A 53832-nucleotide genomic window follows, 5' to 3' on the forward strand; every position below is an offset into this window, starting at 1 on the left:
AACGGACGCTTCCTTTGTACTCACCCTCTCGGGCTTTCCTCCGGGCGCTTCCCTTCGGTATTTCGTGTTTCCAACCTTACCAGATCCGTTTTCCGGCCCGTTTCCGGCCCGAATTCCGTTTCCGGCCCCCTGTTGGAGCGGGGTTTCTCGCGCCTTCCGGCGTGATCACTACTTTAGCGTATTTCCCCGGCGGCTCCTAATCGGCGCCCGGTCCGGAATTCGGCACGCCGAAATCCATCCCGTTCAGGGAACATGCAGTAGAGATTGCCGCCAGTACGGCGTGAGTGGCTGCCCCAGAACCGTAAGGCCCGTGTGGCAACCCGGAGAACATTACTCACGCCCCTCACCCGTGTCAACCGCCCAGGTGTGGACGCCCGTACGGCCTCAGTCCAGGTCGCTGAGGCGGCCGCCGGCGTCCGGCTGGGCCCTCTCCACGCGGCGCAGCAAGCGGGTCAGCATCTCGCCCAGCCTGCCCCGCTCATCGCCGGAGAGGTCCTGGAGTAGCTCCTCCTCGAAGACCGAGGCCATCCGCATCGCCTCGAGCCACTTGGCGCGGCCCGCCTCGGTGATGCCGACGATGACGCGCACCCGGTTGCTCTCGTCGCGCTCGCGGGTGACGAGGCCCTCCGCGACCATGCGGTCGATGCGGTGGGTCATCGCGGCCGGGGTGAGGCCGAGCCGCTTGGCCAGGTCCCCGGGGCCCATGCGGTAGGGGTCGCCGGCCAGGACCAGCGCCTTGAGCACTTCGAATTCCGCGTTGCTCAGTCCGAGCTCCGCGGTCTGCCGCCCGTACGCGACGTTCATGCGCCGGTTGAGGCGGCTGAGGGCGGAGACGACCTTCTCCACCTGGGGATCGAGGTCCTGAAACTCGCGCTGGTAGGCCGCGATCTGCTCGTCGAGGCTCGGCTCGCGGGTGCCGGGGGTGTCAGCCATGAGCCGCAGTATGGCACGACTGATTGGCGCTAAAGCCCTTTGATGTGTACTCTTTAGCTTCGAAGTTTACAGTTGAAGTCTTCAGGCTTGGACTGTCCGCCTCGTTCCCTTCCCCTTCTCTCGACCTAGGTAGGTGAGTGTGACCACCGCGATGGGCGCAGCGCTGCGCCGGATCCAGCTGGGCAACGCGTTGAGCGCGTTCGGCAACGGCTTCACGGTTCCGTTCCTGTTCATTTATGTCTCTCAGGTGCGGAACCTCGGCGCGAGTACGGCAGGCATCGTGCTCGCGACCTTCGCCGTGGCCGCGCTGATCGTGCTGCCCCTCACCGGTCGGGTCATCGACCGGCGGGGCCCGCTGCCTGTCGCCATCGCCGGTACGGTCTCCGCCGCCATGGGCTCCATGGGCCTGGGTCTGGCCGACAGCCAGTCGCTCGTCGTCGCCGCGGCCGCCGCGCTCGGTGCGGGTATCGCGGTGATCCAGCCCTCGCTGGCCACGATGATCGTGTGGTGCTCGACACCGGCCACGCGCTCGCGCGCCTTCGCGATGCAGTTCTTCCTGAACAACCTCGGTCTCGGTGTCGGCGGGCTGCTGGGCGGGCAGCTCGTGGACACGTCGAACCCGTCGAGCTTCGTGCGGCTGTTCGCGATCGAGTCCGTGATGTTCCTGGTGCTGGGCGCGGCCATCGCGACCGTGCGCCTGCCGAAGGTGCCCAAGGTCGAGGACGCCGTGCCGACCGACGCGTCGGCCAAGGGGGGCTGGCGGACCCTGCTCGCCGACCGGGCCATGGTGCAGCTGTGTGTCCTGGGCTTCGTGATGTTCTTCGCCTGCTACGGACAGTTCGAGTCGGGTCTCGCGGCATTCGCCGTCGAGGTGACCCGGATCTCGCCCGCGACGCTCGGTATCGCTCTCGCGGCGAACACGGCCGCCATCGTCCTGGCGCAGTTCGTGGTGCTGAAGCTGGTCGAGCGGCGGCGCCGGAGCCGCGTGATCGCGCTGGTCGGGCTGATATGGACCGTGGCGTGGATCGCGGCGGGCGTCTCGGGGCTCGTGCCGGGCGCACACGGTGTGGCGACCGCGCTGTTGATCTCGACGTACGCGCTCTTCGGCATCGGTGAGTCGATGCTGTCGCCGACGATGGCCCCGCTGGTGGCGGACCTGGCTCCGGCGCGGCTGGTGGGTCAGTACAACTCGGCCTTCGCCCTGGTGAAGCAGCTGGCGCTGGCGGTCGGCCCCGCGGTGGGCGGTCTGATGGCCGGTGGCGGGATGTACGTGGCGTACATCGTGATGCTGGTCGTGTGCTCGCTCGGTATCAGTGCGCTGGCACTGCGGATGGGTCGTCGACTGACCCCTGCGCAGGAGATCCCTCCGCGGATGTCCGTTCCGCGTACCGAGGTGGTGGATGCGGCAGTGGTCGTCGGGGAGACCGAGCGGATGCCCGTCTCTGCGTAAGGACGCCACCGAGCAATCAGCCGATGCGCATAAATTCGCCGCGCATATATAGGGAAGAGCGCCTGTGGCCCGGAAGCGTTTCCGGGCCACAGGCGCTCTTGTCATGTGTGCCCCGCGGGGAGGGCGAATTCGCACCAGACGGCCTTGCCGCCGCCCGGCGTGCGCCGCGAGCCCCAGGACGAGGCGATGGTGGCGATGATCGAGATGCCACGGCCCGCCTCGTCGGCCGGCTCTGCGCGACGGCGCCGCGGCAGGTGGTCGTCCCCGTCGGTGACCTCGATGATCAGCCGCCGGTCGGTGCGGCGCAGGCGCAGCCGCATGGGTGGTGTGCCGTGCTGCAGTGAATTGGCGACGAGCTCGCTGGCGGCCAGGACGCCCAGGTCACGCAGCTCCGTCGGGAAGCGCCAGCTGACCAGGACGCCGGAGGCGAAGGCACGCGCGCGTGGCGCCGCTTCGATGCCGCCGAGCAGTTCGAGTGCGGCGTTGTGGAACAGCTCGGCGTCATGGCCGGTGCGTGCGGGGTGCTGGAGGACGAGCATGGCGACGTCGTCGTCGTGCTCATCGGTCACGCCGAGGGCACGCATCAGCCGGTCGCACATGACCTGGGGTGAGCCGGTGGCTCCGGCGAAGGCGCGCTCCAGGGCCTCGACGCCTTCGTAGATGTCCTCGTTGCGCCGCTCGACGAGGCCGTCCGTATAGAGGACGGCGCTGGCGCCGGGGCCGAGGGGCACCGTGCCGGAGGTGTGCACCCAGCCGCCGGTGCCGAGCGGAGGGCCGGTGGGCTCGGCCGCGCGGCGGACCGTGCCGTCGGGGTCGCGCACGAGGATGGGGAGGTGGCCCGCCGAGGCGTAGACGAGGCGGCCCTCGTTGGGGTCGTGGACGGCGTAGACGCAGGTGGCGATCTGCGTCGCGTCGATCTCCGTGGCGAGGCCGTCGAGCAGCTGGAGCACCTCGTGCGGGGGCAGGTCGAGGCGGGCGTAGGCCCGGACGGCGGTGCGGAGCTGGCCCATGACGGCCGCCGCGCGCACGCCGCGGCCCATGACGTCGCCGATGACGAGCGCCGTGCGGCCGGCGCCGAGGGTGATGACGTCGTACCAGTCGCCGCCGACGGCGGTGTCCTTGCCGCCGGGCTGATAGGTCGCGGCGACGCGCAGGTCGTCGGGCTGTTCGAGCTCCTGCGGGAGGAGGCTGCGCTGGAGGGTCACCGCGGCCTCGCGCTGGCGGCGCTCGCTCGCACGCAGCCGCTCGGCCGCCTCGACCTGGTCGGTGACATCGGCGGCGAAGACGAGCACCCCGGGCTGGGTGGCCTCGTGGGGGCCGACCTCGATCGGGGAGCAGGTGAAGGTGTAGTACCCGTGGCGGGTGTCGGACTCCGTGGCCGTCGGCGTGTCGGCGGTGGCGGGCGTACGCGCTTCGGCTTTGACGCGGCGGGACTTGACCGTACGAGGCCGGCCGCTGCGCAGGACCTGGTCCATCAGGGGGAGCAGGCCGAGCTCGGTCAGCTCGGGGAGGGCCTCGCGGGCGGGCGTGCCGGGGGTGCGGGGGCCGAAGAGGGTGGCGTAGGCGTCGTTGACGTAGGCGAGGCGGTGGTCGGGGCCGTAGACGACGACGGCGAGGGCCGGGACCTGGCCGAGGATGTCGTGGACGGAGAGACCGGCGAGGCTGGGGACGGGGTCGTCGGGGCCGGGCGGGGCCGCCGGCGTGGTCTCGGCCCGGGCGGCGGGCACCGAGCCGGCGGCCGCGGGCACGGGCTGGGGTGCGGCGGCCCGGTCGGCGCGCTCCATGCGTTCGGCGCGGGCGGCCGCCCGGCGCTGCGTTCCTGGGAGTCGGGCGCTCCAGCGGGTGAAGTTCACGGACGGTTACCTCGCGGAGTCGTTCCGGGCCAGCTCGGCGACGTGTCGTGGCTGAGCCGCGCGCCCGGCGCGGGGCCGCGGTTGGCGGTACGGGGGCCTGTCCCCGGGGGAATGCTGCAAACGTCCGAATCCTCGTCGTCGTTACTCTTCGCAGATGCGAGCCCACCCATGGTCACACGACCAGTGTGGCCGACGGGACTGACATTCGTCAGACGTCGGCCACCTGTCGGGGAGTTCCCGGCTCCGCCGAGGCGTCGGAAAACGCCTCAACTCGCTTCCGGATGACGGCCGGTGTCCGCGGCGAGTTCGAACTCGGCACGCGGGTTCTCCAGCGAGCCGAGCGAGACGATCTCACGTTTGAACAGACCCGTAAGGGTCCATTCGGCGAGGACGCGCGCCTTCCTGTTGAAGGTCGGGATCCTGCTGAGGTGATAGGCGCGGTGCATGAACCACGCGGGGTAGCCCTTGAGCTTCTGGCCGTATACCTGTGCGACGCCCTTGTGCAGGCCGAGCGAGGCGACGGAGCCGACGTACTTGTGGGCGTAGTCCTTCAGCGGCTGGTCGCGCAGTGAGGCGACGATGTTCCCGGCGAGCACCCTGGCCTGGCGGACGGCGTGCTGGGCGTTGGGGGCGCACTCCTTGCCCGGCTCCTCGGCCGTGACGTCGGGGACGGCCGCCGCGTCACCGGCGGCCCACGCGTGTTCGACGCCCGCCACGGTGAGGGCGGCGGTGCACTTGAGGCGGCCGCGTTCGTCGAGCGGGAGGTCGGTGGCGGCGAGGATGGGGTGCGGTTTGACGCCCGCGGTCCAGACGAGCGTCCGGGTGGGGAAGCGGGAGCCGTCGCTGAGGACGGCGATCCGGTCCACGCAGGAGTCCAGACGGGTGTCGAGCCGTACGTCGATGTTGCGGCCGCGCAGCTCGCGGAGCGCGTAGCGGCCCATCTCCTCGCCGACCTCGGGGAGGATGCGGCCGGACGCCTCGACGAGGATGAACTTCAGGTCGTCGGGCCGCAGGTTGTGGTAGTAGCGGGCGGCGTAACGGGCCATGTCCTCCAGCTCGGCGAGCGCTTCGACGCCCGCGTAGCCGCCGCCGACGAAGACGAAGGTGAGGGCGGCGTCGCGGACGTCGGGGTCGCGGGTGGAGGAGGCGATGTCCATCTGTTCGAGCACGTGGTTGCGCAGGCCGATGGCCTCCTCGACCGTCTTGAAGCCGATGCCGTGCTCCGCCAGGCCCGGGACCGGGAGGGTGCGGGAGATGGAGCCGGGCGCGAGGATCAGCTCGTCGTAGTGCATCTCGACGGCGCCGGTGGCGTCCTGGCGGGTGGCGAGGGTGTTGATGGTCGCGGTCCGCTTGGCGTGGTCGATGGACGCGACCTCGCCGATGACGACCTGGCACTCGGGCAGGACGCGGCGCAGCGGGACGACGACGTGACGGGGCGAGATGGAGCCGGCCGCGGCCTCCGGGAGGAACGGCTGGTAGGTCATGTACGGCTCGGGGTCGATCACGGTCACGTGTGCCTCGTCCCGCTTGAGCTTTCGCTGGAGCCGGAGAGCTGTGTACATCCCGACGTAGCCACCGCCGACGATCAGAATGCGCGCCGGTTCCTTCACCAGGGCCCCTCCTCGCGATGTCGCCCGGCCCAAGGGGTCCGCGGCCGGGGTGCCGGGTCGTCCCGGCCGGGCACAGCTTCTTCCCATGACGCATCGCCGAAGAGCGTTTGTCCACAGGGCCCCATGAAATGTACGACCGGCCGCGGAGCTGATCCCTCCATGGCCGGCGCCTGCGTTCGAGGAACAAAGGAGCAGGTCAGGCCGAGTGTCGTGGGGTTGTGGGGTGGTGCGGAAACGGGGCGGGTGAGGCTCGTACTCCAATCGGGGACGGCCTGTGCGGAACTACCCCTTCTTTCTTGACCTGGGCTCAACTATGTTCGTACTTCGTCGGGGTGTCAGAGACGTGCTCCGACAGTCAGGGCGGGGAGTCTCCGGGGGGAGACGTCATAACCGGGGGATCACATATGCACATTCAGGGCTCTCATTGGTCGACCGCTGTCGCGTCCGCTGACGCCAACGGCGGCCGGAGCACTCCGCTGCGCGTGGACGCGCAGCGCAACCTCGAACATGTCCTGCGGGCGGCTCGCGAGGTCTTCGGCGAGCTGGGGTACGGGGCGCCGATGGAGGACGTGGCGCGCCGGGCCCGGGTCGGTGTCGGGACGGTGTACCGCCGCTTCCCGAGCAAGGACGTACTGGTACGGCGCATAGCCGAGGAGGAGACGGCCCGGCTGACCGAGCAGGCGCGGACCGCGCTGGGCCAGGAGGACGAGCCGTGGTCGGCCCTCTCCCGGTTCCTGCGCACGTCGGTGGCCTCGGGCGCGGGGCGGCTGCTGCCGCCGCAGGTGCTGCGCGTCGGCGTCGACGTGGACGGCGAGGAGCAGGTCGAGGCCCGCGTGCCGCAGCAGCGGCAGCCGGGGGCCACCGGAGGCCAGCTGCATGAACTGCGGCTGGTCGAGCAGCGGCCGGCGCCGGTCGCCGAGCGCGAGGACTCGGGCGCGGCGGCGCTGCTGGAGGTCGTCGGGCGGCTGGTGGACCGGGCACGGGCCGCGGGTCAGCTGCGCGCCGATGTGACGGTGGCCGATGTGCTGCTGGTGATAGCGACGGCAGCGCCCTCGCTGCCGGACGCGGTGCAGCAGGCGGCCGCCTCCTCGCGGCTCCTGGACATCCTCCTGGAGGGGCTCCGGTCCCGGCCGTCGGAGGGATGACCGCGTAGTCAGCGCGCAGAGCAGTCAGCGCGAGCCCGCGGGCGAGCGTTTTCGTGACGGGCGCGCCCAATACGCATTGGGCGCGTTCGGAAAATCCTTCCCCGTTCGGGTGGCAGTCACTGCTCCAGGTGTTCCAGGGCGCCCCGGATGAGTGGTTGATGCGTCTGTCGCGGTGATGACGGCCGACACTGTGCCACGCTTCTACGGTGTTCGGGTGCGCTGGCGTGTACAGGAGCCGCCGCTATGGGCGTTGACGGCCGGGATGAACCACGCGGGAGTGAGGAAGCGGGCTCACCGCGCTCTCGCCGGATGTCCGGTCGCGGCTCCCCTGACAGCCCAAGCGTGCCGCAGCAGCGGGAGGGCGGCCAGGGCATCCTCGCTGACTCGGCGCAGGCGCCCGGGTCCGACGCATGGGCGGGGCGGGCGCGGCCCTCGCACGCGCGGCGGTCCGGGTCGCGGTCCTCGCGTGCGCGATCGTCCGGCACACCGCCGGCCGACGCGCAGCCCTCCGGCCCACGGGGTTCCGACGCATCCGGCGCGGGCGTCCCGGACGCCCTTGCCGATGAGCGGACCGTCGTCGAGGAACCAGCCGTCGATGTACCGCCGTCCGACATCGAGCTGGTCGCCCGGATGCGGTCCGGTGAGAGCGTGGCGTACGAGGAGCTGTACCGCCGGCACGCGGCCGCGGTGCGGCGGTACGCCCGTAGCTGCTGCCGGGACGACCACACCGCCGAGGACCTCACCAATGAGGTCTTCGCGAGCACCCTCCAGGCGGTGCGGGGCGGCGCGGGGCCCAACTCGGCGGTGCGCGCCTATCTGCTGACGACGGTTCGGCGGGTCGCGGCGGCGTGGGCGAAGACCACGCGCCGGGAGCAGCTGATCGAGGATTTCGCGGTCTTCGCCGCGTCGGCGGGGCGCGGGTCCCTGGCGTCGGACGACGACACGCTCGATCTGGGCGCGGACGTGCTGGCGATGCGGGAGGCGGAGCAGTCGCTGGCCGTGCAGGCGTTCCGCAGCCTGCCGGAGCGCTGGCAGACGGTGCTGTGGCACACCACGGTCGAGGAGGAGTCGCCCAGCGAGGTCGCGCCGCTGCTCGGGCTGACGGCCAACGCCACGGCGGTGCTCGCGCACCGGGCGCGCGAAGGGCTGAAGCAGGCGTATCTCCAGGCGCATGTGAGTACGTCGCTGACGTCCGGCGGGACGTGCGCGCGCTATGCGGACCGGCTCGGCGCGTACGCCCGGGGCGGGCTGCGGATGCGGGCCGAGCGGGGGCTGCGCAAGCATCTGGAGGACTGCGCCCGGTGCCGTACGGCGGCGCTGGAGGTCGCCGATGTCAACGCCCGGCTGCGGGCGCTGCTCCCGGTGGCGGTGATCGGGTGGTCCGCCGCCGGGTTCTCCGTCAAGGTGGCCGCGGGCCTGGCCGCGGGGACCGCCGGTGCCGGTACGGCGGCGGGCGCGGGGGTGGCTGCCACGGCGGGCTCCGGCGGGGGCGGAGGCGCGGGCGGTGGCGCCGGAAGCGCCGCGGCCGGTGAGGGGCTGGGGGCGCCGGCGAAGGCCGGGATCGCGGCGGGCGCGGTGATCGTGGCCGGTGCCGTCACCGCGTACGCGCTGATGGGCAGTTCTCCCGCGCATCATCTCGCGCCACGGGCCAAGGCTCCGGCGGGGCCGGTGGCCACCGTTCCGCCGGCCGCGCCGGAGCCGGAGCCCGTACGGAAGCCGCCGCCCTCCCCTCCGGCGCCCACGGCCCCTGTGGCGCCTGTGGCTTCTGTGCGGCACACGACCCCGCCGCCGACACCGCGGCCGGTGACTCCCCCGCCGCCCGCGCCCAGCCCGACGCCTTCCGCGCCGGAGTCCCCCGCGCCCTCCCCCGATCCCACACCGTCGCAGGAGCCTCCTGTCAGGGTCTTTCCGCTCAACCAGCTGGAGTACGGCGGAGTGGGCGACGGCACGGAGCCGGAGGTGCGGCTGTCCGGGAGCGGCTGGCTGTGGCAGCGGTACGGGATGGAGATCGGCGGGGTGGGATACGGCGACGGGGTGAGCATGCGCGCGTCGTCGTCCGTGACCGTCGATCTGAACCGGTCGTGCACGTCGTACGACGCGCTGGTGGGGGTCGACGACCTGACGTTCGGACTCGGGGCGGCGCGGTTCTCCGTCTACGGCGACGGCACACGGCTGTGGGAGTCGGGGGTGGTGCGGGCGGGCGAGGCGGCGGTGCCGGTGCATGTGCCGTTGTCCGGCTATCGCACGGTCCGGCTGGTGGTCTCGCCGGTGAGCGTCATGGATTCGGTGACTGTGGCGGACTGGGCGCGGGCGCGGATCAGTTGCGCGTAGCCGGTGGGGAAAAGCCCGTCACTCACAGGCTCCCCCGCGGTGTCACACCCCCTGCCACCGCGCGCTGGCGAGGCGCCGCGGCGCCCGTCCAGCAGGTGCCGCGGCGGGCCAGCAGGCGGCGCAGCCAGACCTCGGTGGAGACGAGTTCGGCCAGGCCGTCGAGCGGCAGGGCCCGGCCGTCCGCCGCCGCGTGCAGGGCGGCCCGTACGACCCTGGCCTCGACGAGACCGGCGTCCGCCAGGAGGGGCGCGTCGAAGAGGTCCAGCAACTGGCCCACGGACGCGCGGAGGCCGGCGCGTACGGCCGCCGCGTGCGAGGCGTGCGAGGTGGCGCCCCAGCCCGCGGGGAGTTCACGGACGCCGGAGCCCGCCAGGACGGCGCGCAGCACGGACGCGCGCGCCCCTGGTTGCACCCGGAGCGCCTCGGGGAGGGCCCGGCAGGCGCGTACGACCTGGTTGTCGAGGAAAGGGGCGTGCAGGCGCTGGCTGCGGACCTCGGCGGCCTGCTCGAAGATGCGGTGGTCGGCGGCGTGGCGGGCGAGTGCCGCGGCGGCGCGCCGTTCGCCGGGGCGCTGGAGGAGTCCTCTGGGGCGGACCGCCGCGGCCTGGAGGCGAACCGATACTTCGGCGAGCGCCTCGCCCGTGAGCCAGCGCGCGGCAGGCCCGGGTCTGCACCAGGTGAGGGCGGCGAGCGAGGCGTCGACGGCACCACCGGGGCCGGGCGGCGGCGCGTCCACGGGGTCGCTCAGGGCCGGGAAGTCGAGCGCCAGGAGCTGCCCCGCCGCCGCCTCCAGGCCCTCCCGGTAGGACGTACGGGCCAGCCGTCGTGCGGCGCGGTAGACGGTGAAGGGGACGAACAGGGACTGCGTGGCCGGCCCGTCGGCGCGCGCGAGTGCGGAGACGGGCCGCATCAGATGGCGGCGCCGTCGGTCCATCAACAGGTCGGCGAGCCGTGCCGGATGGGCGTCCAGGACCTGGCGTGCGCCGTACCCGACGAGGTGGTCGGCGCTGCCCGCGGACAGCCACCGGCGGTGCCGTCCGGCGGTGACGAGGGAGGGCCCGGGTTCGTCGGTGAGCGGGCCGTCGCCCAGGTCGGCGTACGGGAGGGCCTCCTCGCCCGCGGCGACGACGACGTGGCGCAGCCGGGGGTCGGCGGCGATGGCGCGGGCGCGGTCGAGTTCGGCCTCGTGGGCCCGGCTGCCGCCCGCGGCGAGGTCGTTGAAGGTGACGGCGAGGAGGCGTTCGCCCGCGCCGTTGCCGGAGTGCATGCCGGCGACTCCCGGGAGTCCGGCGGCGAGCAGCGCGAGGGTGGCGGAGGCACTGCCTCCGGAGAGGTCGGCACCGATGCCGGGTGCCGGGCCGCCGCGTGCGGCGCGGCGCTGTGCGGGCCCCATGCCGGGCACGGGTCCGGGGTCGGGGTGGCCGTAGCCGCCCTCCGGCGCGTGACGGGGTGCCGCGAGCCGGGCGCGCACGGCGTCGACGAGCGCGTCCCGCACGCCCTCGACGGCTTCCTCCGCGGCGAGTTGGGGCGCGGCGACGGCGAGCGAGGCGGTCGGTTCGTAGCCGGTGACCTCGCGGGCCCCGTCGCGCAGCACCAGCGCGTGTCCGGGCGGCACGCGCCGTACGCCCATATAGGGCGTGCCGTCGCCGATGGCCTCCGGGGAGTCGGGGCAGGCGAGCAGGGCGGCGAGGTGGCCGACGTCGAGCTGGGCCTCGATGAGGTCGGCGAGGGGCAGCGCGGCGGTGGCGTAGGCGGTGCCCCCGGCCCAGGAGGTGTGGAAGACGGGCCGGGCGCCGGCGAGGTCGCCCGCGACGGTGATGCGCCGCCCCACCTGGGCGACGGCCGTGTAGCTCCCGGGCCAGGCGGTCAGGTGGCGCAGCGCGCCGCCGCGGGCCGCGATCAGCCCGGTCTTCAGCTCGCCTTCGGTGGCACCGCAGCGGCCGAACACGGCGAGCCGGGTGACCGCGTCGGCCTGGACGACGCGGATCTCGTCCGGCCGCCAGTCGCCGACGGCCCACAGGGGCGCGGGATCTCCCCACAGCAGCTGGGCGCCGACCGGGTGGACGGTGGGGGCGTCGAGGTGGTCCGGGCCGCTGTCGTCGTAGCCCGGCGCGGCGCGTGGACCGGTCCCTGAGGCGGTGCTGCTCCACCCCACCAACCAGCGCATTGCCGCCTCCACAGGCTGTGGACAACCAACGGGTGCCGTCTTCGTGCACAGCGGACCGACGACGACAACGAAGGATGCGACACACCGGTCACGCCTGCGGGCCTCAACTCGCCGTGCGGCAGCGCGAGGTGTCGGATCGTCATGCCCATTGCAGGGGCCATGCTGTCACGACTGGGGGCGGAGGGAACCGACGTGTAGGGGCGTGGCGCGTCGCGGAGAGATGACGGTGTCGCGGTCCGGAGCTCCTGGCGGCGAGAACCGGCCAATCTCCGGAGTGCCCGCGGGGCGGGGCGCGTTCGCGCGATGCCTCGACCGGCAAGTGCCGCCCACCCGGGCAGAGTTCATGTGCGGCCCTGTGGACATGCGCATGTCCGGGAGGCGTTCGACCGCCTCCCGGACCGCTCCGCCGCCCGCGGGGAATGAGGCGGCGGCTCCCCCAGCCCACTGGATCCAGTGCAGCGGGCCAACCCACGCGCCTTCCATGGAAGCCGCCCCAGGATGGCGTGGACAGAGCGCACGGCGGGCGCACAGCCACACACAACCGGAGCACGTGCCCCTCGGTGCACGCGCGCACGGACCTGAATCCCGCCATCCGGGACAACACCTCTTAACGGTCGGGAGGCGGGGAACTACGCTGGGTTTACGAATGCCTCGTGCCTATGCCGGGGCGGGCGTCGCTGTTGCCGAGGGGTGCGCATGTCCAGGGAGCCACGCGGGCCGAACGAGAAGCTCGGCACTGTCCTCGTCCTCGCCGGAATCAGCAACGCCGGTCTCGCGCGGCGGGTCAACGACCTCGGTGCGCAGCGCGGATTGACACTTCGCTACGACAAGACGTCCGTGGCCCGCTGGGTCTCCAAAGGCATGGTCCCGCAGGGCGCGGCCCCCCATCTGATCGCCGCGGCCATCGCCGGGAAGCTCGGCCGGCCGGTGCCGCTGCACGAGATCGGCCTCGCCGACGCCGATCCCGCGCCGGAGGTGGGGCTCTCCTTTCCGCGCGATGTCGGCCAGGCGGTGCGCTCCGCGACGGAGCTCTACCGGCTGGATCTCGCCGGTCGCCGCGGGGGCGGCGGCATCTGGCAGAGCCTGGCCGGATCCTTCTCCGTCAGTGCTTACGCCACGCCCGCGTCACGATGGCTGATAACCCCCGCCGACGGCTCGGTCGCCCGCGCGGCCCACCAGGCGGCCGGAGAGACCGAGAACGGCGGCTCCGAGGGCGGTCCGGTGCAGCGCGTGGGCCACAGCGATGTGACCAAGCTGCGGGAGGCGGCGGACGACGCCCGGCGGTGGGATTCCAAGTACGGCGGGGGCGACTGGCGTTCGTCGATGGTGCCGGAGTGCCTGCGGGTCGACGCGGCACCGCTGCTGCTCGGTTCGTACACCGACGAGGTCGGCCGGTCGCTGTTCGGCGCCACGGCCGAACTGACCCGGCTCGCCGGGTGGATGGCCTTCGACACCGGCCAGCAGGAGGCCGCGCAGCGCTACTACATCCAGGCGCTGCGGCTGGCCCGCGCGGCCGCCGACGTGCCGCTGGGCGGCTATGTGCTGGCCTCGATGAGCCTCCAGGCGACCTACCGCGGCTTCGCCGACGAGGGCGTGGACCTCGCGCAGGCCGCGCTGGAGCGCAACCGCGGCCTGGCCACCGCCCGCACGATGAGCTTCTTCCGCCTCGTCGAGGCACGGGCCCACGCCAAGGCCGGCGAGGGCGCGGCCTGCGGCGCCGCGCTCAAGGCCGCCGAGGGGTGGCTGGAGCGGGCGCGCACGGGCGACCCCGACCCTTCCTGGCTGGACTTCTACACCCAGGAGCGGTTCGCCGCCGACGCCGCCGAGTGCTACCGCGACCTGCGGATGCCGCGCCAGGTGCAGCGCTTCACGGAGCAGGCGCTGTCGCGTCCGACGGAGGAGTTCGTACGGTCGCACGGCCTGCGGCTGGTGGTGTCGGCGGTCGCCGAACTCGAGTCGGGCAATCTGGACGCGGCATGCGCGGCCGGGACGCGTGCGGTGGAGGTCGCGGGTCGGATCTCCTCGGCGCGTACGACGGAATACGTACGTGATCTGCTGCACCGCCTGGAGCCGTACGGGGACGAGCCGCGGGTGGTCGAGCTCCGGGAGCGGGCGCGGCCACTGCTGGTGGCGCACGGGTGAGGGACGGCTGACATCGAAGTGACGGAGGCGACGGAAGCGGCACATCCCCTTCCGTTCCGGCTTCCGCTCTTTCCGCCCAACTCGGCATGTTTTCCCCGCCTGTGATCATCTTGCCCCTGTCCCCTGGCTGACCTCGGGTTTCGACCCGTTGTCAGTGGCGCAGGTCATGATGGGGGCGTGGGTGAGGCGCTGAGGGTTGCCGGGTGCTCGGTCGCGGGTGTCCGGTCGGCGCGGGGAGGTGACGTGGTGAAGGCGTACGACTGCGATGTGCTGGTGGTCGGGGGCGGGATCGTGGGCCTGTCGACGGCGTATGCGATCACGCGCGCCGCACCGGGCACGCGCGTCATGGTGCTGGAGAAGGAGCCGGGGCCCGCGCTCCATCAGACCGGGCACAACAGCGGTGTGATCCACAGCGGGATCTATTACCGCCCGGGCTCGCTCAAGGCGCGGTTCGCGGTGCGGGGCGCGGCGGAGATGGTGAAGTTCTGCGCGGAGTACGGCCTGCCGTGCGAGGTCACCGGCAAGCTGATCGTCGCCACGGAGCACGCGGAGCTGCCCCGGCTGCACGCCCTGGTCCAGCGCGGCCGGGAGAACGGCATCCCGGTGCGGGAGCTGGGCCCCGCCCAGATCGCGGAATACGAACCGCATGTCCGGGGCCTGGGCGCGATCCACGTCGGCACGACGGGCGTCTGTGACTACGGCGCGGTGGCCCGCCGCCTGGCCGGCCTCGCGGAGGACGCCGGGGCCCGTGTGCGGTACGGCGCCCGGGTCGAGGCCATCGGGCGGCGGGGCCCGGCGGTCGCGGTCCGTACGGCGCGGGGCGAGGTGCTGCGCGCCCGCGCGCTGGTCAACTGCGCCGGGCTGCACAGCGACGCCGTCGCCCGGCTGGCGGGCGACGACCCGGGCATGCGGATCATCCCCTTCCGCGGGGAGTACTGGGAGCTGGCCCCGGCCCGCGCGGACCTGGTGCGCGGCCTCGTCTATCCGGTGCCGGACCCGGCGTTCCCCTTCCTCGGCGTCCACCTCACCCGGGGCATCGACGGCGGCGTCCACATCGGGCCGAACGCGGTGCCCGCCCTCGCCCGCGAGGGATACGGCCGCGCGACCGTACGGCCCGGCGAGCTGGCCGCGACCGTCGCGTATCCCGGCTCCTGGCACCTGGCCCGCCGCCACTGGCGCTACGGCGCGGGCGAGGTGCGCCGCTCCCTCTCCAAGCGCGCCTTCACCGAAGCGGCGCGCCGCCTGCTGCCCGAGGTGACCGCGGACGACCTGATACCGGCCCCCGCGGGCGTACGGGCCCAGGCGATCCTGCGGGACGGCACGCTGGTGGACGACTTCCTCTTCACGGAGTCACCCGGCATGGTCCACGTCCTGAACGCGCCGTCGCCGGCGGCGACGGCGTCCTTGCCGATCGGGAGGGAAGTGGCGAGGAGGGTGCTGGCGGGGTTGGGGTGAGGGGTTGGGGGCCGAGCCCCCCGTTTCGGGGTGCACGGGTGTACGGGGGCGCGCGATTCAGCCCGTCCGGCGTTTGAGGACGCGGCCGCAGGGCGCCCCCGCCGCAGGCGGCGAACCGACCCGCGCTCGGGGTCCGGGGCACGAGCCCCGGTTCCGGGAAGGGGCGGGGCGGGGGAACAAAGCCCGCCGCAGGCGTAGCAGGCCGCCCACAGGAACCCCGATCCGTGGCTCGGGACCACCCCAGAGCCACGCCCGTACTATGGAAGAACTGTGCCTGAGAACCTCGACCCCACCCCAGCCCCCACCGGGACCCCGGCCGCCACCACCGCAGAGCGGCCGACGGCCGCGCGCGAGCCGAAGTTCCCGGCCGGACCCGCCGCCGACCCGGCCGGCTCGCACCACGAGCGCCGGATCCGTTCCTTCCAGCCGCGCCGCAGCCGCGTCACCACCGGTCAGGGCGAGGCCCTGCGCCGCCTGTGGCCGAAGTGGGGCCTGGACATCGACGGTCTGAGCCGCCTCGACCTGAGCGAGCTCTTCGGCGACCCGGAGCTGCCCGTCGTCCTGGAGATCGGCTTCGGCATGGGCGAGGCCACGGCGCAGATGGCGGCCGCCGACCCCGGCACCGGCATCCTGGCCTGTGACGTGCACACCCCCGGCCAGGGCAATCTGCTCGCCCTCGCCGAGCGGAACGGCCTGACCAACGTCCGCGTGGCCAACGGCGACGCGATCATCCTGCTCCGCGAGATGCTCGCCCCCGACTCCCTCGCGGGCCTGCGCGTCTATTTCCCGGACCCGTGGCCCAAGAAGCGCCACCACAAGCGCCGGCTGATCCAGCCGGAGTTCCTGGCGCTGGCCGCCACCCGGCTCGCGCCCGGCGCCGTGCTGCACTGCGCGACGGACTGGGAGCCGTACGCGGAGCAGATGCTCGAGGTGCTCTCGGCCGCCCCGGACTTCGAGAACACCCAGGCCGACGGCGGCTACGCACCCCGCCCCGACTTCCGTCCGCTGACGCGGTTCGAGGGCCAGGGGCTGGACAAGGGGCACGTGGTGCACGACCTGATGTTCCGGCGGCGCGCGGTCTGATCTCGCGGCGGAAGTCCCGGCGGTGACGCGTCTCATGGCCGCCGGGCCGAAGCCGTGGTCGGAACCGCGGGTTACCCACTCCGGCCCTTCGTTAGGGTCATCGAGTGCATGAGTCCCCGTCCCACCAGCCGCCGATCGCCGGGCCCGCGCCCGCCCACGGCCAGCAGCCGAACTTCACCGCGATGCCGTCGCCGGAGGGCTGGCGCTACAGGCCGCGCCGCGCCCTGTGGGACAACAAGGCGGTGCGCGCGGGCGGGCTGATCCTGCTGCTGGCCCTCAGCGGCCTGGTCATCCTCGCGCTCGTCCGCGAACAGACCGGCACCGAGGGCTTCCTGGTGGGCCTGGGCCTGGCGGTGCTGCCCGTACCGCTGCTCGTCGCGGCGTTCCGGTGGATGGACCGGGTCGAGCCCAAGCCCTGGCGGAACCTCGTCTTCGCCTTCGCCTGGGGCGCCTGTGCGGCCACCCTCGTGGCCATCATGGCCAACGGTTACGCCACGAAGTGGCTGCTGAACACCGTCGACGTCGCGCAGCGGGCCGACGCCGACAAGTGGGGTGCCACGTTCGTCGCCCCGGTGGTGGAGGAGAGCGCCAAGGCGGCCGCGGTGCTGCTGCTGTTCCTCTTCCGCCGCCGCGACTTCAACGGCATCGTCGACGGTGTGGTGTTCGCCGGCATCACGGCCACCGGCTTCGCCTTCACCGAGAACATCCTCTACCTCGGCAACGCCTTCGCCTCCGACCAGAGCTTCGGCTACTCCGGGCTGCCCTCGACGACGGCCGCGACGTTCTTCGTCCGCGTGCTGATGTCGCCCTTCGCCCACCCGCTCTTCACCTCGATGACCGGCCTCGGCTTCGGCATAGCCGCGACCTTCGGCCCGCGCCGCCGCGTGGCCCGCGTCGTCGTACCGCTCGCCGCGCTGCTGACCGCGATGGTCCTGCACGCCTGCTGGAACGGTTCGGCGTCCCTGTCGCCCCTCGGCTTCCTCGCCGTCTACAGCCTCTTCATGGTGCCGGTCTTCGGCGTGCTGACCTGGCTGACGATCTGGTCCCGCCAGAACGAGCTCCGTACGATCCGCGCCCACCTCCCCGCCTACCAGGCCGCCGGCTGGCTCACCCCGCCCGAGCCCCTGGCCCTCTCCAACATGCGCGCCCGGGGCATAGCCCGAGACCTCGCCCGCCGCACCGCCGGCCCCACGGCGGCCCGCACGGTCGCGGAATACATCTCCTTCGCGACGTCCCTGGCCTTCCTCCGCCAGCGCGCCTACAACGGCACGGCGGGCCCGGACTTCCCGGCGCGGGAACAGGAACTCCTCCACCACTTGTGGCAGCGGAGAGCCGTGGCCCAGCCGGCGCTGGCCCAGGCATCGGCGGCGGTGCCGCGGGGGTTTGTGGCGGGGGCGGGGCAGTGGGGGTGGGGGGCGGGGCCTCGCTGATCGGCCCTCAGCGGGAACTTCTCTCACCTCCAGCCGTGTTCATCATCAGGACAATGCAGTGACACGTTTGCCGGAGTGGGCTCGAGCGCCCAACTTCCAACGCTGGACCAGCTGACAGCAAGGGAGCACAACATGCCAGATGACGCGACGAACCCTGCAACCAGCCTCTTGGACTGGCTCAGCTCCCTTCACGATGGCTCGTCCTCGGATCTGCCAGACACACACGAGCCGTTCGCCCTGTTGTGGGCGATCGGCCGCGCCGCTGGCCGCCGGGATCGGCTCGTTAACTGGCATAAAGCCAAGCTCGAATTGCGTGAACGGCTCCAAGCACACGACCTCCCCGATTACGCAATCGCCGATTTTTCGACCCTCAACCAGTCCCCTGTATGGGAACTCACCGAAGCGCAGGACACCTCGCAACCTAGGGGTGGGCTCGAAAAGAGCGTCTACGAGCTTCTCGCGGCGGATCTCAGAGTCCGCGAGCGGGCGGTGACAACCCTGCTCGAAAAGCACTTCTCAGAGAAGCCCTGGGAAAAGCTGTTGCTCGCAACAGATCTCACAGAGAAGCCATTTGACGGCTTCGGGCATCCCCCATATGTCCCTGTGGGAATGCACTTCCGAGACCGTCGAGCTTTGCACTCAGCCAACGTCCACGCCCCCATACAGGGAGGCATCTGGGGGAAGGCGAGAGAAGAGGCAAAGTCGATCGTCGTATCTGGCGGGTACGAAGACGATGAAGATTTCGGCAGCGAAATAATCTACACAGGGCAAGGCGGTCAGGACGAGTCGGGCCGCCAAGTGCGGGACCAGGATCTCACGCGCGGCAACGCTGCACTGGTCAACAGCATGGCCACAGGTAGGCCCGTTCGAGTCATCCGAGGAGCCCATGGCGATCCGGACCACTCCCCCCTAGAGGGCCTTCGCTATGACGGGCTCTATCGAGTAGAGGAGCATTGGTCTCAGCGCGGAGCATCTGGATACCGTGTTTGGCGATACCGCTTGCGCGCCGTTGAAGCCAAAGACGTAAATGCGGCAGCCAGCGCATCCCAACTAACCTTTCCTACCCCCAAGACCCCTCCCCTCGATTCCCTCGGGGAAGACGAACCCGGGCGAAAGGCGGCAGTCACGCAACGCGTTGTCCGCAGCACCGCCGTGGCGAATAGGGTCAAGAAGATACACGACCACACCTGCCAGATCTGCGGGACTCGAATCGAAACCCCGACGGGCGCCTACTCGGAGGCGGCCCATATTCGGCCTCTGGGGCGTCCACACAACGGGAAGGACAGGACCAACAACGTCCTCTGTCTGTGCCCAAACCATCACGTTGCTTTCGATTTCGGCATGATCACGATCGATGCATCCGGAAAGGTGATCGAACGCGGAGTCGAGCAACATAACTACGAATTGCGCCGACACCCCGACCACGAAATAGCGGAAGAGAATTTCCAGTACCACCGAGAACACCACGAGTCCCAGAGCGGCTGACGCAGGGAAGCTGGGGGATCTGCCGGTGCGGTGTCGGCGCACCTGAATCACAACCTGGCCCGCCACCCCCCACGTGCCAGATACGTCGTCCCATCCGGCTTGATGAAGACGCGCGCACCCCGCACCGGCAGTTCCCCGTTCGTGAGCCAGTAAGTGCGGATCTCGTCGAGGGTGTCCCATAGGCGGCGGGGGCCGGTCTGGTGGATGGTTGGGGGCTCGTCGGCTTGGGCCGTGGCTCGGGCCCAGGAGCCGTCTGGGTGTGCCATGACGGCGGTGCGCTGTTCAGCGTGCTGCTCGTATTGGTGGGTAAGACCCGGCGTCGTGATGTCGAGCATGGAGGAGAGGTCCCACGCCTCCCCCACGTTCACGACCGGGTACTGCCCAACAGTTACCTGCTCGCCATCGAGGTGGCGGGCCACGGCGAGGAGTTGATCCACCCCCAGTGGGTAGTCGTCGCCGTGGCGGGTGCGCATGAAGCCTGCCCGGTCCCATTCGACGCGGCCCGTTGCCCCACCGTCCTCGTCCTTCTCCGCCGTCACCAGGAGAGACGTACCGGCAATCGTGGTCACCAGCCGGCCACCGGGCTTGAGCGCAGCGAGCCAGCCTGCGGGGATGGGGCGAACGGCGACCGTGGCGACGATGCGGTCGTAGGTGCCGGGCAGGTCTGCGGTTGCGTCTACGGTTTCGACGGCAGGGCTCAGTCCGACCTGGTCGAGCCGCTCACGCGCCGCTTCCACGAGATACGGGTCGACATCCACGCTCGTCACGTGCCCGTCGCCAAGCCGGCGCGCGGCCAGGGCCGCCCCATAACCCGACCCAGTGCCGATATCGAGCAGGGTGTCACTGTCACCGAGCTTCGCGTGCCGGAACATGTTGATGACCAGGCTCGGCAGGGTTGATGAAGACGTCGGCCGGCCTGTCGGGCGGCTATTGCCCCCTGCCGCGTGGTCAGCGTGACGGGGGCCGACCCTCGTCACAAGCGAGGTGTCGCCGTAGGCGGAAGCCAGCCATCGCGATTCGTCTGACGGGCCGTCGTGGAGCGTCCAGCCGGTCCCGTCACGTTCCCACCATCGAGGTACGAACAGGTGCCGCGGCGTACTGGCGACAGGCGCACGCCATCGGGACGACGTATGGGTCACCCGTTCTGCGAGCGCGACGGCGTAAGGACGCCAGTCCTGCATCCTGACTCCTACTCCTCGTCGGGATCGTCGGGAAAGCTGGGGGCGCAGGCCGGAGTGTTGGCGGGGTCGCAGTCATTGCTGTCATCAGGGGTACACGCGCCTCGTGGGGCCGGGATGCGCGCAAGGATTTCCGCCCACCGCCCACCGCCCACTGTCCAAGATTGCTGCAAGCCCTCGCTCCTTGACGTTCCCCGCGGGCAGGAACCGCGAAAGGATGCAGCCGTACACCTCTCCCTCCGACGAGATGGCCACACGCTGGCGGAAGCAACGCCCGCACAGTTCATCGATGCTCGGAGCCGTATGAGCGTCAGCCGCCGCGCGTCCCACTCTTCGGGTGCGATCGATGTGGATCTGCTCGACACCCAGTGCGCGAAGCTCAGCCTCGGCTTGGCCGCTGCGCTGGCCATTGAGCACCTCAACGATGCCGACACGCAGAGGAATTCGACGGCTCAGGGCCACGCCGATGTTCGCGCGCGTTCGCGCATGGCTGCCACGACCTTGGGTGATCTGCTCATGCTGTACGGGATCGTCGCTGTAGTAGCTGGTGGCGAGGCGTACTCCGTCGCGGCTGAACGTCTCCCACAGGGAAGGCCGAACGTGGGCAAGGTTCGAGTACACCTCGACTTCCAGACCGTGACCGAGCGCCTCCTCGACCAGTCGCGGAAGGCTAAGGTTCAGAGTTGGCTCGCCACCGATCAATTGCACGGCAGGGATGCCGATTTCGGCGATCTCGGCGATAATTCGCTGCCAGTCGTTCAACGTCATGGAACCGCTCGGCGTCTGCGGACCGGAGTCGGTGCAGCAGTGCGTGCAACGGAGCTGACAGGTGCCGGTGATCTCCAACTCTACTGATCGGATATCGCGGCGAACGGCCAAGGTGTCGTTGACTGGCGCCATGCCAAACCTCGCCTCTTGTTGGCGTGTTGGACGTGTTGACGTCGGGCCTGGTCTGTACGCCGCGACGCACAGCGAAGGTAGCGCTCACCAGGAGGGGGTCGCAAGCGTGCAACGGATAACATGTGCAACGGCATATGCCGCACTGCGCTGACCTGCCAAGTCAGCAGAGGGGCGGAGTGAAGTTCGCTAGATAGGGCGACTAAGGCCATCTAGCTTGACGCTCTGGATGAGTGCCCCGAGTCTCCTACCGGTTGTAATCAACACCGCGCCCGGGACGTCGCTTTCCCTTATCGCAAGGCGGCCGCCAGAGCGACCCACCTCTATGCAGTCGTCTCTGTCACTGGAATACGAGGACTTCTGCCACTCCATCTCGGACACCTTCACGCCTTCACAGTTGTTTGGCGATTTTGCGGATGAAATCCCGCGCCTCACTTGAGGCAAGGGACGTTTCCAATGTACTGCGCAGGATGCTGCGATAGTTCTCAAGGTGCGCTTCCGCATCCAGAAAGACCGACCCATGAGCCGTATCGAGAGCCACCGTGTCGAGCTGGGGAACGGGACCGGCCGCATAGGTCAACGAGGCGCTTGCTCCGGGGAAGGCACCGGCCGCGAACGGGATGACCCGGATCGAGACACCCTGCTGGTCACTCATTTCGACGAGCCGCTCCAGCTGGCGCCGCTGCCCGTCGACGCCCGGGAAGATCATGCGCAAGGCGGCTTCGTGGACCACGAACGTGCACGGCGTGGCGGGGTTGCGTTCAATCACGCGCTTGCGCTGCATCCGGTAGGACACACGGCGCTGGACGTCCAAGGGTTGCAGCTCCGGCACGGCTTGCCCGAACACGGCCCTGGCGTATTCCTCGGTCTGCAACAGACCTGGAATGTAGACGACTTGCAGCACCGTCAGGCTGATCGCGTGATGTTCGAGCTCGGCGAGATCGAGCGCACCGGTGGACAGCGTCCCGCGAGACTCCTCCCACCACCCCTTTCCACGCTCCTCGGCCATATCCGCAAGGGCGTCGACGTAGGCGGGGTCGGGGGCCGCGTAAATGTGGGCGAGCGTTCTCACCCGTTCCGCGCTGACGCCCAGACGACCCGCCTCGGTATTGCTGATGCGGGTGCGGTCGGCACCCAACTCCTTGCCGGCGTCGGCGACACTGAGTCCCGCGTGCTCGCGCATCTTGCGCAGCTCGGAACCAAGCCTCCGTTGCCTGGCAGTTGGCGCCGCCCTCGGTGGCATACCGCTCCTCCCCTGGTCATTGCCCACAGTGTTGCGCGTGCCTTCCCAAGGGTCCACTCGTTGCACATGTAACCCGTAGAGGTTGCACACGTGCATCGCGTAGCTCTACGGTCCTTGCCAACACCGCGCCGCACCCGCCGGGAAGACCCGAAGTGCAGTCGTAGCCCTGCCAGTTGATGATCAAAATGGCAGCGACCAAGCCACGGACGGCGGTCGAAGCGCGAGGTCCACGACTCCGTTGGGAGATCACGTCATGCGTACCGCCATGCTCAGCAGCCCCCGCACCCCCACCGAGGACGACGACGGCGGTGAGCCCGCGGAGATCTATCGGCTGTTCGCCCCCGCCGTCCCCACCAGCGCTCGCGTCGCCCGGGAGTTCGTCGCCGCCGTGCTGGAAGCCGTCGGCCGGACGGTCCTGATCGAGAACGCCCTCGTCTGCGTGTCCGATCTCGTCACCAACGTCGTGCAGCATGCCCGGGTCGACGATCTCTCCGTGGAGGTCGCCCTGTGCGGGGACCGGGTCGTGGTCTCCGTGCTCGATGGTGATCACGCGCGGCGGCCCCGGCGGCGGGTCGCCCGGGACGGGCAGGAGGACGGGCGGGGGCTCGCGCTGGTGCGGTGTCTTTCCGTGGCGTCCGGAGTCACCTTCGTGTGGGATCGGCTCAACGTCGTCGGGAAATGCGTCTGGTTCGAGCCCCTCGCCCACACAGGCCCGTAGCCGCCCCCTCACACCCCCGGCGTAGCCTCGGGAAGGAAGAGATTTCTGATGCGTGCGGAGGTTGTGCAGATGGCTGGGATTCCGACATCCGTCGTGGCTGCCGGTGGGCTCGTCGGGGGGTACGGCGTTGCCCGGTGGACCAAGAAGCGGCCGCTCGGTGGGGTCGCGCTGGCTGCCGCCGGGGCCGTGGCCGCCCGGCAGTGGGCCGGGAAGGCCGGGGCCGGGAAGGCTGCCGCGCTGACGGGGCTGTACGTCGCCGCGTTCGCCGGGTCGCACCCGCTGTCGAAGAAGGTGGGGCCCTGGCCGTCCGTCTTCGCCGTCGCGGGCGGCGTCGCGCTGGCCTCCTGGGTCGTGGAGAGCCGCGCCTGAGAGCGTGCGGAATCGCCGGGCTTCCGGCCCGGCGTGAGGGGCGGCGGTCCTGCCGTGAGCAGCCGGACCACCGCGCCCAGGAGCATGAGGGGCCGTACCACCGGCCCCTCTGCCTTCTCGGCTCCGCCTTACGCCGACGCCTCCGTCAGAAGCGAAAGCTCCGCCTCCGTGAGCTTCAGGTCCGCCATCGCCAGCAGCGCCGGAAGCTGGGCGACCGTCCGCGCGCTCGCCAGCGGGGCCACGACCGTCGGGCGGGAAGCGAGCCACGCCAGGGCCACCGTCGAGAGTTCCGCGTCGTGTGCCGCGGCGACCTCGTCCAGGGCCGCCAGGACGCGGAGGCCGCGTTCCGTTTCGAGGTACTTGCCGGCGCCCTCGGCGCGGGCGCTGTCCACCACCGTGCCCGGGCGGTACTTGCCGGTGAGGAAGCCGGAGGCCAGCGCCCAGTACGGGACGGCGGCCAGGCCGTGGCGGGCCGCGACGTCCGCGAGCGGGCCCTCGTACGTGTCGCGGGAGACCAGGTTGTAGTGCGGCTGGATCGCGGCGTACTTGGCCAGGCCCGCCGAGTCGGAGAATTCCAGGGCCGCCGTCAGCCGCTCGGCCGTGATGTTGGAAGCCGCGATCTCGCGGACCTTGCCCTCCTTCACCAGGGCGTCGAGCGCGGTGATGAATTCCTCCACCGGCACCGACGGGTCGTCGTAGTGCGTGTAGTAGAGGTCGATGTAATCCGTGCGCAGGCGGCGCAGGGAATCCTCGACGCCCGACTTGATGGCGGCCGCCGACAGGCCGCGCGGTTCGGGGACGCCCGCACCGACCTTGGTGGCCAGGACGATGTCGGCGCGGTTGCCGCGGGCGGCGAACCAGTTGCCGATCACGGTCTCCGACTCGCCACCCGTATTGCCGGGCACCCAGGCGGAGTAGACGTCGGCGGTGTCGATGAAATTGCCGCCGGCCGCCGCGTAGGCGTCGAGGACGGCGAAGGACTGCGTCTCGTCGGCCGTCCACCCGAACACATTGCCGCCAAGGGCCAGCGGGTGGACGGACAGGTTGCCGATCTTCTTGTGAATGTCAGCCATGGCTCTCTCCAACATCCTTACGGTGAGGGGTATTCCGCTACTTCGCCGTCGCGCGGAGCGGCGCCGCCCGCTCGGTGGACAGCGGGGCCGCGATCGATTCGAGGGAACGCCCCTCCGCCGGTACGGCCAGGAAGGCCGCGACCAGCCCGGCGGCGCACATCAGGGACGCGCCGATCCGGAATGCCAGCACCGTGTCACCGACGACGCCGCTGCTCGTCAGGTCGGAGAAGATCAGCGGGCCGGTGATGCCGCCGGCCGCCGTGCCGAGCGCGTAGAAGAAGGCGATGGCCATGGCGCGGGTCTCCATGGGGAAGACCTCCGACACCGTGAGGTAGGCGCTGCTCGCGCCCGCCGAGGCGAAGAAGAGGACGACGGCCCAGCAGGCGGTGAGCGTGTCGGCGCTCAGCCGCCCGGCGCCGAAGAGCCAGGCCGTGCCGAAGAGGAGCAGGCCGGACAGCAGATAGGTCGAGGAAATCATGACGCGTCGGCCGACGGTGTCGAAGAGGCGGCCGAGCAGGAGCGGACCGCAGAAGTTGCCCGCGGCGATGACCGCGAAGAAATAGCCGGTCCGGGAAGTGGAGACGCCGAAGAACGTGGTGAGAATGGCGCCGAAGCCGAAAGTGATCGCGTTGTAGAGAAACGCCTGGCCGATGAAGAGGGCGAGGCCGAGCACGGCACGTCGGCGGTACTGGCCGAACACCGTACGGGCGATTTCCCGGAAGGTGATCGCGGACCGCTGGTGAATGGTGATCTCACCTTCGGCGGGCGGCAGCTCGCGCCCCTTCTCCGCCGCGACGCGTTCCTCGATCGAGGTCACGAGTTCCTCGGCCTCGTCCCCTCGGCCGTGGATGAACAGCCAGCGCGGACTTTCCGGCACATGCCGCCGTACGAGCAGGATGACCAGGCCCAGGACCACCCCCAGCGCGAATGTCAGCCGCCACCCCACGTCCATCGGGAAGACGGCCGTGTCGAGCATCAGGATCGACAGCAGGGAACCGCCGACCGCGCCGATCCAGAAGCTGCCGTTGATGATGAGGTCGACCCGGCCGCGGTAGGCCGCGGGGATCAGCTCGTCGATGGCGGAATTGATGGCCGCGTACTCGCCTCCGATGCCGAATCCGGTCAGGAAGCGGAAGGCGAAGAACCACCAGGAGGAGAACGACAGGGCGGTCATCGCCGTCGCGGCCAGATAGACGGCGAGGGTGACGATGAACAGCTTCTTGCGGCCGAACCGGTCGGTGAGGCGGCCGAAGAAGAGCGCACCGGAGCACGCCCCCGCCACATAGAGGGCCGCGGCCAGGCCCGTGACCTCGCCCGACGTGACCGGCAGGCCGCTGCCCCGCTCGGAGAGGCGGCCGGCGATGTTGCCGACGACCGTGACCTCCAGGCCGTCCAGGATCCAGACCGTGCCGAGGCCGATCACCACCATCCAGTGCCAGCGGGACCAGGGGAGGCGGTCCAGACGGGCCGGTACGGAGGTGGTGATCGCGGCTGTCACAGCATCCGGGTGCCCTTGTTCGCGGCGGCTATGCGTGACGGCGGGTGGTTTGGCCACTGTCCCCGGGCTCCGGCGGCACCGGACCGGGGTCCGGTGCCGCCGTACGGGCTCGATCTCGGGCACCCGGGGCATGCGGCGGCCCTGGTCCCGTCCTCAAACGCCGGACGGGCCGGGAATCGCACACCCCAGCCCGTCCGTTCCCGCGCTCGCCGTCACCAGGGCTACGGCTCCAGGCCGCGCTCGCGCAGCCAGGGCAGCGGGTCGACCGGGGCCCCGCCGTCCGGGCGGATCTCCAGGTGGAGGTGCGGGCCGGTGACATTGCCGGTGGCGCCCACGCGGCCGATCACGTCGCCGCTGTTCACCTTGCCCGAGGTGACCACCATCGACGACAGGTGGCAGAACCAGACCTCCGTACCGTCGTCCAGCTTCAGCACGATGCGGTAGCCGTACGCGCCCGCCCACCCGGCGTGGGTGATCGTGCCGCTGCCGATCGCCTTGACGGGCGTGCCGGTCGGGGCGGCGAAGTCCTCGCCGGTGTGGTTCGCGGACCACATGTTGCCCGCCTGGCCGAAGCCGGCGGTCAGGGTGTACGAGCCGACGGGGAGGGTGTACGCGCCCGGGCTGTGCGCCGCGGGCGTGCGGGGCCCGGGGTCGGTGGGGTCGGCGGCGGCGTCCTCCGCGGCCGCCGGGCGGGCCTCGGCACGCGCCGCCTCGGCCTGCTCGGCCTCGGCCGCCTTCGCCGCCCTGTCCGCCTCGGCCGCTTCCGCCGCCTTCTTGGCCGCCGCCTCGGCCGCCTCGCGCTGTGCCGCCTCGCGCGTCCGGTCGTCGGCGGAGTTCTGCTGGTGCTCGGCCTGCTGGAGGATGCGGGCACGCAGGGCCTCGCCCGCGTTCGTGGTGCCCTGGGCCGCTTCCTCGGTGCTCAGGCCGGCCTGGGTGAGCGGCTGCTCGGCAGCGGGCGCGGCGGGCGCGGCCTGTTCCTCGTGCGTCTGACCGCCGCCGAGGAGGGAGCCGGCCAGGTCGGGTACCGATATCGGCGCCGCCGGGCGGTCCTGCGCACTCGCCATGCCGCCCGCGCCGACCGCCGCGATGACACCGACGCCGAGGACGGCGCCGCTGCGGGCCATCGTGCCGCCGCGCTGCTTGGCGACGCGGTGCCGGCCGCCGCTCCCGCCACGGGCCGGTACGGGGGCGGGGTGCGCGGCCTCGCCGACGACCGGCTCCGGCGCCGCCGGCTCAGGCACTGCCCAGTGCGGGACAGTCGGCTGGGGCGCTGCCGATCGCTGTGCGACCGGCTGAGGGGGCATCGGCTGAGAATCAGTGGTGAAGCCCCGCGCGGGAGTCGCGATCGCCGGGGTGCCGCTTCCCATGGCCGCCGTCTGCGGCGAGGGCGTCGCCATATGGGCGGTCATATACGCGGGCACGATCGGAAGTTCGGGTACGTAAGGCTCGTTCGACCCGTGCAGAGTGGGGTCGAGGGCAGGCTCGTTGAACGCCACGGGGGCGCACTCCTTTCCTTCCTTCTCGCCTACCGGGTTAGCTGTCGGGTTCGGAGCAGGAAGGTCTCCTACGAGCCGGGTGCGGCCCGATTCACCCCAGGGCGGGTGGTTCCCCGGTTCCCAGATGCTGCTGGTGTATCAGGTCTTGCTGTGCCCGCGGGATTCGGCGAAGGCGCACGGCGCCGCCTCTTGCGGCGGTGATGAGGACCGCACGTCGTTATCGAACGTTAATAGACAGACCGCGTGGTTTCCAAGCCGAAAGGCTGAATCGACCGGCTCCTTGGTCAGGACTTGGCGAGGAGACCGACTTCTTAATGTGGTCCTTATTCCGACGGAATGCGGAACGATCAAGATCCACTACTGCGCGTGCGGGCGGATTTCGGTGCCGCGTGCTCTCGGTACGCCGGTCGACGGCCGTACGCGCAGTCGGCCGTGCCGCAGCGGGCGTACCGGAAACGCCGGCGGCCCGGCGGGGGCGTTCGTCGCCGGGCCGGGCCGGGTCGCGAGCAGGGCCTTGTCGCCTGTGGTGCGGCTGTCCGCGCCCGAATGCCGGGTGTGTCGTTGACGAGGGTGTCCAGCGGCGCGTCAGGGCTTTGGAACTGCCGGCGTGTCAGACGCGCCCGCGGGTCGCAGAACACGCCAGGGGGCGCGTGCCCAGCCCCAGCGTGCGGGGCGGTCGGCCTGCGGCGCTTGTTCCCCTGCCCGCCCCTTCCCGGCTGCGTCTGATGTGCGGCTCCGCCGCGTGGGGGGGGGCGCTGCCCCAGACCGCGCAACACGCTTCGCGCGTCCTCAATCTCCCCCAGCTAACGCTGGGAGGTGCCCCCAACGGGCTGAATGCGAACCCTGAAGCGGACACGTCCCGCACTCGCCCTCCGGCGGGAGGGGGTGGGGCTGGAGGGTGGGGTTCTGGAACGCGGTGCGACATCACGGCACTCAATCCGCAAGACCCGCACCGCACCGCGTTCCAGGTCCCCAGCCCGGAAGACCCACCCCCGGCACCCACCACAAACCAGCCCGGCCGGCGCTTGAGGCCACCCCACCGAAAGCACAACGGACCCGCAGAAGACAACGGCGAACCCCACAACCAAGCCCGGCAAGGCGCCCCGCCGCAAGCGGCAACGCACCCGCACAAGGCAACGCCGAGCCCCCCGCAACCGGTCAGAGCAACCGGTCAGAGCAACCGGTCAGACCTTCGGCGCCCGCCGAGAGCCCCCGCCCCCACCGCCACGGCGAACCGCGTTGCCCGGACGCGTACCACCCGAACGGCGGGACGCCCCGCCGCCCTGGCCCTGCCCCGTGCCGCTGCCGAAGCCGCGGTAGCCGCCGCCACCGTTGCCGGCGTTCGGCTCCGTACGCGTACGGCTGCGGCCGGACCCGGAGCCCGAGCCGCGCGAGCGGGACGGCTTCTTCGTGCCCTGCTGCGGCTGCTGCGCGGCGGCCGGCGGCGCTATGACCACCGCGACACCGCTGGGCTCACGCGCACCGGTGATCCGCTCCAGCTCGGGGTCACGGGGGTGCGTCTTGATGACGTTGGGGGTGATCTTCGCCGTGACCATCATGCGGGTCATCTCGCGCCGCTGCTCGGGCAGGACGAGGGTGACGACCGTGCCGGACTCGCCCGCGCGGGCCGTGCGGCCGCCGCGGTGCAGATAGTCCTTGTGGTCCATCGGCGGGTCGATGTTCACGACGAGGTCGAGGCCGTCGATGTGGATGCCGCGGGCGGCGACGTTGGTGGCGATCAGCGCGGTGACCTGGTCCGTACGGAACAGCTCCAGCGTGCGGTTGCGCTGCGGCTGGCTCTTGCCGCCGTGCAGCGCCCCGGCGCGCACGCCCTCGGAGAGCAGCTTCTTCACCAGGCGGTCGGCGCCGCGCTTGGTGTCCACGAACATGATCACGCGGCCTTCGCGGGCGGCGATCCGGGTGACCGCTTCCTTCTTGTCCGCGTCGGTCACGAAGAGCAGGTGGTGCTCCATCGTGGAGACCGCGCCGACCGAGGCGTCGACGGAGTGCGTCACGGGGTCGGTGAGGAAGCGGCGCACGAGGCGGTCGACGTTGCGGTCCAGGGTCGCGGAGAACAGCATGCGCTGGCCGTCCGGGTCGACCTGGTCGAGCAGCTTGGTGACCTGGGGCAGGAAGCCCATGTCGGCCATCTGGTCGGCCTCGTCCAGGACCGTGATCCGCACGTCGCCGAGCTTGCAGTCGCCGCGCTGGATCAGGTCGGCGAGCCGGCCGGGGGTGGCGACCAGGACCTCGGCGCCGCGCGCGAGCGTCTGCGCCTGCCGGCCGATGGACATGCCGCCGACGACAGTGGCGATCCGCAGGTTGACCGCGGTGGCGTACGGGCTGAGCGAGTCGGTGACCTGCTGCGCCAGCTCGCGGGTGGGGACGAGCACGAGGGCGAGCGGGCGGCCGGGCTCGGCGCGGCGGCCCGTCGTGCGGGCGAGCAGCGCCAGGCCGAAGGCCAGCGTCTTGCCGGAGCCCGTACGGCCGCGGCCGAGGACGTCACGGCCGCTCAGCGAGTTGGGGAGGGTCGCGGCCTGGATCGGGAACGGCTCGGTGACGCCTTCGCGGGTCAGCGTGGCGAGCAGGCCGTTCGGCATGTCCAGGTCGGCGAAGGAGGCCACCGGCGGCAGGGCCGGGGTGGTGGAGACCGGCGTCTCGAACTCCCCCTGGAGGGGAGCGGCGGTACGGCGGCGGGGCGCCTGGCCGCCGCGGGCGGACTGGCCGCCGCCACCGCGCTGGCGGGGCGGACGGGCGGAGCCGCCGTCGGCGGAGGAAGAACGGGCGTAGCGAGTCATGCGGGGACCTTCCCTCAATGGGGTGGCACGCCCGGAAGAAGAGACTTCGCTTCGCGGGACCGGCCGGTACGGACGGACGGCGGAAAAGCCTGGGCGCGCTGGTGCGGGGGCAGCAATGGGGCCCGCACCCAGTGGTGCGGGCCCCATTACGTGGTGCTTCATGCGGTGCCCGGCGAGGACGTCGGACTCACGGCGCGAGGGCCGAAGGTCCCGTCACCCGGACCGGGTGGGCATGTGAATCGTCAGGCAGCGACGATGTTCTCGGCCTGCAGGCCCTTCTGGCCCTGCGTGACGTCGAAGGAAACCTTCTGACCCTCGAGCAGCTCACGGAAGCCGGAGGAGGCGATGTTCGAGTAGTGGGCGAAGACGTCCGGGCCGCCGCCGTCCTGCTCGATGAAGCCGAAGCCCTTTTCCGAGTTGAACCACTTCACGGTGCCAGTAGCCATGTCTATCTCCTTGTGAATGGGATGGGCCCCACACCGGAATAGACCGGCAAAAACAAAAATGCGCCTTCGGCTACATAACCGTCAGGCGCACACGAGTTCATGGGTACCACAACTGCAACTTCCGTCGACCATAGCACACGGGGGCGGCCCCCGTAACCCCCGTCTTTCCCGCCCCGCCGTCCGCCGGCCCCTGAGACCCGCCCGTGACCCGCCCCGGCTACAGCTCGACGCCCTGGGCGCGGGCGTGCCGGTCCGCCGCCACCTCGGCCTCCGCCTCGTCGAGATAGACCTCGCAGACGAGCCTGCCGTCCGCCGTCATGTTGTGCTCCAGCTCCCACAGGCTGAGCTCGCCGCCGCCCTCCAGCAGGAAGGCGTGCTCGTAGAACCGGCACCAGGTGGCGTCCCGGCCGGTGCCCCGTCGGCGCGGCTTGGTGATCAGCGCGATGTGGTGGCCGAGCGCCTCCTGGAGGAGCTCGCGCACGACCTCGCCGGGCCCGTCCTCGTTCTCCGCGCGGCGCAGCAGCCGCCGGGCGTGGTCGGGCGAGGCGTCGGAGACGTACTCCCGGCGGGGCTGGGTGGGGCCCATGGCCAGCAGCAGCTCCTCCGCCAGCCAGGCCGGCAGCTCCTCGGCCTCGCTGCCGGGGCCGATGCCGCCGCCGATCCGCTCGTGGACCCGGCGCTCGGCCTCGTCGAGGGCGTCCTCGTGGGCGTACAGCTCGTAGAGGAACCGCTCGTCGGGCCCGGTGTCGTGCTCCAGCTCGTACAGCAGCAGGCTGCTGCCGTCGGTGAGCAGGAAGATGTGCCGGTAGGTGTTGCACCGCAGCGGCCGCGTGTCGTCGTTGCGCTGGCGGTACGAGCGGAGCTCGGCCTGGTGCATCAGCGCGGTGCGCAGCCGCGCGAGCACGGCCTCGTCGATCTCGAAGCCGTTCTGCGCCCGGTCCAGCAGCCGCTCCACGTGCTCGGCGGGGGTGAGCTCGGCGCCCGCGCCCCCGCCGCGCCCCTCGCGCCCCCTGGCCTCCGCGTGCTCCGTGCCCTTGCCGCCGCTCCCGCTCCCGCTCTCACCCGCTCGCGAGTTCTCCATGCCGCTCGACCTCCCGACCTCGGCCACACCCCACCCCGCGCACTTACCGTAGCGGCGCGAACACGGCATCGGGGCCGGGTTCGGGCGAACTGGTCGGGTCACCCGACCGGACCCCGCACCGGGCGCACCGCGCCCTACGCGCCTGGCGTCCCCGGCCTGGACACCCCCTGCGCGCTCGCCGTGGTCACCGGGGCCGGTTCCGGCATCGGGGCCGCTTGTGCCCGGCTGTTCGCACAGGACGGCCACCCCCTGCCGCTCCTGGGCAGACGGCTCGAACTGGCGGCGCCCGGCCCGCCGCGGGCGCTGTGCCGGGCGGTGGACGTCACCGACCGCGCCGCCCTCACCCCGGCGATCCGGGAGGCGGAGGACGCCTACGGGCCCACGGACGCGCTCGTCAACAACGCCGGGGTGATGCTCACCGGCGATCCGGTGACGCAGGACCCCGCCGAGTGGGACCGGATGATCGACATCAACCTCCGCGGAGTGCTCGACGGGGTGCACGCCGTGCTGCCCGGAATGGCCGAGCGACGCCGCGGCACCATCGTCGACATCAGTTCGCTCGCGGGCCGCAAGTTCCTTCGGCGCCGACGCCGTCTACCGCGCGGCCAGGTCCGCCATCCACATGGCGTCCGAGACGATCCGCGAGCTGGCCGCCCCGCACGGCGTACGCGCCACGGTGATCGCCCCGGGCTACGCGGCCACGGAACTCAGCTCGCACATCACGGATCCCGGAGTGCAGGCGTCGCACCAGGCCGCGGAGGCCGCTCCGGAAGGCGGACTCCCCGCGGACGATGTCACCGAGGCCATTCGTTATGCGTGCCACCGACCGCGGAATGTCCGCGTCCGCGAGATCGTCCTGGCGGACACCGCCCAGACAGTCTGAACGCATGTCAGCCGGGCCGCCCCGAGAACGCCGAAACCCCCTGCCGACCGGGTCGGCAGGGGGTTTCGATACCAGTGGAACCGGTAGGCCGTGTGGGACTCGAACCCACAACCAATGGATTAAAAGTCCACTGCTCTGCCAATTGAGCTAACGGCCCGCACCCGCAGCATAGCCCGGCCGACCGCGTTATCCCGAGTCGTTATGGCCGACTCATCGGCCGGGGCCGCGAACGCGGCGGGGCCCGCACCGCACCGAAGTGCCGTACGGGCCCCAATTCACCTGCGGCGATCAGCCGTTGCGCTTCCAGCGCGGCTTGTCGTCGCGGCGGCCGAAGGAGGAACCGGCGCCGCCACCGCGGTGGTCGTCACGACGGCCGGCGGGACGGTCGCCACCGGAGCGGTAACCGCCGGTGGAGGGACGGTCGTCGCGGCGGTCGCGGTTGAACGGACGGTCGCCGCCACCGGAGCGGTAGCCGCCGGAGGCCGGGCGGTCGTCGCGGCGGAAGCCACCGGAGGACGGGCGGTCATCGCGACGGAAACCACCGGACGGACGGTCGTCACGACGCTCGTCACGACGGAAGCCACCGGAGGGACGGTCATCGCGGCGGAAACCGCCACCGGAGCGGTCGTCACGACGGTCGTCGCGGCGGAAGCCACCGCCGGAGGCCGGACGCTCGTCACGACGGAAACCACCGGAGGACGGGCGGTCATCGCGACGGAAACCGCCGGAGGGACGCTCGTCACGGCGGAAACCACCGGACGGACGGTCGTCACGACGGAAGCCACCGGAGGGACGGTCGTCCCGGCGGAAACCGCCACCGGAGCGGTCGTCACGACGGTCATCGCGGCGGAAGCCACCCGACGGGCGGTCGTCCCGGCGGAAGCCACCGGAGCGGTCGTCGCGGCGGTCGTCGCGGCGGAAGCCACCGGAACGCTCGTCACGGCGGTCGTCGCGGCGGTCGAAGTTGCCACGGTCGTCACGGCGCTCGTGCGCCGGAGCGGTCTGGGCGGGGACGGCGGCGGCAGCCTCCTCCTCGGCCTTGACCTCGGCGGCGGCGGCCTCGGCAGCGGCGGCCACGGCCGCCTCCGGGTCCTCGCCGCGCTCGCGGGCGGCGCGCGCCAGGAGACGGTCGGCCTCCTCGCGGAACTCGGTCGCGCGGCGCTGGACGCGCTCCAGCTGGCGGGTGAGCTCCTGGACCTCGCGCTCGGCCTGCTTGGCGGAGTTGGCGGCCGAGTCGGCCTGGACCTCGGTCAGCGAACGAGCGCCCGTGATCTTGGCGACGTCCTCGTCGAAGGCGCCGGCACCACCGACGATGTGGCGCGAGGCGTCGACGCCCGCGTCCTCCATCAGGCGGAAGATCTGCTTGCGCTGGTGCGGCAGGGCCAGGGAGACGACCGTGCCGGACTGGCCGGCGCGGGCCGTACGGCCGGAGCGGTGCAGGTAGTCCTTGTGGTCACCGGCCGGGTCGACGTTCAGGACCAGGTCGATGCCGTCGACGTGGATGCCGCGGGCGGCGACGTCGGTGGCGACGAGGACGTTGACGTAACCGCCCTTGAAGTCCTCCAGCACCCGGGTGCGGGCGCCCTGCGTCATGCCGCCGTGCAGCGCGTCGGCGCGGACACCGGCGTCGAGCAGCTGCTCGGCGACGCGGTCGGCGCCCAGCTGGGTGCGGACGAAGATGATGGTGCGGCCCTTGCGGGCGGCGATGGCGGCCGTGACCGGCGCCTTGTCCTTCGGCTTCACGACGAGGACGTGGTGGGTCATGGTGGTGACGGCGCCCTGGGCGGCGTCGACCTCGTGCGTCACCGGGTTGACCAGGTAGCGCTTGACGAGGGTGTCGATCTCGTTCTCCAGCGTGGCGGAGAACAGCAGGCGCTGGCCGCCGGCCGGCACCTGGTCGAGGATCTCGGTGACCTCGGGCAGGAAGCCCATGTCGGCCATCTGGTCGGCCTCGTCGAGGACGGCGACCTGGACCTTGTCGAGCTGGGCGGCACCGCGGTTGAGGATGTCGCGCAGACGGCCCGGGGTGGCGACGAGGATGTCGACACCGCGCTCCAGGGCGTAGATCTGGTTGCCCATCGACGTACCGCCGCAGACGACCTTCATCTTGAGGCCGAGCACGTCGCCGTACGGCTGGAGGGCGTCCGCGACCTGCATCGCGAGCTCACGGGTCGGGGTGAGGATCAGGCCGCGGGGGCGCTTCTTCTCGGTGTGGCCGCCGGCCAGCGTGGACAGCAGCGGCAGACCGAACGAGAGGGTCTTGCCGGAGCCCGTGCGGCCACGGCCGAGGATGTCCTTGCCGGCCAGGGCGTCGGGGATGGTCGCGGCCTGGATCGGGAACGGGGTGGTGACACCGTTCTGCGCCAGCTTGCGGACGATCGCCTCGTCGAGGCCGAGGTCACCGAAGGTGATCGTCGGCTCGGCCGGCTCGGCGGCCTCCTCGAGAGCGGTCTCGGTGGCGTCGAGCTCCTCGGTGACGACGATCTCGTCGCCCTCGGGCATGACGGTCTGCTCAGTGGAAATAGACATGCGAAATGCGAAACCTTCCGGAGTTTCGGCACGCGCCCAAGCTCCGTGTCGGCTTCACAAATGACCGCCTCGATGCGGTCAGCCACGGCAAGGTAAGGAACGCGCCACACGGCGCGCTTCTGTCAGGCGCCGGGCAAATGGGATCAAACGATCTACCACCATACGCACCCATCCCCCCTGCGCGCAACCCGCCCCCCGAATGGCCCAGGTCACTCCGCCGCGCTCCGCCGCGGCGGACCGTCAGGCGCGGGCCCGGCGCGGCCTGCGGCGAGGCGCCCCCCGGGAGGGTCTCAAGGGCCGCACAGAACCGATTCCGCCGCTCCCGGCACCACCCGCGCCGGTCCGCCACCACGGCGACAGCGCACGAGCGCATGACCTAGGCCACAGGCCCGGCCTGCGGGCCCGGCTGGGGCGCTGGCGGGGGCGAGGAGACGGGCGGCGAGCTCGCCGGGGGCTGGGGCACGGAGCTGCTCGGCGGCTGCGGGGACGTCTGCGTGGGCGGGGGCGTCCTGCCCTGCGTGGGACCCGTGCCGGAACCCTGCCCGGCCGGCGGTTTGGGCTTGCCGCCCGGCTTGCCCGGCTTGGCGGGCGCCGCCGACTCCTCCGCCTGATCGCCGGAGGGCGAGGCGGACGACGCACCGCCGGACGCGCCCTTCGCCGAGGGGCTGCCGCTCGCGCCCCGCGCGGCCTTCGCGTCCGTACGGCCGGGCCGGCTGCCCGGCATCCGCACCCCGCCGTCCGGCTCCGGCCGCGCGTCGCGCTGCTTGCCCGAACCCGACGACGGAGCGGGCCGCTCCGGGTCGCTCACGCTCATGCACCCCCCGAGGGCCAGGGCTGCGACGGCCACGGCCGCGATCCGGGTGGCGGCTGTCTGAGCGGGAGAGGGAGGCATGGAGGGGACCGCCTTAGGAGTGCGTGGGACAGGCGCCCTGCCCAACTGGCCCCGCCCCGCGCAGGACACGCGCGGCGCGCCGCCGCCCCCTCACTCCCGCCCCGGCCGCACCGCCGGGCACACCACCGGTCCCCCAGGGCTCACCCGTAACCCAGCACGTGCAGCCGCGCGTCGTCGATGCCGAAGTGGTGGGCCACCTCGTGAACCACCGTCACTTCCGTCTCGTGCACGGCCTCTTCCCGCGTGGCGCACATCCGGAGCGTCGGGCCGCGGTAGACGGTGATGCGGTCGGGCAGGACGCCCGCGTACCACTCGCCGCGCTCGGTCAGCGGCGTCCCCTCGTAGAGGCCGAGCAGCTCCGGGTCCTCCGCCGGGGGCTCGTCCTCCACGAACACCGCGACGTTGTCCATCAGCCGTGTCAGCTCCTGCGGGATCCGGTCCAGGGCCTCGGCGACCAGTTCCTCGAACTCCTCGCGCGTCATCTCCAGCACGCTCGCCATTGTCCGCCACGCGCGCACTTCGCGCCGTGGTCCCGGGGGCCGCGGGCCGCCGCGCGAGACGGTCGGCAAACCGTTTTGGCGTTATCTCCTTCCATCCCATATGCTTCTCACGTCCCCGAGGCGCTGCGAAGCGCCCAGGTGGGCCATCAGCCCTCATCGTCTAGTGGCCCAGGACGCCGCCCTTTCAAGGCGGTAGCACGGGTTCGAATCCCGTTGGGGGCACGCTTGATCATGTGCGAGACTAGTGCTCGCACATAGCAAGGTCCTGTGGAGCAGTTTGGAGTGCTCGCCACCCTGTCAAGGTGGAGGCCGCGGGTTCAAATCCCGTCAGGACCGCTGCGATTCCTTGTGGATCGTGTGGCTGGGTAGCTCAGTTGGTACGAGCGTCCGCCTGAAAAGCGGAAGGTCGCCGGTTCGACCCCGGCCCCAGCCACGGTGAGCCCCCCGTCTTCGGATGGGGGGCTCAGTGTTTTTCCGGCTCGCTTTCCTGGCTCACTTTCCCGGCTCACTGTTTTCCCGGGGCGCCCTGGTGCCGCGCCTGGCCCGCCCTCCGCGAAGCCCGCCGCCCAGGCGTGCGCGCCCCCGTCCGCCCCCGCCCCCGGCGGAAATCGGTTCGCCGGTTCCGTGCGGCTGGTGCGATCCTGGGGTTCGTATGTCTACGCAGCCTGCCTCCGCCACCGCCGACCTCGCCGCGCGCCTGTCCGAGCTCTCCCTGCGCGACGCGCAGCGGCTCGGTCGCAGGCTGGAAGGCGCCCGCCGGATCCGTAAGCCCGAGGCCCGCTCGGCCGTGCACGCCGAGATCGCGGCCGAGATCGAACAGGCCGAAGGGCGCATCGCGCGGCGGCGCGCCGCCGTGCCCGCGGTCACCTACCCCGACCAGCTGCCGGTCAGCCAGAAAAAGGACGACATCCTCGAGGCGATCCGCGACCACCAGGTCGTGATCGTCGCGGGCGAGACCGGCTCCGGCAAGACCACGCAGATCCCCAAGATCTGCCTGGAGCTCGGCCGTGGCCTCCGGGGCCTCATCGGACACACCCAGCCGCGCCGGATCGCCGCCCGTACGGTCGCGGAGCGGGTCGCCGAGGAGCTGCGGACGCCGCTGGGCGAGGCGGTCGGCTGGAAGGTCCGCTTCACCGACCAGGTCGGCGGCGACACCCTCGTCAAGCTGATGACGGACGGCATCCTGCTCGCCGAGATCCAGACGGACCGCGAGCTGCGCCAGTACGACACGATCATCATCGACGAGGCGCACGAGCGCAGCCTCAACATCGACTTCATCCTCGGCTACCTCGCCCAGCTGCTGCCGCGCCGCCCCGACCTCAAGGTCGTCATCACCTCGGCGACCATCGACCCGGAGCGCTTCTCCCGGCACTTCGGCGACGCGCCGATCATCGAGGTCAGCGGCCGTACGTATCCGGTGGAGGTGCGCTACCGCCCGCTGCTGGAGGAGGACTCCACCGACGCCGACCGCGATCAGATCACCGCGATCTGCGACGCGGTGGACGAGCTCCAGCGGGAGGGCGACGGGGACATACTCGTCTTCCTCTCCGGCGAGCGGGAGATCCGCGACACGGCGGACGCGCTGGAGAAGAAGAAGCTGCGGTCCACGGAGATCCTCCCGCTGTACGCGCGGCTGTCGCACGCCGAGCAGCACCGGGTCTTCCAGCGCCACTCCGGCCGCCGTGTCGTCCTCGCGACGAACGTCGCCGAGACGTCACTGACCGTGCCGGGCATCCGCTATGTGATCGACCCCGGGTTCGCCCGCATCTCCCGCTACAGCCACCGCACGAAGGTCCAGCGGCTGCCGATCGAGCCGGTCTCGCAGGCCAGCGCCAATCAGCGCAAGGGCCGCTGCGGCCGTACGAGCGACGGCATCTGCATCCGGCTGTACTCGGAGGACGACTTCCTCTCCCGGCCGGAATTCACGGACGCCGAGATCCTCCGTACGAACCTCGCCTCCGTCATCCTCCAGATGACCGCGGCCGGGCTCGGGGACATCGAGCGATTCCCCTTCATCGACCCGCCGGACCGCCGCAACATCAAGGACGGCGTCGACCTGCTCCATGAGCTGGGGGCGCTCGATCCGAAGGAGAAGGACCACAAGAAGCGGCTGACCCCGCTCGGCCGCAAGCTCTCGCAGCTGCCCGTGGACCCGCGGCTGGCCCGCATGGTGCTGGAGGCCGACCGCAACGGCTGCGTCCGCGAGGTCATGGTGATCGCGGCAGCGCTGTCGATCCAGGACCCGCGGGAGCGGCCCTCGGAGAAGCAGCAGCAGGCCGATCAGCAGCACGCGCGGTTCAAGGACGAGACGAGCGACTTCCTCGCCTTCCTCAATCTGTGGCGCTATGTGCGTGAACAGCAGAAGGCCCTGTCGTCGTCGGCCTTCCGGCGCATGTGCAAGTCGGAGTTCCTGAACTATCTGCGGATACGCGAATGGCAGGACATCTACTCCCAGCTGCGGACGGTCGCCAAGCAGATGGGCGTCCACCTCGCCGAGGAGGACGCGCCGGAGGACCGCGTACATCAGTCGCTGCTGGCCGGATTGCTGTCGCACATCGGCCTGAAGGACACCGAGAAGAACGAATACCTCGGCGCCCGCAGCGCCAAGTTCGCGATTTTCCCGGGCTCCGCGCTCTTCAAGAAGCAGCCGCGCTGGATCATGTCGGCGGAGCTGGTGGAGACCTCGCGGCTGTGGGCGCGGGTCAATGCCAAGGTCGAGCCGGAGTGGATCGAGCCGCTCGCCGAGCACCTGGTGAAGCGCAACTACAGCGAGCCGCACTGGGAGCAGAAACAGGCCGCGGTCATGGCGTACGAGCGGGTCACGCTCTACGGCGTGCCGATCGTGGCGCAGCGGAAGGTCAACTACGGGCGCATCGACCCGGAGACCAGCCGTGAGCTCTTCATCCGCAACGCCCTGGTGGAGGGCGACTGGCGCACCCACCATCAGTTCTTCCACGACAACCGCAAGCTGCTCGGCGAGGTCGAGGAGCTGGAGCACCGCGCCCGCCGCCGCGACATCCTGGTGGACGACGAGACGCTCTTCGACTTCTACGACCAGCGGCTGCCCGAACACGTCGTCTCGGGCGCGCATTTCGACTCCTGGTGGAAGCACAAGCGCCGGGACGAGCCGGAGTTGCTCAATTTCGAGCACTCCATGCTCATCAACGAGAACGCCGAGGCGGTCACCAAGGACGACTACCCGGACTCCTGGCGGCAGGGCCGGCTGAAGTTCAAGGTGACCTATCAGTTCGAGCCGGGCGCGGACGCGGACGGCGTGACCGTCCACATCCCGCTCCAGGTGCTCAACCAGGTCTCGGCCGAGGGCTTCGACTGGCAGATCCCGGGTCTGCGCGAGGACCTGGTGACCGAGCTGATCCGCTCGCTGCCCAAGCCGATCCGGCGGAACTACGTCCCGGCGCCGAACTACGCCAAGGCGTTCCTGGACCGCGCGGTGCCCCTCCAGGAGCCGCTGACCACCACGCTGACGCGCGAGCTCCAGCGGATGGTGGGCGTGCGGATGGAGGCGGAGGACTTCGATCTCGGCAAGGTCCCGGACCACCTGAAGATCACTTTCCGGATCGTCGACGAGCGCAAGCGCAAGATCGCGGAGGACAAGGACCTGGAGGCGCTGCGGATCCGCCTCAAGCCCAAGACCCAGGCCGCGATCACCAAGGCGTTCGAGAAGGCCGCCGAGGCCCCGGGCGAGGGCGGCGCGGCGCGCGCCCCGGAGCAGCGCTCGGGGATCACTCAGTGGACCATCGGGACGCTCCAGCGCACCTTCGAGACGCGCCGGGCCGGGCAGCCGGTCAAGGCGTACCCCGCGCTGGTGGACGAGGGCAGCTCGGTCGCGGTGCGGCTCTTCGACACCGAGGCGGAGCAGCAGGAGGCGATGTGGCGGGGCACCCGCCGTCTCATCCTGCTCAACCTCCCCTCCAATCCCGCGAAATTCGCTCAGGACAAGCTCAGCAACCAGCAGAAGCTCGCCCTGTCGCGGAATCCGCACGGCTCCATCCCGGCCCTCTTCGAGGACTGCGTGGCCGGCGCCGCGGACAAGCTCATCGCGCTGCGCGGCGGCCCGGCCTGGGACGAGGAGTCCTTCCGGAAGCTCTTCGACGCGGTGCGGGCCGACATCGTCGACGCGACGCTGGACACCATCCGCAAGGTGCAGGAGGTGCTGGCGGCCTGGCAGGCGTGCGAGCGGCGGCTGAAGGCGACAACGTCGCTGGTGCTCGTGCCCTCCCTCACGGACGTCAAGGAGCAGCTGGCGGCGCTGATCAAGCCGGGCTTCGTGACCGAGCACGGCGTGCGCAGGCTGCCGGACCTGCTGCGCTATCTGGTGGCCGCCGACCGCCGGCTGACGCAGATGCCCACCAACGCGGAGCGGGACCGCGCGCGGATGGCGAAGGTCAAGGACATGCAGGACGAGTACGCCTGGCTGCTGGAGCAGTTCCCCAAGGGGAGGCCGGTGCCGCGGGAGGCGCGCGAGGTGCGCTGGATGATCGAGGAGCTGCGGGTCAGCTATTTCGCCCACGCCCTCGGCACGGCGTATCCGGTCTCGGACAAGCGGATCGTGAAGGCCATCGATCAGCTGGCTCCTTGAGGCGTGCGGGGCGGTCCGGGCGCGCTCCCGGACCGTCCTCCGCGCTTCGCCGGAGACCGGGTTCGACCACACCCCCTGACCTGCTGTAGAGTCTGTCTCGCAGCACCGCGAGAGCGGGAAAGCACAAGGTCCTGTGGAGCAGTTTGGAGTGCTCGCCACCCTGTCAAGGTGGAGGCCGCGGGTTCAAATCCCGTCAGGACCGCAGTAGAGTCGGAGCCCGCATCCTCGCCGGATGCGGGCTCCACTGTTTGCGCGACAGCCCTCGCGCCAAGGCCAAGTCCCCCTCGCAGCACGCCATTCACGGCCCGGATCCCGTCCCCGAGGATCCGGGCCGTTTTTCATCCGATTCGCATCCGACCTTGACTGGGACACGTGCCAGGGGTACTCAGGCAGTGGAGGTGCTGCGCTCCATGACGACGACCACCCGGACCGAGCCCAAGCGGACCGAGATCATCCGGCACGAGACGAGGGCGCTGCTGCGCGCCCATCTGGCGGCCGCTTCGGGATATCGCCATCTGACCCGGCACTGCGCCGTGTGCCACCGCCTCCTGCGGCTCGCCCAGGAGGCGGCCGGCGCGCCCCGGGGCGACGCCGGGGCCGGCGAGGACATAGGTCCTGCCGAAGAGTGACCAACGACGGCCGCACCTGGGGCAGTCGGATGCGAGGCTTGAGGCAGCACCTGGACCTCCGGTCCAATACCGCAGCAGTACGGTGAGTGACAAGCGCGTTGCGCTGTGACGGGAGTCACCGAAAGACTTTCCGTAGTGACGGAACTTACCCCTCACCTACAACGGGTCAATTTAATATGTGCAATTGCACCTCACCCGAAAGGGTCCGGTGGACATCCGGAGTCCGCTCCGCGCCGCGCGCGAGAAGCACGGGAGGCCGGACGGAGAGCGCTCGGGGACGACCCGGGGCCGGATACAAAAAGATCGCGCTGGACCCGGCGGAGTCCAGCGCGATCGACGACTCGCCCAAGTCGGTGGGCAAGGAACCTGTTGGGGCAGGTCCCCCTGTCGTGTGAAGCTCTGTGGTGCGTTGTGGGCGTCGGACCGGGTTGGGGGCCCCGGAAAACGCCCGGCAGTGCGCTATACGGTGGTTCAGGCCTCGCTGCGCTGCTGCGGAATGCCCGCCAGCAGTGCGCGGACCTCCGCTTCGCGATAGCGGCGGTGTCCTCCGAGCGTGCGGATGGACGTGAGCTTGCCTGCCTTGGCCCAGCGGGTCACGGTCTTCGGGTCCACGCGGAACATCGTGGCAACCTCAGCCGGGGTCAGCAGCGGCTCGGCATCAGGGGTGCGAGCGGTCATGAGCGGCCTCCTCGGGAGAACCGGACTTGGAGTCGGTTCTTTCCTCTAAATTCTGCACCTTGACCCACGTTGCCCGAAATGGCGGACGCGGGCCGAGTCGGTTATAGGACGAACGGCTTGTCCTCGGCACTACAACTACACCATCTGTCCAGCCACGTCGGCCAAACCGATGGAATTGCCCTCTCAGGTGTTCAACCTCGACGGAAGCCGATGGACCATGCCATAGCGGACAGTCACGCCATCGTGACGATCAGTCACAGTGGGATCAGGGGTCATCAGACCCGCCAAGGAGCGCAATACCGATCTATCCGCCCTTAGTTGGACGGAAGGAGCCCTTCCTGGACTCCTTGTCCTATTTTGCCACGAGGGTGGGCGATGGGCGCAAGACCTGACGTAAGTGCGTTAGGTCACGGTTGCGGCAATGGCCCGGATCGGGACCTAGGTCCCCCGCACCCGCCTCAGCAGCCCCGACCTTCCCTCAAGCCCCGGTATGGGACTTCAGTTCGCATACTGACGGTTCCGCACGGCGCTCCAACGCTCCGTCAGCCGTTCGTACGCCTCGCCCGCCCGGGCGCCGTCCCCCTCGCGCAGCGCCGCCAGCCCCTCCGCGGTGTCACCGGCCGAGTGGTCCCCCGCGAGATCAGCCTCGGGCACCATGTGCACCAGCCCGCCGTAGTCCAGCTCCACCAGGGAGCGCGGATGGAACTCCTCCAGCCAGCGCCCCACGTCCACCAGGCCGTCGATCAGCGGGCCCTCGTCGATCGCGTCCTTCAGCGTCCGCAGGCCGCGCGCCACCCGTCGTCTGGCCTCCACCATGGGCGTGCGGTAGCGCAGGACGAGCCCCTCCCGGCCCGGCTCGCAGCCCTTGCCGTACTCCCGCTCCTCGTCCGCGAAGAGGACGAACCAGCGCAGCGGCACCTGCCAGGTCGCGGTGCGGATCCACGGCCGGGCGTCGGGGTTGCGCTCCTGCCAGCGCTCGTAGTCCGCCTCCGCCTGGCGGCGCACCACGGGCGGCAGCGCCGCGTCCAGGACCGGCGCGGGCAGGCTCTCGGCCAGCCCCTCCAGCGCCAGCCAGCCGCGCAGCCGGGTGCGCCAGGGGCAGACGCACAGGACCCCGTCCTGGAAGGCGACGAACGCGTCGCCGCTCTCGTGCACCGGCACCGGCACGGGGGGCGTGGGCAGCAGATCGGCGAGCGACCTGCGGAGTTCGTCCTGGACGCCCGGGAGCGACTCGCGGCGGGCGTAGCGCGCCCAGTGGCCGCGTTCGGGTTCCGGGAAGGCGCCCAGGGGCTCGTAGACCCGCAGATACGCCGCGTACGGGACGGTCACCGACGACGCCAACCCCACACCCGCTCCCTCGAACCGCCCGGACTCCCCGGGGAGTTGCCCAGCACTCCCCCGTGCTGTCCAGATCGTCCCATGGCGTCGCACCCCGGGAGAGTGATCCTCGGCACCGGACCCGTCCCGCGGCCCCCCAGGTCTTACCCTCGTCCCAACCGGCCCTCCACCACCCCCGGAGGGCGACCTCCGCGACATATGGAGTCACCACAGTGACTGACGTACGTCCCAGCAATGGCGTTGACGACGTGCTCCACACCCTGTTCCGATCGGACCGGGGCGGCCACGAGCAAGTCGTGCTCTGCCAGGACCGCGAGAGCGGCCTCAAGGCCGTGATCGCCCTGCACTCCACCGCCCTGGGCCCGGCCCTCGGCGGCACCCGCTTCTATCCGTACGCCTCCGACGAGGCGGCCGTGCGGGACGCGCTCAACCTCGCCCGCGGCATGTCGTACAAGAACGCCCTGGCCGGGCTCGACCACGGCGGCGGCAAGGCCGTGATCATAGGTGACCCCGAAACGGTGAAGAGCGAGCAATTGCTGCTCGCCTACGGTCGGTTCGTGGCGTCTCTGGGCGGTCGCTATGTCACCGCGTGCGATGTCGGCACGTACGTGCGGGACATGGACGTCATCGCCCGAGAGTGCCGCTGGACCACCGGCCGCTCCCCCGAGAACGGCGGCGCGGGCGACTCCTCCGTGCTCACCGCCTTCGGCGTCTTCCAGGGCATGCGCGCCGCCGCGCAGACCCAGTGGGGCGAGCCGACGCTGCGCGGCCGCCGGGTCGGCGTCGCCGGTGTCGGCAAGGTGGGGCACCACCTCGTGGAGCACCTGATCGAGGACGGCGCCGAGGTCGTCATCACCGATGTGCGCGCCGAGGCCGTCGAGCGGATCACCGCCCGGCACCCGCGGGTCACCTCCGTCGCCACCGCCGACGTGCTCGTGCGCAGCCCCCTCGACGTCTACGCCCCCTGTGCCCTCGGCGGCGCGCTGAACGACGAGACCGTGGCCGCTCTGACCGCCACCGTGGTCTGCGGCGCGGCCAACAACCAGCTCGCCCACCCGGGCGTCGAGAAGGATCTCGCCGACCGCGGCATCCTCTACGCCCCGGACTACGTGGTGAACGCCGGCGGCGTGATCCAGGTGGCCGATGAGCTGCACGGCTTCGACTTCGACCGGGCGAAGGCCAAGGCGACCGAGATCTTCGCCACGACGCTGGCCATATTCGAGCGCGCCAAGGCGGACGGCATCCCGCCCGCCGCCGCGGCCGACCGGCTCGCCGAGCAGCGCATGGCGGAGGCCCGCGCCGCCGCTCCTGTCGGCACCCGCTGAATTACCGGCCGGTAGCCACGGGCCCGTCCCGGCCCGTGGCCCGGCCGTACGCCCGGTGCCCGCACAGCGGTCGGAGGGTTGCCACAGGGACCACCCCGGCCGGCCACCCGGGCAGAAAGGGAGAGATCCCTCACCACCCATCGGCGGGTCGGCGCACAAGACACGTTAAAATCGCAGCTGACCAGCGGGGACGGGGCTCCCCACGGGTTGTGTGACGTGGCACGTCCTGCGGGCGACGTACCGTATGGCCGCGGAAGCAGGTACCGTTGAAGCCCTACAGGCCGGACACCTCACCGAGGGTCCGCTCTGACTCATGAACGTGAACGCGTGTCAAGACTCTGGGGCCGTCGAGCCCCGTCACTGAGGGGGTCGAGCCATGGGGCGCGGCCGGGCCAAGGCCAAGCAGACAAAGGTCGCCCGCCAGCTGAAGTACAACAGCGGCGGGACCGATCTCTCACGTCTGGCCAATGAGCTGGGCGCATCGCCGACGACGAAGCAGCCGCCGAACAGCGAGCCGCTCGACAAGGACGATGAGCTGGACGACGATCCGTACGCCCAGTATGCGGAGCGTTACAACCACGAGGACGAGGACGAGCAATCGCCCGATCACTCCTCGACATACCGTCGCCGCGCTTGACGCCGTAACACCCACCGACCCGGTCCGGGGCCTGCCCACGGACCGGGTTCTGTGCTGCCCGGCGCCGGATTCCCCGGCCCCGCGCGGGCAGTGACCCACCGGCCCCGGAGCGCCCTGCGGCCCCGGGACCCGTGGGTCCGTGCATGTCAGCTCGCGTACTCACCGGTCAGAGCCACGGCCTCGGTGTGGTCCCCGCGCTCGGTGATCTCGCCGGCCACCCAGGACTCCACGCCCCGGTCGGCGAAGGTCGCGAGCGCGACGTCCACGGACTCCTGCGGCACGACCGCGATCATGCCGACGCCCATGTTGAGCGTCTTCTCCAGCTCCGGGCGCTCGACCTCGCCCAGCCGGCCGACCAGGTCGAAGACCGCGCCGGGTGCCCAGGTCGAGCGGTCGACGGTGGCGTGCAGCCCGGCCGGGATCACCCGGGCCAGGTTGTTCGCGAGCCCGCCGCCGGTGATGTGCGAGAAGGCGTGCACCTCGGCCGTGCGGGTGAGGGCGAGGCAGTCGAGCGAATAGATCTTGGTGGGCTCCAGCAGCTCCTCGCCGAGGGTGCGGCCGAACTCCTCCACCTCGCGGTCCAGCTCCCAGCCCGCGCGGTCGAACAGCACATGGCGGACCAGCGAGTACCCGTTCGAGTGAAGTCCGGACGAGGCCATCGCGATGACGGCGTCACCCGTACGGATGCGATCCGCGCCCAGCACCCGGTCGGCCTCGACCACACCGGTGCCCGCGCCTGCCACGTCGAAGTCGTCCGCGGCGAGCAGCCCGGGGTGCTCGGCGGTCTCGCCGCCGACCAGCGCGCAGCCCGCGAGGACGCAGCCCTCCGCGATGCCCTTGACGATCGCGGCGACCCGCTCCGGATAGACCTTGCCGACGCAGATGTAGTCGGTCATGAACAGCGGCTCGGCGCCGCAGACCACCAGGTCGTCCACGACCATGCCGACCAGGTCGTGGCCGATGGTGTCGTAGACCCCCATCCGGCGGGCGATGTCGACCTTCGTGCCGACGCCGTCGGTCGCGGAGGCGAGCAGCGGCCGCTCGTACCGCTTCAGCGCGCTCGCGTCGAAGAGCCCGGCGAAGCCGCCGAGGCCACCGACGACCTCCGGACGGGTGGCCTTCTTCACCCACTTCTTCATGAGCTCGACGGCGAGATCGCCGGCTTCGATGTCGACGCCCGCGCTCGCGTAGCTGGCACCAGTGCCCGGCGGCGTAGCGGCCTCAAAAGATTCAGCAGACATGACGTTGAGATCTTTCGTGTCGTTCGGTACTACGGGGGCGTTACGGGCGGCGGAGCGCGTCGGCGGCGTCCGTGCCGCCGGCCAGCTCGGTCTCCAGGAGCTGCTTGCCGAGAAGCTCGGGGTCGGGCAGCGGCATGGGGTATTCGCCGTCGAAGCAGGCGCGGCACAGATCCGGCTTGGCGATGGTGGTCGCCTCGATCATGCCGTCGAGCGAGATGTAGGCGAGGGAGTCCGCGCCCAGCGACTTGCCGATCTCCTCGACCGTCATGCCGTTGGCGATCAGCTCGGCGCGGGTCGCGAAGTCGATACCGAAGAAGCAGGGCCACTTCACCGGCGGCGAGGAGATCCGCACGTGCACCTCGGCGGCGCCCGCCTCGCGGAGCATCCGCACCAGGGCGCGCTGGGTGTTGCCGCGGACGATCGAGTCGTCGACGACCACCAGGCGCTTGCCCCGGATGACCTCCTTGAGGGGGTTGAGCTTGAGCCGGATGCCGAGCTGGCGGATGGTCTGGCTCGGCTGGATGAAGGTCCGGCCGACGTAGGAGTTCTTCACCAGGCCGGTGCCGTACGGGATGCCGCTGGCCTCGGCGTAACCGACGGCGGCCGGCGTACCGGACTCCGGAGTCGGTATCACCAGGTCGGCCTCGACGGGGGCCTCGGCGGCGAGCCTGCGGCCCATCTCCACCCGGGAGAGATAGACGTTGCGGCCCGCGATGTCGGTGTCGGGGCGCGCGAGATAGACGTATTCGAAGACGCAGCCCTTGGGCTTCGCCTCCGCGAAGCGGGAGCTCCGCAGGCCGTTCTCGTCGATGGCGATCAGCTCGCCGGGCTCCACCTCGCGGACGAAGGTGGCGCCGCAGATGTCGAGGGCGGCGGTCTCGGAGGCCACCACCCAGCCGCGCTCCAGGCGGCCGAGGACCAGCGGGCGGATGCCCTGCGGGTCGCGGGCGGCGTAGAGGGTGTGCTCGTTCATGAAGACGAGGCAGAAGGCGCCCTGGACGTCCGGGAGGACCTTGGTGGCCGCTTCCTCGATCGTCAGCGGCTTGCCGTCCGCGTCGGTCTGGCCCGCGAGCAGGGCCGTGACCAGGTCGGTGTCGTTGGTCGCGGCGACCTGGGTGGCCCGGCCGTTCTCCTTGGGGAGGGCGGCGACCATCTCGGCGAGCTGGGCGGTGTTGACCAGATTGCCGTTGTGGCCGAGCGCGATCGAGCCGTTGGCGGTCGCGCGGAACGTCGGCTGCGCGTTCTCCCACACCGAGGCTCCGGTGGTGGAGTAGCGGGCGTGACCGACCGCGATATGGCCCTGGAGGGAGCCGAGGGAGGTCTCGTCGAAGACCTGGGAGACAAGCCCCATGTCCTTGAAGACCAGGATCTGGGAGCCGTTGCTCACTGCGATGCCCGCGGACTCCTGTCCACGGTGCTGCAGGGCATACAGCCCGAAATAGGTGAGCTTGGCGACCTCTTCACCCGGAGCCCAGACACCGAAGACGCCGCAAGCGTCCTGGGGGCCCTTCTCGCCGGGGAGCAGGTCGTGGTTGAGTCGTCCATCACCACGAGGCACACCTCGAGTCTATGGCAGGCGCGAGGTTCATCCGAACCGGGGATGACCAGGGATGGCTCACACCACGGACAGCCACCCGGCGCGCACAGCGCATCACCTTTTCCGCTCAGGTGAGTTACCGCCCGGCCCTGCTCGGATGAGCACTCATGTGAGCAGCGGCAAGTGATCGGTGAGATCGGCGCGTTCACCGCTCGCGGAGACCGTGGCGGCGTCCAGGGCGGTGGCCCAGTCCGTACGGCCGGTGGCGAGCCGGATCCAGGTGAGTGGGTCGGTCTCGACCACGTTGGGCGGCGTGCCGCGGGTGTGCTTGGGGCCCTCCACGCACTGCACGACCGCGAACGGCGGCACGCGGACCTCCACGGAACCGCCGGGCGCCTTGAGGGCCAGCGCGTCGGCCAGCAGGCGGGTGACGGCGGCCAGGGCCTGCCGGTCGTACGGGATGCCGACGCCGAGCGCGGCGGCCAGGTCGTCGCTGTGCACGACGAGTTCGACGCACCGGGTGACCAGCAGGTCGTCCAGGCGCATGGCGCCGGGCCGGGCGTTCAGGAGGCGCTCCGCGGGCACACCGGAGCTCAGTTCGGCGAAACGGTCCGCCGCACGGCCGAGGAGGCCCACGGGGTCCTCGGAGGCGGCCACTTCACGTACGGAGGTGTCGACGCGCGCCGCGTGGCCGGCCGTGGCGAACGGCCACTCGGCGAGCGTGATCTCCCGTGCCGGGGGCGCGGGTTGCGCGAGCCCGTCACCGACGGAGCGGACGCCCAGGGCGATATGGGTGACCAGCTCCCGTACGGTCCAGTCGCCGAGCCGCGTGGGCAGCGCGAACCGGCCCTCGTCGAGAGCCCCGACGACGGCACGCACATGGTCGAGCTGCGCGAGGACGGCCGTGCGCGTCCTCGCGAGGTCGTAGGTCCGGGCACGCTTGCGCTGAGCGGTGGGCATGGGGGGATCTTTCCCCTGCCCGCCCCTCTGCCACAACCGGGCTTCGCCCGGACGGGCTCCGCGGTCGCCGGGCGGGCCGGAGGACCCGGCCCGCCCGGCGGCCGTCGGGTCAGGCCAGCAGCGCCGGGATGGTCGCCTCGTGCGCCGCGCGCAGTTCGGCGAGCGGGAGCTCGAAGTGACCCTGGATGTCGATCACTTCGCCGTCCACCACACCGATGCGGGCGGCCGGGAGGCCGCGCGCGCCGCACATGTCGCTGAAGCGGAGCTCCTCGCTCCGGGGGACGGCGACGACCGCGCGGCCCGCCGACTCCGAGAACAGGAACACAAAGGGGTCCAGTCCGTCGGGGACGACGATCCGTGCGCCCTTGCCGCCGCGCAGGCACGACTCGGCGAGGGCCTGGATCAGACCGCCGTCGGAGAGGTCGTGCGCCGCGTCGACCATGCCGTCGCGCGAGGCGGCGATCAGGATCTCGGCGAGCAGCCGCTCGCGCTCCAGGTCCACGGCCGGCGGCAGCCCGCCGAGGTGCTCGTGGACCACCTGGGACCAGGCCGAACCGCCCAGTTCCTCCTTGGTGTCACCCAGGAGGTAGAGCAGGTGGCCCTCCTGGGAGAAGGCCATCGGCGTACGGCGGTTGACGTCGTCGATCACACCGAGCACCGCGACCACGGGGGTCGGGTGGATGGCCGTCTCGCCCGTCTGGTTGTAGAGCGAGACATTGCCGCCGGTGACCGGCGTGCCCAGCGTGAGGCAGCCGTCCGCCAGGCCGCGGGTGGCCTCGGCGAACTGCCACATGACGGCCGGGTCCTCGGGCGAGCCGAAGTTCAGGCAGTCCGAGATCGCGAGCGGGCGGGCACCGGTGGCGGCGACGTTGCGGTACGCCTCGGCGAGCGCGAGCTGGGCTCCCGTGTACGGGTCGAGCTTGGTGTAGCGGCCGTTGCCGTCGGTCGCCACCGCGACGCCGAGGCCGGTGTTCTCGTCGATGCGGACCATGCCCGAGTCCTCGGGCTGTGCCAGCACCGTGTTGCCCTGCACGAAGCGGTCGTACTGCTCCGTGATCCAGGACTTCGACGCCTGGTTCGGCGAGGAGACGACCTTGAGGACCTGCTCGCGCAGCTCGTCGGCGGTCGCCGGACGGGCCAGCTTGTTCGCGTCGTCGGCCTGGAGGGCGTCCTGCCACTCCGGTCGCGCGTACGGCCGCTCGTAGACCGGCCCCTCGTGCGCCACCGTGCGCGGCGGCACGTCCACGATCTGCTCGCCGTGCCAGAAGATCTCCAGCCGCTCGCCGTCGGTCACTTCACCGATGACGGTGGCGATGACGTCCCACTTCTCGCAGATCTCCATGAAGCGGGCGACCTTGCCGGGCTCCACGACGGCGCACATGCGCTCCTGCGACTCGCTCATGAGGATCTCCTCGGGCGAGAGGGAGGAGTCGCGCAGCGGCACGGTGTCCAGCTCGACGCGCATGCCCCCGGAGCCGGCGCTGGCCAGCTCGCTGGTGGCGCAGGACAGACCGGCGCCACCGAGGTCCTGGATGCCGTCGACCAGGTGCTCGCGGAAGATCTCCAGGGTGCACTCGATGAGGAGCTTCTCCTGGAAGGGGTCGCCGACCTGGACGGCGGGGCGCTTGGCGGGGCCGGTGGAGTCGAAAGTCTCCGAGGCGAGCACGGAGACACCGCCGATACCGTCGCCGCCCGTGCGGGCGCCGTAGAGGATGACCTTGTTGCCCGCGCCGGACGCCTTGGCCAGGTGGATGTCCTCGTGCTTCATCACGCCCACGCAGAGGGCGTTGACCAGCGGGTTTCCCTGGTAGCAGGAGTCGAAGACGACCTCGCCGCCGATGTTGGGCAGGCCCAGGCAGTTGCCGTAGCCGCCGATGCCCGCGACGACGCCCGGCAGGACGCGCTTGGTGTCGGGGTGGTCGGCGGCGCCGAAGCGCAGCGGGTCCATGACGGCGACCGGGCGGGCGCCCATGGCGAGGATGTCGCGGACGATGCCGCCGATGCCGGTGGCCGCGCCCTGGTAGGGCTCGATGTACGAGGGGTGGTTGTGCGACTCGACCTTGAAGGTGACCGCGTAGCCCTGGCCGACGTCGACGACACCGGCGTTCTCGCCGATGCCGACGAGCATGGCGTCGCTCTCGGGAGCCTTCTCGCCGAACTGCCTCAGGTGGACCTTGCTGCTCTTGTAGGAGCAGTGCTCGGACCACATCACGCTGTACATCGCCAGCTCGGCGCCGGTGGGCCGGCGGCCGAGGATCTCGCGGATGCGGGCGTACTCATCCGGCTTCAGCCCCAGCTCGGCCCACGGCTGTGCGGCGTCGGGGGTCTCACCGGCGTGCTTGACGGTGTCGAGAGTCATGCTGCGCGCCCTTCATTCGCTTCTCCGCCCGCGCGGCGCAGAGGCGCGGCTTTCGTGTACGTCTGCGGCTGAGCGGCCGCGCGCGCGTCGCTCATGAGTTGACCAGCTTCTTCAAGATCGAAGTGAAGAACCCGAGCCCATCCGTACGGCCGGTGCCGACGAGCGGCTCCACCGCGTGCTCCGGGTGCGGCATGAGGCCCACGACATTGCCCGCGGCGTTGGTGATGCCGGCGATGTCGCGGAGCGAGCCGTTGGGGTTGACGTCCAGGTACCGGAAGGCGACGCGGCCCTCCGCCTCCAGCTCGTCGAGGGTGCGCTCGTCGGCCACGTAGCGGCCGTCGATGTTCTTCAGCGGGACGGAGATCTCCTGGCCCGCCTCGTAGTCGGAGGTCCAGGCGGTGTCCGCGTTCTCCACCCGCAGCTTCTGGTCGCGGCAGATGAAGTGCAGGTGGTTGTTGCGCAGCATCGCGCCGGGCAGCAGGTGGGACTCGGTGAGGACCTGAAAGCCGTTGCAGATACCGAGGACCGGCAGGCCCTCCCGGGCGCCCTCGACGACCTTCTCCATGACGGGCGAGAAGCGGGAAATGGCGCCCGCGCGCAGATAGTCGCCGTAGGAGAAGCCGCCGGGCAGGATCACGGCATCGACCTGTTTGAGGTCTTTGTCGCGATGCCACAGCGATACGGGTTCGAGCCCGGCGATACGGACGGCGCGCTGGGTGTCGCGGTCGTCCAGAGTGCCGGGGAAGGTGATGACTCCTACACGAGCAGTCATCGGGCTTCTCCGTCGACCTTCACGGTGAAGTCCTCGATCACGGTGTTGGCGAGAAACGTTTCCGCCATCTCGTGGATGCGGGCGAGGGCGGCATCGTCGACCGGACCCTCCACCTCGAGTTCAAAGCGCTTGCCCTGACGGACGTCGGCGATCCCCGCAAAACCCAGGCGTGGCAGCGCGCGCTGCACCGCCTGCCCCTGCGGGTCGAGGATCTCCGGCTTGAGCATGACGTCGACTACGACGCGTGCCACTGGCACTCCCGGTGGTGTGGTGCGTGAGCTGAAGCGGTGGTGCCAGAGTACAGTCCCAAAAAATCTACGCGCATAGATATGACGGCCGCCCTGTCACGTTTACGCATCGACACAGGAAGAATCCGGGGAAAATCGCGGAAAAAATGTACGGTCCTGATTGCCGGGGCCACGCCGACCGAATTAAGTGGGCTTCCATTTTCAATGGCCTTCGTTGTACAAATGAATAATCATTGATCCGGAACAACCGGAACCCTCGCGTCACCGCAGAACGACGGGGTGACGCCCGCTGAAAGGACCGATATTCGTGGCACAGCGCGTAGTGGTCACGCTCTCCGATGACATCGACGGCGGGGAAGCCGCGGAGACGGTCTCCTTCGGCCTCGACGGCAAGTCGTACGAGATCGACCTCAACACTGCCAATGCGAAGAAACTGCGCGTCACCCTCGCGCGGTACGTGGAGGCCGGCCGCAAGCAGTCCCGCTCCGGCAAGGTCTACCGCCGCACCTCCGTGGCACCCGACCCCTCCGCGGTGCGCGCCTGGGCCCGCTCCCACGGCATGGACGTACCGCCGCGCGGCCGCATCCCCAAGCGGGTCTACGAAGCCTTCAACGCCGCCGACTGACCGAGTTGCCAAGCACCCCTGTTGATCAGCTAGAGTCTGGATCACGCCGAGGGGAACGGACGGGAAACCGCCGGGACTTCGGGGTCACGCGGGTGTAGCTCAGTAGTAGAGCGCCCCCTTTCCAAGGGGGAGGCGCAGTGTGCGATTCCTGTCACCCGCTCTGATCGTTCCGACGGTCGTCCCACATCTGTGGACCGG

The 53832-nt window shown here is 70.9% G+C and carries 41 protein-coding genes, 6 tRNA genes, 1 pseudogene and 1 riboswitch; of the genes and pseudogenes, 22 read left to right on the forward strand and 26 right to left on the reverse strand.

The window, feature by feature from the left end; translation table 11 throughout:
* Positions 1-384: 384 nt before the first annotated feature.
* Positions 385-933: a MarR family winged helix-turn-helix transcriptional regulator gene (locus ACH427_RS12740; RefSeq protein ID WP_398869470.1), complete on the reverse strand. Its 549-nt coding sequence runs from the start codon at positions 931-933 to the stop codon at positions 385-387.
* A 139-nt stretch (positions 934-1072) separates the two neighbouring features.
* On the opposite strand from ACH427_RS12740, the gene ACH427_RS12745 reads away from it, so the two are divergent.
* The gene (locus ACH427_RS12745) at positions 1073-2383 is read left to right on the forward strand and encodes an MFS transporter (RefSeq protein ID WP_398869723.1); all 1311 of its coding nucleotides are present in this window, start codon (positions 1073-1075) and stop codon (positions 2381-2383) included.
* A gap of 101 nt (positions 2384-2484) precedes the next feature.
* Here the strand turns inward: ACH427_RS12745 and ACH427_RS12750 are convergent, their stop codons facing one another.
* Both ACH427_RS12750 and ACH427_RS12755 read right to left on the reverse strand, forming a co-directional pair.
* Positions 2485-4236 (reverse strand): SpoIIE family protein phosphatase, encoded by a 1752-nt coding sequence (locus ACH427_RS12750; protein ID WP_398869471.1) that lies wholly within the window; start codon positions 4234-4236, stop codon positions 2485-2487.
* A 266-nt stretch (positions 4237-4502) separates the two neighbouring features.
* On the reverse strand, positions 4503-5849 hold the full coding sequence (locus ACH427_RS12755) for an NAD(P)/FAD-dependent oxidoreductase (protein ID WP_398869724.1): 1347 nt from the start codon (positions 5847-5849) through the stop codon (positions 4503-4505).
* Positions 5850-6250: 401 nt separating this feature from the next.
* On the opposite strand from ACH427_RS12755, the gene ACH427_RS12760 reads away from it, so the two are divergent.
* Together ACH427_RS12760 and ACH427_RS12765 are read left to right on the forward strand one after the other, a co-directional pair.
* Positions 6251-6991: a TetR/AcrR family transcriptional regulator gene (locus tag ACH427_RS12760; RefSeq protein WP_398869472.1), complete on the forward strand. Its 741-nt coding sequence runs from the start codon at positions 6251-6253 to the stop codon at positions 6989-6991.
* 243 nt (positions 6992-7234) lie between these two features.
* Positions 7235-9322 (forward strand): sigma-70 family RNA polymerase sigma factor, encoded by a 2088-nt coding sequence (locus tag ACH427_RS12765; RefSeq protein ID WP_398869473.1) that lies wholly within the window; start codon positions 7235-7237, stop codon positions 9320-9322.
* Between the two features lie 22 nt (positions 9323-9344).
* Here ACH427_RS12765 and ACH427_RS12770 read toward each other — a convergent pair whose 3' ends face one another.
* A complete protein-coding gene (locus ACH427_RS12770) occupies positions 9345-11489 on the reverse strand; it encodes an asparagine synthase-related protein (protein WP_398869474.1) in 2145 nt (714 codons plus the stop codon).
* 696 nt (positions 11490-12185) lie between these two features.
* On the opposite strand from ACH427_RS12770, the gene ACH427_RS12775 reads away from it, so the two are divergent.
* The 5 genes from ACH427_RS12775 to ACH427_RS12795 all read left to right on the forward strand — a co-directional run bounded on the left by ACH427_RS12775 (position 12186) and on the right by ACH427_RS12795 (position 19084).
* Positions 12186-13631 carry an MFS transporter gene (locus ACH427_RS12775; RefSeq protein ID WP_398869475.1) on the forward strand — a complete coding sequence of 482 codons (1446 nt, stop codon included), beginning with the start codon at positions 12186-12188 and terminating at the stop codon, positions 13629-13631.
* A 246-nt stretch (positions 13632-13877) separates the two neighbouring features.
* Positions 13878-15086, forward strand: a complete 1209-nt coding sequence (gene lhgO, locus ACH427_RS12780; RefSeq protein WP_398869725.1) for an L-2-hydroxyglutarate oxidase — start codon at positions 13878-13880, stop codon at positions 15084-15086.
* Between the two features lie 270 nt (positions 15087-15356).
* Positions 15357-16169, forward strand: a complete 813-nt coding sequence (gene trmB, locus ACH427_RS12785) for a tRNA (guanosine(46)-N7)-methyltransferase TrmB (protein ID WP_398869476.1) — start codon at positions 15357-15359, stop codon at positions 16167-16169.
* Positions 16170-16273: 104 nt separating this feature from the next.
* Positions 16274-17599 (forward strand): PrsW family intramembrane metalloprotease, encoded by a 1326-nt coding sequence (locus tag ACH427_RS12790; RefSeq protein ID WP_398869477.1) that lies wholly within the window; start codon positions 16274-16276, stop codon positions 17597-17599.
* 132 nt (positions 17600-17731) lie between these two features.
* Entirely contained in the window at positions 17732-19084 is a 1353-nt protein-coding gene (locus tag ACH427_RS12795) for a YDG/SRA domain-containing protein (protein ID WP_398869478.1), read from the forward strand.
* Positions 19085-19131: 47 nt separating this feature from the next.
* On the opposite strand, the gene ACH427_RS12800 is transcribed toward ACH427_RS12795, so the two are convergent.
* From ACH427_RS12800 to ACH427_RS12815, 4 genes are all read right to left on the reverse strand, one after another.
* Positions 19132-20265 carry a methyltransferase domain-containing protein gene (locus ACH427_RS12800; RefSeq protein ID WP_398869479.1) on the reverse strand — a complete coding sequence of 378 codons (1134 nt, stop codon included), beginning with the start codon at positions 20263-20265 and terminating at the stop codon, positions 19132-19134.
* An 84-nt stretch (positions 20266-20349) separates the two neighbouring features.
* A complete protein-coding gene (locus ACH427_RS12805) occupies positions 20350-21162 on the reverse strand; it encodes a radical SAM protein (RefSeq protein ID WP_398869480.1) in 813 nt (270 codons plus the stop codon).
* A gap of 186 nt (positions 21163-21348) precedes the next feature.
* The gene (locus tag ACH427_RS12810; protein WP_398869481.1) at positions 21349-21663 is read right to left on the reverse strand and encodes a DUF397 domain-containing protein; all 315 of its coding nucleotides are present in this window, start codon (positions 21661-21663) and stop codon (positions 21349-21351) included.
* Entirely contained in the window at positions 21551-22402 is an 852-nt protein-coding gene (locus ACH427_RS12815; RefSeq protein ID WP_398869482.1) for a Scr1 family TA system antitoxin-like transcriptional regulator, read from the reverse strand. Before ACH427_RS12815 ends, ACH427_RS12810 begins: the two co-directional genes overlap by 113 nt.
* A 253-nt stretch (positions 22403-22655) precedes the next feature.
* Here ACH427_RS12815 and ACH427_RS12820 point away from each other — a divergent pair, with 253 nt between their 5' ends.
* Positions 22656-23120, forward strand: a complete 465-nt coding sequence (locus ACH427_RS12820; protein WP_398869483.1) for an ATP-binding protein — start codon at positions 22656-22658, stop codon at positions 23118-23120.
* Between the two features lie 69 nt (positions 23121-23189).
* The gene (locus ACH427_RS12825) at positions 23190-23489 is read left to right on the forward strand and encodes a hypothetical protein (protein WP_398869484.1); all 300 of its coding nucleotides are present in this window, start codon (positions 23190-23192) and stop codon (positions 23487-23489) included.
* A 128-nt stretch (positions 23490-23617) separates the two neighbouring features.
* On the opposite strand, the gene ACH427_RS12830 is transcribed toward ACH427_RS12825, so the two are convergent.
* From ACH427_RS12830 to ACH427_RS12855, 6 genes are all read right to left on the reverse strand, one after another.
* Positions 23618-24562, reverse strand: coding sequence for an aldo/keto reductase (locus tag ACH427_RS12830; RefSeq protein WP_398869485.1), 945 nt, complete (start codon positions 24560-24562; stop codon positions 23618-23620).
* Positions 24563-24599: 37 nt separating this feature from the next.
* Positions 24600-25991, reverse strand: coding sequence for an MFS transporter (locus tag ACH427_RS12835; RefSeq protein WP_398869726.1), 1392 nt, complete (start codon positions 25989-25991; stop codon positions 24600-24602).
* A gap of 290 nt (positions 25992-26281) precedes the next feature.
* Positions 26282-27556, reverse strand: coding sequence for a peptidoglycan DD-metalloendopeptidase family protein (locus ACH427_RS12840; protein ID WP_398869486.1), 1275 nt, complete (start codon positions 27554-27556; stop codon positions 26282-26284).
* An 11-nt stretch (positions 27557-27567) separates the two neighbouring features.
* Positions 27568-27735: riboswitch (cyclic di-AMP (ydaO/yuaA leader) on the reverse strand.
* A gap of 1005 nt (positions 27736-28740) precedes the next feature.
* Complete coding sequence (locus ACH427_RS12845) at positions 28741-30354, reverse strand: DEAD/DEAH box helicase (protein WP_398869487.1); 1614 nt, start codon at positions 30352-30354, stop codon at positions 28741-28743.
* A gap of 242 nt (positions 30355-30596) precedes the next feature.
* On the reverse strand, positions 30597-30800 hold the full coding sequence (locus ACH427_RS12850) for a cold-shock protein (protein ID WP_116212685.1): 204 nt from the start codon (positions 30798-30800) through the stop codon (positions 30597-30599).
* A gap of 217 nt (positions 30801-31017) precedes the next feature.
* Positions 31018-31881, reverse strand: a complete 864-nt coding sequence (locus tag ACH427_RS12855; protein ID WP_398869488.1) for a DUF6227 family protein — start codon at positions 31879-31881, stop codon at positions 31018-31020.
* 180 nt (positions 31882-32061) lie between these two features.
* Between ACH427_RS12855 and ACH427_RS12860 the strand changes: the two are divergent.
* Both ACH427_RS12860 and ACH427_RS12865 read left to right on the forward strand, forming a co-directional pair.
* Positions 32062-32445, forward strand: a pseudogene (locus tag ACH427_RS12860) (SDR family oxidoreductase); the annotation flags it as partial.
* Positions 32446-32503: 58 nt separating this feature from the next.
* Positions 32504-32764, forward strand: coding sequence for a hypothetical protein (locus ACH427_RS12865; protein WP_398869489.1), 261 nt, complete (start codon positions 32504-32506; stop codon positions 32762-32764).
* 84 nt (positions 32765-32848) lie between these two features.
* Here ACH427_RS12865 and ACH427_RS12870 read toward each other — a convergent pair.
* From ACH427_RS12870 to ACH427_RS12885, 4 genes are all read right to left on the reverse strand, one after another.
* Positions 32849-32921 (reverse strand) — tRNA-Lys (locus ACH427_RS12870).
* 131 nt (positions 32922-33052) lie between these two features.
* Complete coding sequence (locus ACH427_RS12875; RefSeq protein ID WP_398869490.1) at positions 33053-35293, reverse strand: DEAD/DEAH box helicase; 2241 nt, start codon at positions 35291-35293, stop codon at positions 33053-33055.
* Positions 35294-35669: 376 nt separating this feature from the next.
* On the reverse strand, positions 35670-36185 hold the full coding sequence (locus tag ACH427_RS12880; RefSeq protein ID WP_398869491.1) for a hypothetical protein: 516 nt from the start codon (positions 36183-36185) through the stop codon (positions 35670-35672).
* 140 nt (positions 36186-36325) lie between these two features.
* Positions 36326-36676 carry a metallopeptidase family protein gene (locus ACH427_RS12885; RefSeq protein ID WP_398869492.1) on the reverse strand — a complete coding sequence of 117 codons (351 nt, stop codon included), beginning with the start codon at positions 36674-36676 and terminating at the stop codon, positions 36326-36328.
* Between the two features lie 158 nt (positions 36677-36834).
* On the opposite strand from ACH427_RS12885, the gene ACH427_RS12890 reads away from it, so the two are divergent.
* The 6 genes from ACH427_RS12890 to ACH427_RS12915 all read left to right on the forward strand — a co-directional run bounded on the left by ACH427_RS12890 (position 36835) and on the right by ACH427_RS12915 (position 41914).
* Positions 36835-36907: transfer RNA gene (locus ACH427_RS12890), tRNA-Glu, on the forward strand.
* A gap of 39 nt (positions 36908-36946) precedes the next feature.
* Positions 36947-37021, forward strand: a tRNA-Asp gene (locus tag ACH427_RS12895).
* A gap of 23 nt (positions 37022-37044) precedes the next feature.
* Positions 37045-37118 (forward strand) — tRNA-Phe (locus ACH427_RS12900).
* 219 nt (positions 37119-37337) lie between these two features.
* Positions 37338-41285: an ATP-dependent RNA helicase HrpA gene (gene hrpA, locus ACH427_RS12905; protein ID WP_398869493.1), complete on the forward strand. Its 3948-nt coding sequence runs from the start codon at positions 37338-37340 to the stop codon at positions 41283-41285.
* 127 nt (positions 41286-41412) lie between these two features.
* Positions 41413-41487 (forward strand) — tRNA-Asp (locus ACH427_RS12910).
* Positions 41488-41695: 208 nt separating this feature from the next.
* Positions 41696-41914: a DUF6274 family protein gene (locus ACH427_RS12915; protein WP_398869494.1), complete on the forward strand. Its 219-nt coding sequence runs from the start codon at positions 41696-41698 to the stop codon at positions 41912-41914.
* Positions 41915-42385: 471 nt separating this feature from the next.
* On the opposite strand, the gene bldC is transcribed toward ACH427_RS12915, so the two are convergent.
* Both bldC and ACH427_RS12925 read right to left on the reverse strand, forming a co-directional pair.
* Positions 42386-42592, reverse strand: a complete 207-nt coding sequence (gene bldC, locus ACH427_RS12920; RefSeq protein WP_003949541.1) for a developmental transcriptional regulator BldC — start codon at positions 42590-42592, stop codon at positions 42386-42388.
* Between the two features lie 498 nt (positions 42593-43090).
* The gene (locus ACH427_RS12925; protein WP_398869495.1) at positions 43091-43939 is read right to left on the reverse strand and encodes a hypothetical protein; all 849 of its coding nucleotides are present in this window, start codon (positions 43937-43939) and stop codon (positions 43091-43093) included.
* Positions 43940-44142: 203 nt separating this feature from the next.
* Between ACH427_RS12925 and ACH427_RS12930 the strand changes: the two genes are divergently transcribed.
* Both ACH427_RS12930 and ACH427_RS12935 read left to right on the forward strand, forming a co-directional pair.
* A complete protein-coding gene (locus ACH427_RS12930) occupies positions 44143-45255 on the forward strand; it encodes a Leu/Phe/Val dehydrogenase (RefSeq protein WP_398869496.1) in 1113 nt (370 codons plus the stop codon).
* A 376-nt stretch (positions 45256-45631) separates the two neighbouring features.
* Positions 45632-45892 carry a DUF3073 domain-containing protein gene (locus tag ACH427_RS12935; protein WP_116212691.1) on the forward strand — a complete coding sequence of 87 codons (261 nt, stop codon included), beginning with the start codon at positions 45632-45634 and terminating at the stop codon, positions 45890-45892.
* A 146-nt stretch (positions 45893-46038) separates the two neighbouring features.
* Here the strand turns inward: ACH427_RS12935 and purM are convergent, their stop codons facing one another.
* The 6 genes from purM to purS all read right to left on the reverse strand — a co-directional run bounded on the left by purM (position 46039) and on the right by purS (position 53012).
* Positions 46039-47133, reverse strand: a complete 1095-nt coding sequence (gene purM, locus ACH427_RS12940; RefSeq protein WP_398869497.1) for a phosphoribosylformylglycinamidine cyclo-ligase — start codon at positions 47131-47133, stop codon at positions 46039-46041.
* 40 nt (positions 47134-47173) lie between these two features.
* Positions 47174-48691 (reverse strand): amidophosphoribosyltransferase, encoded by a 1518-nt coding sequence (gene purF / locus ACH427_RS12945; RefSeq protein WP_398869498.1) that lies wholly within the window; start codon positions 48689-48691, stop codon positions 47174-47176.
* 144 nt (positions 48692-48835) lie between these two features.
* Positions 48836-49630, reverse strand: coding sequence for a sterol carrier family protein (locus ACH427_RS12950; RefSeq protein ID WP_398869499.1), 795 nt, complete (start codon positions 49628-49630; stop codon positions 48836-48838).
* A gap of 109 nt (positions 49631-49739) precedes the next feature.
* Positions 49740-51989 carry a phosphoribosylformylglycinamidine synthase subunit PurL gene (gene purL / locus ACH427_RS12955; RefSeq protein ID WP_398869500.1) on the reverse strand — a complete coding sequence of 750 codons (2250 nt, stop codon included), beginning with the start codon at positions 51987-51989 and terminating at the stop codon, positions 49740-49742.
* Positions 51990-52080: 91 nt separating this feature from the next.
* A complete protein-coding gene (purQ, locus tag ACH427_RS12960) occupies positions 52081-52761 on the reverse strand; it encodes a phosphoribosylformylglycinamidine synthase subunit PurQ (protein WP_398869501.1) in 681 nt (226 codons plus the stop codon).
* Complete coding sequence (purS, locus tag ACH427_RS12965; protein WP_116212697.1) at positions 52758-53012, reverse strand: phosphoribosylformylglycinamidine synthase subunit PurS; 255 nt, start codon at positions 53010-53012, stop codon at positions 52758-52760. Before purS ends, purQ begins: the two co-directional genes overlap by 4 nt.
* 304 nt (positions 53013-53316) lie before the next feature.
* Here purS and ACH427_RS12970 point away from each other — a divergent pair, with 304 nt between their 5' ends.
* Both ACH427_RS12970 and ACH427_RS12975 read left to right on the forward strand, forming a co-directional pair.
* Positions 53317-53634 (forward strand): Lsr2 family protein, encoded by a 318-nt coding sequence (locus tag ACH427_RS12970; RefSeq protein WP_398869502.1) that lies wholly within the window; start codon positions 53317-53319, stop codon positions 53632-53634.
* A gap of 88 nt (positions 53635-53722) precedes the next feature.
* Positions 53723-53794: transfer RNA gene (locus ACH427_RS12975), tRNA-Gly, on the forward strand.
* Positions 53795-53832 lie beyond the last annotated feature (38 nt).

Origin of the sequence: Streptomyces sp. NPDC020379, from assembly GCF_044387105.1 — a bacterium.
Classification (GTDB): domain Bacteria; phylum Actinomycetota; class Actinomycetes; order Streptomycetales; family Streptomycetaceae; genus Streptomyces.

Coding starts and splice junctions, on each gene's coding strand:
- ACH427_RS12740 (WP_398869470.1), bottom strand. CDS start 933: ATGGCTGACACCCCCGGCACCCGCGAGCCGAGCCTCGACGAGCAGATC.
- ACH427_RS12760 (WP_398869472.1), top strand. CDS start 6,251: ATGCACATTCAGGGCTCTCATTGGTCGACCGCTGTCGCGTCCGCTGAC.
- ACH427_RS12765 (WP_398869473.1), top strand. CDS start 7,235: ATGGGCGTTGACGGCCGGGATGAACCACGCGGGAGTGAGGAAGCGGGC.
- ACH427_RS12770 (WP_398869474.1), bottom strand. CDS start 11,489: ATGCGCTGGTTGGTGGGGTGGAGCAGCACCGCCTCAGGGACCGGTCCA.
- ACH427_RS12775 (WP_398869475.1), top strand. CDS start 12,186: ATGTCCAGGGAGCCACGCGGGCCGAACGAGAAGCTCGGCACTGTCCTC.
- ACH427_RS12795 (WP_398869478.1), top strand. CDS start 17,732: ATGCCAGATGACGCGACGAACCCTGCAACCAGCCTCTTGGACTGGCTC.
- ACH427_RS12800 (WP_398869479.1), bottom strand. CDS start 20,265: ATGCAGGACTGGCGTCCTTACGCCGTCGCGCTCGCAGAACGGGTGACC.
- ACH427_RS12805 (WP_398869480.1), bottom strand. CDS start 21,162: ATGGCGCCAGTCAACGACACCTTGGCCGTTCGCCGCGATATCCGATCA.
- ACH427_RS12810 (WP_398869481.1), bottom strand. CDS start 21,663: ATGCGGAAGCGCACCTTGAGAACTATCGCAGCATCCTGCGCAGTACAT.
- ACH427_RS12815 (WP_398869482.1), bottom strand. CDS start 22,402: ATGCCACCGAGGGCGGCGCCAACTGCCAGGCAACGGAGGCTTGGTTCC.
- ACH427_RS12820 (WP_398869483.1), top strand. CDS start 22,656: ATGCGTACCGCCATGCTCAGCAGCCCCCGCACCCCCACCGAGGACGAC.
- ACH427_RS12825 (WP_398869484.1), top strand. CDS start 23,190: ATGGCTGGGATTCCGACATCCGTCGTGGCTGCCGGTGGGCTCGTCGGG.
- ACH427_RS12830 (WP_398869485.1), bottom strand. CDS start 24,562: ATGGCTGACATTCACAAGAAGATCGGCAACCTGTCCGTCCACCCGCTG.
- ACH427_RS12835 (WP_398869726.1), bottom strand. CDS start 25,991: ATGGTGGTGATCGGCCTCGGCACGGTCTGGATCCTGGACGGCCTGGAG.
- ACH427_RS12845 (WP_398869487.1), bottom strand. CDS start 30,354: ATGACTCGCTACGCCCGTTCTTCCTCCGCCGACGGCGGCTCCGCCCGT.
- ACH427_RS12850 (WP_116212685.1), bottom strand. CDS start 30,800: ATGGCTACTGGCACCGTGAAGTGGTTCAACTCGGAAAAGGGCTTCGGC.
- ACH427_RS12855 (WP_398869488.1), bottom strand. CDS start 31,881: ATGGAGAACTCGCGAGCGGGTGAGAGCGGGAGCGGGAGCGGCGGCAAG.
- ACH427_RS12865 (WP_398869489.1), top strand. CDS start 32,504: ATGGCGTCCGAGACGATCCGCGAGCTGGCCGCCCCGCACGGCGTACGC.
- ACH427_RS12875 (WP_398869490.1), bottom strand. CDS start 35,293: ATGTCTATTTCCACTGAGCAGACCGTCATGCCCGAGGGCGACGAGATC.
- ACH427_RS12880 (WP_398869491.1), bottom strand. CDS start 36,185: ATGCCTCCCTCTCCCGCTCAGACAGCCGCCACCCGGATCGCGGCCGTG.
- hrpA (WP_398869493.1), top strand. CDS start 37,338: ATGTCTACGCAGCCTGCCTCCGCCACCGCCGACCTCGCCGCGCGCCTG.
- ACH427_RS12915 (WP_398869494.1), top strand. CDS start 41,696: ATGACGACGACCACCCGGACCGAGCCCAAGCGGACCGAGATCATCCGG.
- bldC (WP_003949541.1), bottom strand. CDS start 42,592: ATGACCGCTCGCACCCCTGATGCCGAGCCGCTGCTGACCCCGGCTGAG.
- ACH427_RS12935 (WP_116212691.1), top strand. CDS start 45,632: ATGGGGCGCGGCCGGGCCAAGGCCAAGCAGACAAAGGTCGCCCGCCAG.
- purM (WP_398869497.1), bottom strand. CDS start 47,133: ATGTCTGCTGAATCTTTTGAGGCCGCTACGCCGCCGGGCACTGGTGCC.
- ACH427_RS12950 (WP_398869499.1), bottom strand. CDS start 49,630: ATGCCCACCGCTCAGCGCAAGCGTGCCCGGACCTACGACCTCGCGAGG.
- purL (WP_398869500.1), bottom strand. CDS start 51,989: ATGACTCTCGACACCGTCAAGCACGCCGGTGAGACCCCCGACGCCGCA.
- purQ (WP_398869501.1), bottom strand. CDS start 52,761: ATGACTGCTCGTGTAGGAGTCATCACCTTCCCCGGCACTCTGGACGAC.